Origin of the sequence: Thermorhabdus hydrogeniformans (assembly GCF_049310025.1) — a bacterium.
Lineage (GTDB): Bacteria > Bacillota > Thermosediminibacteria > Thermosediminibacterales > Tepidanaerobacteraceae > JBJYKD01.
Genome location: NZ_JBJYKD010000010.1, coordinates 54,451 through 108,415 on the forward strand (window position 1 = coordinate 54,451; position 53,965 = coordinate 108,415).

The 53,965-nt window shown below is 49.3% G+C and carries 51 protein-coding genes, 2 pseudogenes and 1 other annotated feature (1 of these 54 cut by a window edge); of the genes and pseudogenes, 9 read left to right on the forward strand and 44 right to left on the reverse strand.

Going from position 1 to position 53,965, the window contains the following annotated elements; translation table 11 throughout:
* On the forward strand, positions 1 to 201 hold the 3' portion of the coding sequence (locus ACKX14_RS07080) for an exonuclease SbcC (RefSeq protein ID WP_422446072.1). It extends 390 nt beyond the left edge of the window; only the last 201 of its 591 coding nucleotides appear in the window; its start codon lies off the left edge, out of view; the stop codon is at positions 199 to 201.
* 55 nt (positions 202 to 256) lie between these two features.
* Here the strand turns inward: ACKX14_RS07080 and ACKX14_RS07085 are convergent, their stop codons facing one another.
* The 8 genes from ACKX14_RS07085 to gap all read right to left on the reverse strand — a co-directional run bounded on the left by ACKX14_RS07085 (position 257) and on the right by gap (position 9,870).
* Complete coding sequence (locus ACKX14_RS07085) at positions 257 to 1,684, reverse strand: FG-GAP-like repeat-containing protein (protein ID WP_422446074.1); 1,428 nt, start codon at positions 1,682 to 1,684, stop codon at positions 257 to 259.
* 164 nt (positions 1,685 to 1,848) lie between these two features.
* A complete protein-coding gene (locus ACKX14_RS07090) occupies positions 1,849 to 3,051 on the reverse strand; it encodes an aspartate kinase (RefSeq protein ID WP_422446076.1) in 1,203 nt (400 codons plus the stop codon).
* A 422-nt stretch (positions 3,052 to 3,473) separates the two neighbouring features.
* Positions 3,474 to 4,838: a 3-phosphoshikimate 1-carboxyvinyltransferase gene (gene aroA / locus ACKX14_RS07095; RefSeq protein WP_422446078.1), complete on the reverse strand. Its 1,365-nt coding sequence runs from the start codon at positions 4,836 to 4,838 to the stop codon at positions 3,474 to 3,476.
* A gap of 2 nt (positions 4,839 to 4,840) precedes the next feature.
* The gene (locus ACKX14_RS07100; RefSeq protein WP_422446080.1) at positions 4,841 to 5,752 is read right to left on the reverse strand and encodes a prephenate dehydrogenase; all 912 of its coding nucleotides are present in this window, start codon (positions 5,750 to 5,752) and stop codon (positions 4,841 to 4,843) included.
* Positions 5,742 to 6,767 carry a 3-deoxy-7-phosphoheptulonate synthase gene (gene aroF / locus ACKX14_RS07105; protein ID WP_422446081.1) on the reverse strand — a complete coding sequence of 342 codons (1,026 nt, stop codon included), beginning with the start codon at positions 6,765 to 6,767 and terminating at the stop codon, positions 5,742 to 5,744. Before aroF ends, ACKX14_RS07100 begins: the two co-directional genes overlap by 11 nt.
* A gap of 89 nt (positions 6,768 to 6,856) precedes the next feature.
* Positions 6,857 to 7,792 carry a prephenate dehydratase gene (gene pheA / locus ACKX14_RS07110; protein WP_422446083.1) on the reverse strand — a complete coding sequence of 312 codons (936 nt, stop codon included), beginning with the start codon at positions 7,790 to 7,792 and terminating at the stop codon, positions 6,857 to 6,859.
* A 49-nt stretch (positions 7,793 to 7,841) separates the two neighbouring features.
* Positions 7,842 to 8,105: a binding site (T-box leader), on the reverse strand.
* 127 nt (positions 8,106 to 8,232) lie between these two features.
* Positions 8,233 to 8,745 carry a gamma carbonic anhydrase family protein gene (locus tag ACKX14_RS07115; RefSeq protein WP_422446085.1) on the reverse strand — a complete coding sequence of 171 codons (513 nt, stop codon included), beginning with the start codon at positions 8,743 to 8,745 and terminating at the stop codon, positions 8,233 to 8,235.
* 69 nt (positions 8,746 to 8,814) lie between these two features.
* Positions 8,815 to 9,870, reverse strand: coding sequence for a type I glyceraldehyde-3-phosphate dehydrogenase (gap, locus tag ACKX14_RS07120; RefSeq protein ID WP_422446087.1), 1,056 nt, complete (start codon positions 9,868 to 9,870; stop codon positions 8,815 to 8,817).
* A gap of 940 nt (positions 9,871 to 10,810) precedes the next feature.
* On the opposite strand from gap, the pseudogene ACKX14_RS07125 reads away from it, so the two are divergent.
* From ACKX14_RS07125 to ACKX14_RS07135, 3 genes and pseudogenes are all read left to right on the forward strand, one after another.
* Positions 10,811 to 11,482, forward strand: a pseudogene (locus ACKX14_RS07125) (phosphodiester glycosidase family protein); the annotation flags it as partial.
* A 1,944-nt stretch (positions 11,483 to 13,426) separates the two neighbouring features.
* Entirely contained in the window at positions 13,427 to 13,783 is a 357-nt protein-coding gene (locus ACKX14_RS07130; RefSeq protein ID WP_422446172.1) for a copper amine oxidase N-terminal domain-containing protein, read from the forward strand.
* 183 nt (positions 13,784 to 13,966) lie between these two features.
* Positions 13,967 to 15,055 (forward strand): NAD(P)H-dependent flavin oxidoreductase, encoded by a 1,089-nt coding sequence (locus ACKX14_RS07135; protein WP_422446089.1) that lies wholly within the window; start codon positions 13,967 to 13,969, stop codon positions 15,053 to 15,055.
* Here the strand turns inward: ACKX14_RS07135 and ACKX14_RS07140 are convergent.
* The 5 genes from ACKX14_RS07140 to steA form a co-directional block, all read right to left on the reverse strand.
* Positions 15,034 to 16,119, reverse strand: coding sequence for a DUF3866 family protein (locus ACKX14_RS07140; protein WP_422446091.1), 1,086 nt, complete (start codon positions 16,117 to 16,119; stop codon positions 15,034 to 15,036). The genes ACKX14_RS07135 and ACKX14_RS07140 overlap by 22 nt on opposite strands.
* Before the next feature lie 61 nt (positions 16,120 to 16,180).
* The gene (locus ACKX14_RS07145; RefSeq protein WP_422446093.1) at positions 16,181 to 17,035 is read right to left on the reverse strand and encodes an MraY family glycosyltransferase; all 855 of its coding nucleotides are present in this window, start codon (positions 17,033 to 17,035) and stop codon (positions 16,181 to 16,183) included.
* On the reverse strand, positions 17,028 to 17,732 hold the full coding sequence (locus ACKX14_RS07150) for a glycosyltransferase family 2 protein (RefSeq protein ID WP_422446095.1): 705 nt from the start codon (positions 17,730 to 17,732) through the stop codon (positions 17,028 to 17,030). Before ACKX14_RS07150 ends, ACKX14_RS07145 begins: the two co-directional genes overlap by 8 nt.
* A complete protein-coding gene (locus ACKX14_RS07155) occupies positions 17,729 to 18,604 on the reverse strand; it encodes a copper transporter (RefSeq protein ID WP_422446097.1) in 876 nt (291 codons plus the stop codon). Before ACKX14_RS07155 ends, ACKX14_RS07150 begins: the two co-directional genes overlap by 4 nt.
* Positions 18,605 to 18,617: 13 nt before the next feature.
* Positions 18,618 to 19,739 carry a putative cytokinetic ring protein SteA gene (steA, locus tag ACKX14_RS07160; RefSeq protein ID WP_422446099.1) on the reverse strand — a complete coding sequence of 374 codons (1,122 nt, stop codon included), beginning with the start codon at positions 19,737 to 19,739 and terminating at the stop codon, positions 18,618 to 18,620.
* 158 nt (positions 19,740 to 19,897) lie between these two features.
* Between steA and ACKX14_RS07165 the strand changes: the two genes are divergently transcribed.
* Complete coding sequence (locus tag ACKX14_RS07165) at positions 19,898 to 22,105, forward strand: phosphoglyceromutase (protein WP_422446101.1); 2,208 nt, start codon at positions 19,898 to 19,900, stop codon at positions 22,103 to 22,105.
* A 118-nt stretch (positions 22,106 to 22,223) separates the two neighbouring features.
* Here ACKX14_RS07165 and ACKX14_RS07170 read toward each other — a convergent pair whose 3' ends face one another.
* A complete protein-coding gene (locus ACKX14_RS07170; protein ID WP_422446103.1) occupies positions 22,224 to 23,735 on the reverse strand; it encodes an amino acid permease in 1,512 nt (503 codons plus the stop codon).
* Between the two features lie 456 nt (positions 23,736 to 24,191).
* Between ACKX14_RS07170 and mntA the strand changes: the two genes are divergently transcribed.
* Both mntA and hepT read left to right on the forward strand, forming a co-directional pair.
* Complete coding sequence (gene mntA, locus ACKX14_RS07175) at positions 24,192 to 24,590, forward strand: type VII toxin-antitoxin system MntA family adenylyltransferase antitoxin (protein WP_422446105.1); 399 nt, start codon at positions 24,192 to 24,194, stop codon at positions 24,588 to 24,590.
* On the forward strand, positions 24,583 to 25,011 hold the full coding sequence (hepT, locus tag ACKX14_RS07180; protein ID WP_422446107.1) for a type VII toxin-antitoxin system HepT family RNase toxin: 429 nt from the start codon (positions 24,583 to 24,585) through the stop codon (positions 25,009 to 25,011). The genes mntA and hepT overlap by 8 nt, the downstream gene beginning before the upstream one ends.
* Here hepT and ACKX14_RS07185 read toward each other — a convergent pair.
* The 3 genes and pseudogenes from ACKX14_RS07185 to ACKX14_RS07195 all read right to left on the reverse strand — a co-directional run.
* Entirely contained in the window at positions 24,997 to 25,218 is a 222-nt protein-coding gene (locus tag ACKX14_RS07185; protein ID WP_422446109.1) for a DUF4020 domain-containing protein, read from the reverse strand. The two genes, hepT and ACKX14_RS07185, sit on opposite strands and share 15 nt — an antisense overlap.
* A 559-nt stretch (positions 25,219 to 25,777) precedes the next feature.
* Complete coding sequence (locus ACKX14_RS07190) at positions 25,778 to 26,098, reverse strand: putative heavy metal-binding protein (protein WP_422446111.1); 321 nt, start codon at positions 26,096 to 26,098, stop codon at positions 25,778 to 25,780.
* Between the two features lie 61 nt (positions 26,099 to 26,159).
* Positions 26,160 to 26,474 (reverse strand): annotated as a pseudogene (locus ACKX14_RS07195) (restriction endonuclease); the annotation flags it as partial.
* A gap of 322 nt (positions 26,475 to 26,796) precedes the next feature.
* Between ACKX14_RS07195 and ACKX14_RS07200 the strand changes: the two are divergent.
* Positions 26,797 to 26,955, forward strand: a complete 159-nt coding sequence (locus ACKX14_RS07200) for a type II toxin-antitoxin system HicB family antitoxin (RefSeq protein WP_422446113.1) — start codon at positions 26,797 to 26,799, stop codon at positions 26,953 to 26,955.
* 309 nt (positions 26,956 to 27,264) lie between these two features.
* Here the strand turns inward: ACKX14_RS07200 and ACKX14_RS07205 are convergent, their stop codons facing one another.
* From ACKX14_RS07205 to ACKX14_RS07335, 27 genes are all read right to left on the reverse strand, one after another.
* A complete protein-coding gene (locus tag ACKX14_RS07205; RefSeq protein ID WP_422446117.1) occupies positions 27,265 to 27,675 on the reverse strand; it encodes a DUF3842 family protein in 411 nt (136 codons plus the stop codon).
* Positions 27,672 to 27,872 carry a CooT family nickel-binding protein gene (locus ACKX14_RS07210; protein ID WP_422446118.1) on the reverse strand — a complete coding sequence of 67 codons (201 nt, stop codon included), beginning with the start codon at positions 27,870 to 27,872 and terminating at the stop codon, positions 27,672 to 27,674. Before ACKX14_RS07210 ends, ACKX14_RS07205 begins: the two co-directional genes overlap by 4 nt.
* A gap of 12 nt (positions 27,873 to 27,884) precedes the next feature.
* Positions 27,885 to 28,121 carry a DUF8180 domain-containing protein gene (locus ACKX14_RS07215; RefSeq protein ID WP_422446120.1) on the reverse strand — a complete coding sequence of 79 codons (237 nt, stop codon included), beginning with the start codon at positions 28,119 to 28,121 and terminating at the stop codon, positions 27,885 to 27,887.
* A gap of 161 nt (positions 28,122 to 28,282) precedes the next feature.
* Complete coding sequence (gene acsV, locus ACKX14_RS07220; protein WP_422446122.1) at positions 28,283 to 30,214, reverse strand: corrinoid activation/regeneration protein AcsV; 1,932 nt, start codon at positions 30,212 to 30,214, stop codon at positions 28,283 to 28,285.
* A gap of 75 nt (positions 30,215 to 30,289) precedes the next feature.
* Complete coding sequence (gene gcvH / locus ACKX14_RS07225) at positions 30,290 to 30,664, reverse strand: glycine cleavage system protein GcvH (RefSeq protein ID WP_422446124.1); 375 nt, start codon at positions 30,662 to 30,664, stop codon at positions 30,290 to 30,292.
* Positions 30,665 to 30,771: 107 nt separating this feature from the next.
* Complete coding sequence (gene acsB / locus ACKX14_RS07230) at positions 30,772 to 32,895, reverse strand: acetyl-CoA decarbonylase/synthase complex subunit alpha/beta (protein WP_422446126.1); 2,124 nt, start codon at positions 32,893 to 32,895, stop codon at positions 30,772 to 30,774.
* Between the two features lie 39 nt (positions 32,896 to 32,934).
* The gene (gene acsE, locus ACKX14_RS07235; RefSeq protein WP_422446128.1) at positions 32,935 to 33,720 is read right to left on the reverse strand and encodes a carbon monoxide dehydrogenase/acetyl-CoA synthase methytransferase subunit; all 786 of its coding nucleotides are present in this window, start codon (positions 33,718 to 33,720) and stop codon (positions 32,935 to 32,937) included.
* A gap of 25 nt (positions 33,721 to 33,745) precedes the next feature.
* Complete coding sequence (gene acsC, locus ACKX14_RS07240) at positions 33,746 to 35,107, reverse strand: acetyl-CoA decarbonylase/synthase complex subunit gamma (RefSeq protein ID WP_422446130.1); 1,362 nt, start codon at positions 35,105 to 35,107, stop codon at positions 33,746 to 33,748.
* Positions 35,108 to 35,130: 23 nt separating this feature from the next.
* Positions 35,131 to 36,066 carry an acetyl-CoA decarbonylase/synthase complex subunit delta gene (gene acsD / locus ACKX14_RS07245; protein WP_422446132.1) on the reverse strand — a complete coding sequence of 312 codons (936 nt, stop codon included), beginning with the start codon at positions 36,064 to 36,066 and terminating at the stop codon, positions 35,131 to 35,133.
* Positions 36,056 to 36,844: an ATP-binding protein gene (locus tag ACKX14_RS07250; RefSeq protein WP_422446134.1), complete on the reverse strand. Its 789-nt coding sequence runs from the start codon at positions 36,842 to 36,844 to the stop codon at positions 36,056 to 36,058. The genes acsD and ACKX14_RS07250 overlap by 11 nt, the downstream gene beginning before the upstream one ends.
* Before the next feature lie 12 nt (positions 36,845 to 36,856).
* Complete coding sequence (lpdA, locus tag ACKX14_RS07255) at positions 36,857 to 38,239, reverse strand: dihydrolipoyl dehydrogenase (protein ID WP_422446136.1); 1,383 nt, start codon at positions 38,237 to 38,239, stop codon at positions 36,857 to 36,859.
* Between the two features lie 20 nt (positions 38,240 to 38,259).
* Positions 38,260 to 39,132, reverse strand: coding sequence for a methylenetetrahydrofolate reductase (locus tag ACKX14_RS07260; RefSeq protein ID WP_422446138.1), 873 nt, complete (start codon positions 39,130 to 39,132; stop codon positions 38,260 to 38,262).
* A 16-nt stretch (positions 39,133 to 39,148) separates the two neighbouring features.
* Positions 39,149 to 39,796, reverse strand: a complete 648-nt coding sequence (locus ACKX14_RS07265; RefSeq protein ID WP_422446140.1) for a methylenetetrahydrofolate reductase C-terminal domain-containing protein — start codon at positions 39,794 to 39,796, stop codon at positions 39,149 to 39,151.
* A 15-nt stretch (positions 39,797 to 39,811) separates the two neighbouring features.
* Complete coding sequence (locus tag ACKX14_RS07270) at positions 39,812 to 40,666, reverse strand: bifunctional 5,10-methylenetetrahydrofolate dehydrogenase/5,10-methenyltetrahydrofolate cyclohydrolase (RefSeq protein WP_422446142.1); 855 nt, start codon at positions 40,664 to 40,666, stop codon at positions 39,812 to 39,814.
* A 23-nt stretch (positions 40,667 to 40,689) separates the two neighbouring features.
* The gene (locus ACKX14_RS07275) at positions 40,690 to 41,319 is read right to left on the reverse strand and encodes a cyclodeaminase/cyclohydrolase family protein (protein WP_422446144.1); all 630 of its coding nucleotides are present in this window, start codon (positions 41,317 to 41,319) and stop codon (positions 40,690 to 40,692) included.
* 4 nt (positions 41,320 to 41,323) lie between these two features.
* Positions 41,324 to 41,503, reverse strand: coding sequence for a hypothetical protein (locus tag ACKX14_RS07280; protein WP_422446146.1), 180 nt, complete (start codon positions 41,501 to 41,503; stop codon positions 41,324 to 41,326).
* A 49-nt stretch (positions 41,504 to 41,552) separates the two neighbouring features.
* Positions 41,553 to 43,232 carry a formate--tetrahydrofolate ligase gene (locus ACKX14_RS07285; protein ID WP_422446148.1) on the reverse strand — a complete coding sequence of 560 codons (1,680 nt, stop codon included), beginning with the start codon at positions 43,230 to 43,232 and terminating at the stop codon, positions 41,553 to 41,555.
* Between the two features lie 136 nt (positions 43,233 to 43,368).
* On the reverse strand, positions 43,369 to 44,148 hold the full coding sequence (locus ACKX14_RS07290; RefSeq protein ID WP_422446150.1) for an ATP-binding protein: 780 nt from the start codon (positions 44,146 to 44,148) through the stop codon (positions 43,369 to 43,371).
* Positions 44,149 to 44,243: 95 nt separating this feature from the next.
* Positions 44,244 to 46,139, reverse strand: a complete 1,896-nt coding sequence (gene cooS, locus ACKX14_RS07295; RefSeq protein ID WP_422446152.1) for an anaerobic carbon-monoxide dehydrogenase catalytic subunit — start codon at positions 46,137 to 46,139, stop codon at positions 44,244 to 44,246.
* 10 nt (positions 46,140 to 46,149) lie between these two features.
* Positions 46,150 to 46,575, reverse strand: a complete 426-nt coding sequence (locus ACKX14_RS07300; protein ID WP_422446154.1) for a 4Fe-4S binding protein — start codon at positions 46,573 to 46,575, stop codon at positions 46,150 to 46,152.
* Between the two features lie 134 nt (positions 46,576 to 46,709).
* The gene (locus tag ACKX14_RS07305) at positions 46,710 to 47,249 is read right to left on the reverse strand and encodes a folate family ECF transporter S component (protein WP_422446156.1); all 540 of its coding nucleotides are present in this window, start codon (positions 47,247 to 47,249) and stop codon (positions 46,710 to 46,712) included.
* 15 nt (positions 47,250 to 47,264) lie between these two features.
* Complete coding sequence (locus ACKX14_RS07310) at positions 47,265 to 48,551, reverse strand: [FeFe] hydrogenase, group A (protein ID WP_422446158.1); 1,287 nt, start codon at positions 48,549 to 48,551, stop codon at positions 47,265 to 47,267.
* A complete protein-coding gene (gene fdhF, locus ACKX14_RS07315) occupies positions 48,538 to 50,589 on the reverse strand; it encodes a formate dehydrogenase subunit alpha (RefSeq protein WP_422446160.1) in 2,052 nt (683 codons plus the stop codon). Before fdhF ends, ACKX14_RS07310 begins: the two co-directional genes overlap by 14 nt.
* Positions 50,582 to 50,800, reverse strand: coding sequence for an indolepyruvate ferredoxin oxidoreductase subunit alpha (locus tag ACKX14_RS07320; RefSeq protein WP_422446162.1), 219 nt, complete (start codon positions 50,798 to 50,800; stop codon positions 50,582 to 50,584). The genes fdhF and ACKX14_RS07320 overlap by 8 nt, the downstream gene beginning before the upstream one ends.
* 183 nt (positions 50,801 to 50,983) lie before the next feature.
* Positions 50,984 to 51,808: a polyamine aminopropyltransferase gene (gene speE, locus ACKX14_RS07325; RefSeq protein WP_422446164.1), complete on the reverse strand. Its 825-nt coding sequence runs from the start codon at positions 51,806 to 51,808 to the stop codon at positions 50,984 to 50,986.
* Positions 51,809 to 52,316: 508 nt separating this feature from the next.
* Positions 52,317 to 52,595: a PDGLE domain-containing protein gene (locus ACKX14_RS07330; protein ID WP_422446166.1), complete on the reverse strand. Its 279-nt coding sequence runs from the start codon at positions 52,593 to 52,595 to the stop codon at positions 52,317 to 52,319.
* Complete coding sequence (locus ACKX14_RS07335; protein ID WP_422446167.1) at positions 52,592 to 53,248, reverse strand: energy-coupling factor ABC transporter permease; 657 nt, start codon at positions 53,246 to 53,248, stop codon at positions 52,592 to 52,594. The genes ACKX14_RS07330 and ACKX14_RS07335 overlap by 4 nt, the downstream gene beginning before the upstream one ends.
* 364 nt (positions 53,249 to 53,612) lie before the next feature.
* Here ACKX14_RS07335 and ACKX14_RS07340 point away from each other — a divergent pair.
* Positions 53,613 to 53,965: helix-turn-helix domain-containing protein (locus ACKX14_RS07340; protein WP_422446168.1), on the forward strand; the 353-nt coding region annotated here is incomplete at its 3' end.

A 53,965-nucleotide genomic window follows, 5' to 3' on the forward strand; every position in this document is an offset into this window, starting at 1 on the left:
AAACAGTGTCACGAGCAGCAGGTGGCCATGGACATGCAGGTGGTGCAATCCATGCAGCAGGCCATTTCCGCCATGGCCCAGGCTCAAAGCGCTCTCCTGCAGAGCCAGGCCATCAACAAGATGTTCGATTCCATAACAAAGTGCCAGGACAGCCTTATACAGATAGAGCAGATGAGCAAAACCCCAACAACCACCATGTGAAAAGTAAAGGGTATGGCCGCTTTCAAGCGGCCATACCGCGGGCTTGCCGGAACATTCAATCGTCCCAGTGGGGTTTTATCAGCTTAACTATCATCTCAAACAATACGGTGATTTTTATCCTTCTGGGGCTTATCACATCCACGTTTATATGCTCCACTTTGAAAAACACCAGCGCCTCCAGGCCCGGGTCTGCACCATACAGATGGACAAACTCCAGAAACGGGAACCCGGCCTCAAAAAAGTGGACAGGTTGCGAAGGCAGGGCGGCCACATACAAAATTTTTGCCGTCACTTCTCCGCCGACAATCACCTTATCCCACAGAACTTTGACCTCATCTATGGAAAACCTGGCTGAAGCTTCAATTCCCCTGGCCGCATCGGGCTTTCCGGGAGGAATCTCCACCGTATCCTGGATGATGGCCTGAATTTTGCCAACCCACAGTTTGCCCCGCTGCAAGTCCCTCCTGGCTTCCATAACGTAAATATAGCCGTAAACCGTACCTATGACGATTTCTCCAAGACCTCTCTGGTTCAACTCCCCGGCGGCGACGCATATAACACCGTTGGGGATGGTATGATTCCATTCCAGGGCCAGGGTCTTACCGCGCCTGCCAAAAATTTGGACAGAACTTATGCCTACTATCACCAGCTCGTTTTGCCCGTCACCGTCTATATCAAACACCGCAGTATCCCGCGGGTCCTGACCTAAATCGTGGCTTTCCCACATGACATCGTATGCGCCTCCCCTGTGGCAGAGGACCTGCACCCTGCGGTCTTTGCAGTCAAAGATCACTTCGGTCCTGCCGTCCCCATCAAGGTCCGCCGCCGTTAGAAAGGCCCTGCCGCCCCCTGTGACGCCACCACCCCATTTTTCCATCCTTTTGCCGCCCATAAAACTCATTATGTGAATCGCACCGCCTCCGTATCCGGCTTCCCTCACCACCACTTCCAGATGACCATCCCCGTCGGTATCGCCTGTGGCTACACAGAATACCGGATTTCTGAACAATTCCGATTTTACAAAAACCAATTTTCCATCAAAGCGTAAGATGTAAATTCTTGCCCTGCCTTTTACCGCCGCAACTATTTCCGGTCTTCCGTCGCCGTCAATATCCCCAACCGCCAGGGAAATAACTCCGCCTTCCACCGATGTGGATTCGGCTATCCTGATGAGTTCCTTCCCCCTCATCTTGTATATGAATATGCCCCTGTCGCTGCCTATTATTATCTCGTCTTTACCGTCCCGATCTATATCGCAAACCTTTATACAGCGCGTGTCTTCACTCCCCAGTGAAACCCGGGCCATTTCATGGTAGGCTTTCCCAGAAAATCTAAAAACATAAAGATTAGAATTACCCGAAACGGCGGAGGACGTGCCTGCCACAATATTTACTGAGCCGTCGCCGTTTACGTCCCCGAGAGCAACCCTTGTTTCCTGGCCGAGGTCTTTACTTGCCCATTGCAGTTGATAAGTCTGCCTCATTTGCCCCCCTCCTCGAAAATCCTCTTCTTTGTCTTTATATATATTATTCAGGAGCAGAGGCGAAGGACAGTATCAACAGCTTAATTTTAGTGCAGAAGCGCATAGCCGGCGGTTCGTGACGGCCAAAGGCGCAGTAGAAAAAGCGACTTCGCTAAAAATAAACTTTATACAGCCTCCCTTTTCCCTTCGATAAAGAAAACGTTATATGCCGCTCTTACCGCCTCGTAAGAAAACTCTCGCGGTACAGCCACAAAAAATTGATTTTGCAGATTCCCGGAAGCCTCCGCGGGAATTTTTATAGAAGAGAGCATAGATTTAATTCGCCGGGCTATGGCACCGGCGTTAACAACGGTACCGTTTTCATTAAAAACTACGGTTAACCTGGACAGATTTTCTTTGAGTTCGATGTCCGCTTTTAGCATACCGGCAAGATCTACGGCCAACGTTTTTTTGTCTTCAAGCATTAACAGCCCCGCCGCCCTGTCATCGCCTTGAAGAGCGACGGGCTGACCCAGGCCTTCAATCCTTTTGGTCTCTTCCGCGGAAAATCCCTCATCCCTGCGGAAAAGCGCCAGCGCCAGGCCTTCCTGCAGGGCTATACCCGATACAGGCAAACTGCTTTCGCCGTCACACAACAGGGTCCCTTCCCCGCTTTCGAAAGTGGATTTTATCCTGACGGGTATGTTAAAATCCATTGCGGCTTTAACCGCCCTGGGATGGATTACCTTCGCCCCGTTTTCCGAAAGGGCCAGCATTTCTTTAAAGGAAATTTGCGAGATGTAAGGAGCTTCCGGCACAATGCACGGGTCGGCAACCGCCACTCCAGGCACGTCGGTGTATATTTCCACCAGGTCGGCTTTTAAATACCCTCCCAGCACTACAGCCGTGGTATCGCTTCCGCCGCGGCCCAGAGTGGTTATCTCCCCCTTTTCAGTCTGACCCTGGAAACCAGCCACAACCACCACTTTGCCTTCCTTAAGTTTCCCCATTATGGGTGCCGGGTCCACCCTTATGACATCGGCATTGCCGAAATCGCCGCTGGTAAAAATCCCCGCCTGGAAACCCGTCATGGCCTCGGCCGGAATCCCTTTTGATTCTATGTAAGAGGCCATGACCGCGGCGGATATGATTTCTCCGCATGCCATAATAAGGTCTTTTTTACGCGGGCAAACACTTCCTCCATGAAGTTTTAAAAGCTCTATCAATGTGTCTGTGGCATAGGGATCCCCCTTTCGGCCCATGGCCGAGACCACAACCACCACATCATTGCCCGCTCTTTTTGCCGAAAGGATGTAATTCAGGGCCGCTTTCCTGCCGGCGGCGGTTTTTAACGATGTTCCCCCGAATTTTTGAACTATGAGCCCCATAGCTTTCCCTCCCCTGAAGACATTTAGCGTTAACAAGAATACATCGCCCGGTCTATGTCCTTGTACCGTGAACATATGTAGTCATTTAGAGAACATTTAGCATATTATATTCGGCGTAAATTTAAAAAATCCTTCTTTTGCAAAAATTTTACTCTTCCGAATATTTCTTTTGCCTTGTCCGGTGTCTTTCGGTGCCAGCAGTCTTTCGAGGAAGAAAGGCAAGGGAGCAACGATTTCTGGCATGACTTCCGGCTCCCGGTATGCCACCGGCAGCCGGAATTTAAAGTTTTCACTGCCGGAGCGCATAAAAAAAGGCACAGCAAATGCTGTACCTTTAAAAGTCTATTACCATGCATAGAGAGCCAAAGCACACACTTTAAAGCCTCCATAAGAATGTTTTTTTCAGCACGGCGCAGGAACCGTCACCGTGACAGATTCTCGAGGGTGTCAAAGAAACCGGGATAAGATATGTTCACACAGCCGGCGTCTTCGATGCAGGTTTCTCCTTCGGCCCCGGCCCCGGCCACAGCCAGCGCCATGGCCACCCGGTGGTCGCCGAAGCTCCTGACGCGGTTACCTCTCAGCCTGCAGGGGCCAAATATTTCCATGCCGTCCCGGGTTTCTTTTATGCGGGCGCCGAGTCTCGAGAGGCCCTCCACCATGGCCGCTATCCTGTTGCTCTCTTTTACTCTCAACTCTTGCGCGTCCTTTATAACCGTTACGCCTTCGGCAAAGGCCGCTGCCACGGCCAGGACCGGGATTTCGTCGATAAGCCTGGGAATGATTTCGCCCTCCACGGTTATGCCGGAGAGCCCGCCGCTTTTCACATGTATGTCAGCCACCGGTTCCCCGTTTCTTTCGAACATGCCCGTGACCTGAATATCGGCTCCCATCCGCCGCAGAGCTTCGATTATGCCGCTGCGGGTGGGATTTATCCCCACGTTTTTAATGAGCACATCCGACCCCGGCAGAATACAGGCCCCTGCTATGAAAAAGGCCGCCGAGGAGATGTCGCCGGGTACGGATATTTGCCGGGGTGTGAGCTTTTCCACCGGGTTAAGCCTAATGACATTGTCATGCCAGACAATATCCGCACCGAAGGCTTTCAACATGATTTCCGTGTGGTCCCGGGATTTTTGCGGCTCTTCTATGACCGTCTCCCCACTGGCATAAAGGCCCGCCAGTAGAATGGCGGATTTTACCTGGGCGCTGGCCACCGGGAGTTTATAGCGGATGGCTTTAAGTTGGGCGCCATGTATTTTTAGAGGAGCTCTGTTTCCCCCATCGGCTCCCTGAATTTTTGCCCCCATAAGCCTCAGAGGCTCCGTCACCCGGCCCATTGGCCTTTTTTGTATTGACTCGTCGCCGGTGATTTCCGCTTCAAAATTCTGCCCCGCCAGGATCCCCGATAAAAGTCTTATGGTGGTCCCCGAATTACCCACGTAAAGGGGAGCGTCGGGTTTTTTCAGGCCGCGAAGGCCCCTGCCAAAAACCGTCACTTTTATACCAGAGGTGTTTGACAGAGATTTGCCGTATTTCGCCGTTTTGCAGGGGCGGGACATATTCCCTGCAGGGGGGGATGGGTTGCGGGATATATGTATCTCGATCCCCATTTTCTTAAAGCAGTTTATGGTGGAAAGGCAGTCTTCCGCCATAAGGAAACCGTCTATTTGTGTAACACCTTCGGCAATAGCACCGAGCATTATAGAGCGGTGGGAAATGGACTTATCCCCGGGTACAAAAATCTCTCCCCTCAGGCTCACAGGACCCCTGATTATTCTATTCAAAACTACACCTCCATTCCAAGCGCAGCGCGGCGAGTCAGGTTGCAGGTATTATTCTTATACTCCCGTGCGGCATTGAAAAATTGCTCAATCCCGCGCTCATCGGAGTTTTCAATGGCGGTTTCGAGAATCGAAAGTTCTTCTTTAAAGGCCGCAATGAGCGGCAGTATCCGGTCTTTGTTGGCAATCAGTATGTCACTCCACATCCGCGTGCCCGATGCCGCTATACGGGTGGTGTCCCTCCAGCCTCCGCCGGCCACATTTATGACATCGCCTCCCGGGTGAACCCTTTTCACGGTGTTCACGAGGGTTGTGGAAATCACCTGCGGCAAATGACTTACGGCTGCCACGGCCAGGTCGTGATCTTCCGGCGACATCAGAACGGGCCTGGCCCCCAGGTCTCTCACCAGCTGAACAAGGGTCCAGAGCTCTTCGGCCCCCGTGCTTGAAGTAGGTGTAATCACATAAGAAGCGCCCATAAACAGGTCAGGCCTGGACCACCTGTAGCCCGAGCGTTCCGAACCGGCCATGGGATGGCCCCCAATAAAGGTCACCCCCGGCGCAAGAAACGGCTCCACCGCATCTATAACGCTCTTTTTCACGCTGCCGGTGTCGGTTAATATGGCTCCTTTTGGGATACAGTTCATTACCCTGCGAAGCACCGGAGCGATGTCGAAAACAGGCACGCAGAGAAATACGAGATTGACATCTTTCAGGGCCTGTTTGAGTTTTTCTTCATCTTTAATATCACGTATATTTCCGCTCGAGCCGTCTATCACACCGTCGTTTTTAGCCAGCGCCAGTGTCTCGTCATCCACGTCAAAACCCGTGACTTTAACGCCCATCTTATTAAAAGCTTTGGCCAGAGAACCCCCTATGAGCCCCAATCCCATCACGGCGACTTTTTTAATTTCCATCTGCAAAGCGCCTCCCGCTTACAGCCGCGACCTGGTTTATTTCTCTGCACAGAGCCATGAATTTTTCGGGGTTCAGGGATTGCGGCCCGTCGGAAAGGGCTTCTTTGGGGTTGGGGTGAACCTCCACTATCAGGCCGTCGGCGCCCACCGCCACGGCACCCCTGGCCAGAGGGCAAACCCAGCGCCAGTTGCCTGCGGCGTGGCTGGGGTCCACAATTACCGGAAGATGGCTTAAGTGCTTTACAATGGGAACGGCACTTATATCCAGCGTATTTCTGGTCATGGTTTCAAAAGTCCTTATACCACGCTCACAGAGGATTACGTTGAAATTGCCTTCATTCATAATATATTCGGCGGCGTTTAGCCATTCTTCAATGGTGGCCGAAAGGCCCCGCTTGAGCATAACCGGCTTGCCGGTCTTCCCCACGGCCTTCAGAAGGGGAAAGTTCTGCATGTTCCTGGCGCCGATTTGAAGTATGTCCGCATATTCGGCCACAACGTCCACCGTATCGGTTCCCACCACTTCGGTGATCACGGGGAGGCCGGTCTTTTCCCGGGCTTCCGCCAGAAGCTTCAAGCCTTCTTCGCCCATCCCCTGGAAGGAATAGGGAGAGGTCCTGGGTTTGAAAGCCCCGCCCCGGAGTATTTTGGCGCCGCCCTTTTTGACGATTTCCGCAGTCTCCAGAAGCTGCTGCCGGCTCTCCACGGCACAGGGGCCGGCCATGAGGATTACCTCATCGCCTCCTATTTCCACATCCCCGACTTTTATCACCGTGCGTTCCGGATGGAATGTGCGGCTGGCCAGTTTGTACGGTTCCATTATGGGCACTATTTTTTCCACGCCGTCCATCAGTTCGATGGGCTTATCGGCAAGCTTCCTGCGGTCGCCGATAACCCCTATTATTGTAACATCGGTTCCATGTGATATATGAACCCCAAGTCCCGCATTTTTTACCACCTCACAGACATTTTCGATATTCTTTTGGGTTGCGTTTTTTTCCATTACTATAATCAAGGGAATCGCTCCTCTCGAATCAATGTGGGCATGTAGATGACAACAGAAGAGCACCGGTTATGCCGGCGCCGGCGAACTTTTTCAATCAGTCAGCCAACCCTTTCTCCCCCCGCAGGGGGATAACCCTTTACCACCGGCTGTGCCTGATAACCTGAGGCATTTCGGTCTCTTCCGGCATATAGAGGATAATAGTTTCCTGCGGGATATGATCCCAATATTTTAAAATGGTTGGTATGAGATTTTAATTTTTCCAAAGCTTCTTTTAAAGTATTATCTTCCCTGTGGCCTTCCACTTCCATGAAGAACACGTATTCGCCCAGAGTCCTTCTGGAAGGCCTTGACTCTATCTTGGTCAGATTTAAACCCCGTTCGGCGAAGACTTTCAGGCTGTTAAAAAGGCTGCCGGGCCGGTTTTCCGTTGAAAAAACTATGGCTGTTTTATCGCGCCCGGTCCTCTTTTCATCAGAAGAGGACAATACAAAAAACCGGGTCATATTATTTTTACATCCCTGGATATCCTCCGCCAGGACCTTTAATCCGTAGATCCGGCAAAGGCGACGGCCTCCTACGGCCGCGGCATTGCCGCCCAGTTCCGAAACGATGCGGGCCGCCTCGGAGGTGCTCAGCGTATCTTTTATTACGGCCCGGGGTAAATGCTCGGATAAAAACTTCCGGCTCTGGAAAATGGCCTGGGGGTGTGAGTATACGGTTTCCACCGCCTCCAGAGGAATTTCCTCTTTGGCCAGAAGGTTCTGCCTGATGGGCAAAACGATTTCACCCTTTATTTTGACTTCCACTTCGTGTATTAACATATCGAGAGTTATGTTCACCGACCCTTCCAGGGAATTCTCCACGGGAACCACGGCCATATCGATTTCCCCGTTCAGGGCGTACATAAGTTCCGGTATGGAAGAAAATTGCATTTTTATGAAGCTTGAGCCACCCCCGGCCATTGCGAGATACTTTTCCAGCGCTTCTTCGGTAAATGTGCCTTCGGGACCCAAAAATCCTATTCTGATAGCCATATCATATCCCACCTTTTGAGTATATAAAAAAACCCCTCATCCCCCTTATAAAAGGGGCGAGAGGTTTCCCGCGGTACCACCCAAATTGGCCCTGTCTGAATAAAAGGCCCACTCTTTATAAGGGTACGAGGCACATGCTGCCTTTATACCCCCTCCCTTTTAACGGCGGAAGCTCCGGTCCCACCTACTTGCCTTCCGGCGTTCAGCTGACAGCTCCAGGGGGAACTTCAAAGGATCCCTTCATACCGGCTTTCACCCTCCCGGCTCGCTTTAAATCGAGAATCCCTCTACTTTCCCCTGTCATGGCCTATGGTCATGAAAAAATTCTTGAATTATGTTGAAAGAATTATAGTATATAATATTTCATTTGTCAATATGTAATTTTGCAGGTTTGTGGTTATTTTATGATAATGTCATCTTAAAACTTCTCAGTGAAAATGTCACTCGCTTTGTTTCATATATTCCTCCGCAAGTTCGGCATATTCTACGGCCCGTTTTCTGGCCATTTCTATGTATTCTTCAGGAAGCTGCTTCACCACTTTTGCCGGAACTCCCACCGCAAGCGAGTAGGGCGGAATTTCTTTGCCTTCGGTGACAAGAGCCCCCGCTCCGATTAATGCCCCCTCGCCAATCACCGCCCCGTCGAGGATAATGGCCCCCATGCCGATAAAGGCGTTGTCTTTTATGGTGCAGCCGTGGATTATGGCCCCGTGGCCTACGGTGACATTGCTCCCTATAACCGCCGGAAATTCACCCGCCACGTGAACAATGGCGCCGTCCTGGATATTGGTATACGAACCCACCTCTATTTTGTTCACATCGCCCCGCAGCACCGCCCGGTGCCATACGCTTGATTTTTCTCCAATGGTCACATCGCCTATCACATCGGCGGTGGGTGCTACAAAACAGGTCTCGTGAATATTGGGCGTTTTGTCCTTAAACTTTATCCGCATCCGTTTTCCCTCCAGATCCAGAATATATTGCGATAACGTCGCATAATTTTGTATTTATTTTACCAGAAATCACCGCATTGTAAAGTGGCAATCGCTCCGCCTTTTTTCATATTCACGGCAGACCCTGCCGATGTACTCCGCCAGATCCAGAACTCTCATGGTGTAGCCGTATTCATTATCGTACCATGCCAGGACTTTTACCACCCTGTCGTCGATGACCATGGTGGAAAGGCCGTCGACAATGGAAGAATGGGGATTTTTTAAAAAGTCTGCGGAAACCAGCGGTTCCTCGGTATAATCCAGTATACCTTTTAATTCCCCGGAAGATGCGTCTTTTAACAAACTGTTTACCTCTTCCTTCGAAGTGGGTTTTGCCACATTGGCCACAAAGTCTATTATCGACACCGCCGGAGTGGGAACCCTGAAGGCGCAGCCGTTCAATTTCCCCGAAAGATGGGGTATCACAAGGCCTATGGCTTTAGCGGCCCCCGTGGTGGTGGGAATTATGGACATGGCCGCCCCTCTCGCCCGTCTGAGGTCTTTATGGGGTTTATCCACCAGCCGCTGGTCGGCAGTATAAGAGTGTACCGTCGTCAGTGACCCGTTGATTATTTTCAGGTTTTTATCCAGCACTTTGACCACCGGCGCAAGGCAATTGGTGGTGCAGGACGCCGAAGACAGTATAAAATCTTTTTCAGGAGAAAAATCCCCTTCATTTACACCCATCACTACGGTCCTGTCAACATCCTCGGCCGGAGCGGTGATGATGACTCTTTTAGCCCCGGCCTTCAAATGTTTTGCCGCATCCTGGCGTTTTTTGAGTTTGCCCGTGGATTCGATAACCATGTCCACCCCCAGTTCATCCCAGGGCAATTTTTCGGGGTCTTTTTCGGCAAAAAAAGGAATGGATTTTCCATTTATTATCAGGGCATCATCGGATGCGTCCACACTGCCGGGAAAAACACCGTAAATGGAATCGTATTTGAAAAGGTGGGCATGGGGCCTTGGACCGCTGGTGCTGTTGATGGCAACCACCTCTATCTCGGCTTTCTTGCCTTCCAGCCATATTCGCAACGCGTTTTTTCCTATCCTCCCGAAACCGTTTATTGCAATCCTTACCTTCATCAGTAAAGCCTCCCTCAACTTTTTTGATGGTTGAAATTATTATATCAGAATAAATTTATTTGTGCTATATTATATTACATTTATTTCGTTATATGATGTCTTATATTCTTCTTATTTGTTTATTAATGCGTATTTATGTATTTATTTCTTGCATTTATATAGCATTTTTGCTATCTTATTATAACTTTCTCGCAGCGTTTTAATTACCGCTGGAAAAACTCAAAAATTCGGCCGTTTTGAGGGAACTTTTTTGGTCTTTTTGCGTCATTTAGAATGCAGGGCTGTAGCGGTGCATTAAAGTTTTACCGGATTTTACCTGGTTAAGCGGGGAGGAATTGGCAATTGCGTATAGAATTGTATATCTAAATAGAATTGTATATCTAATAAGAGGGGACAAAAAGGAGGGCATATAAAACAGACAAAATATCATTATATGTTCTAACATACGGAGGGATATAGAATGTTACATAAGTCATTTTTTTATGGAACAGGCTTCCGGAGAAACCGGCTTCTTCCTTTTCTCCTGACCCTTTTGTTGATTCTTTCTGTAGATCTACAGGCCTTTGCCCAGGAAATTCCCCTTTACGAAGAAATTCAGAGCTTTCCCGTGACAAAGGGAGTCGTTTACGAAAACAAAACCCTCTTCACATCTCTCGGCTGGCAGAAAATCCATGTATTAAAGGTAGACCTTTCTTCGAAAAATGTGGATGTGGATACTTTGATCGGCAGCGAAGGGCTGTCCCGGCGGGAGCCCCTCACTAAAATGGTAATTGAAAGCGGCGCGGTGGCCGGCGTAAACGGCGACTTCTTTATAATGTCGACGCCGTCATCCCCCATTGGAGTGCAGATAAAAGACGGGAAGCTGGTATCGTCGCCCTCCAACCGGAAGGACATGGCCGCCGTCGGATTGACATGGGAAAAAATCCCTCAAATTCTCCGCATGGAGTATTCAGGGAAGATAGTGGCTTCAGACGGCGCTTCTTTTGACATTGGAGGATTGAACAAGCTGGGAAACGCTTATGGTAAAATTTTCGTATATACGCCGGAATTCGGCTCCACCACGCCGGAACCGGCATCAAACAGCCCGAATCTTACCTTTGCCGTGACGCAGGGCGAAAAAGTTGTCTCCATTTTCGACGGCAGGGTTGCCGATATTCCAGGTGACGGCATGGTGCTTGCCGCCGGCGGGGAGGGAGCAAATTTCATAAAATCCCACTTGAGCGCGGGAGACACCGTTAAGCTGGATCTGGCCATAAATCCCGACATTTCCAATTTAAAAATGGCCATGGGCGGCGGAGCCGTCCTGGTGGAAAACGGCAAAATTCCTGCAAGCTTTTCGCACAATATCCCCGGTCAAAACCCCAGGACCGCCGTCGGGTTTTCCTCCGATAAAAAAACCATGATTCTGGTGGTGGTAGACGGACGCCAGGCTCAAAGCCGTGGCATGACCCAGCAGGAACTGGCGGAGCTTATGGTTAAACTGGGGGCTTCCGACGCGGTAAATCTTGACGGCGGCGGTTCTTCCACCATTGTGGTAAGACCCCTGGGAGAAAAACAGCCCAAACTCGCAAACAGCGTGTCGGAAGGTGTTCAGAGGCCGGTACCCAACGGCATAGGCATATTCTCGACAGCGCCGACGGGAAAAGTCTACGGCTTCAAGATAGCGGCCGCATCTTTCAACGTGCCGAAAGGCGGACACCGTGTCTTTAAAGTGCTGGCTTATGACGAAAATTACAACCCTGTGGATGTGGACCCCGCTGCAGTGCAGTGGAGCGTCACAGGCGGATTGGGAAAATTTGATAAAAATGTATTTGCCGCCGCAAAAAGCGGCACAGGAAAGGTTACGGCCACCCTGGGGGGGATTAAGGCGACCCAGGAAATAAGGGTGCTTGAGGCCCCGGTCGCGCTTTCGGTGGCACCCGAAAAAGTCCAGGTCAATCCGGGAGCCAAAACCTCCTTCGAAGTTTACGTTACCGACAAAAATGGCTACAAGGCTCCGGTGGAACCTTTTGATGTAAACTGGCAGGTGCTGGGCGGCGTGGGGACTGTAAACGGCAGCGAATTTACTGCGGCTTCGAATTCCGCCAGCGGTGCTGTTATAGCCGGTTTTTCCGGTTTGAAGAGCGGCGCCCCGGTGCTTGTGGGAACGAACAAAATACTGCTGGATAACTTTGAAAAGCCCGACGGCAAGGGGTTTACCTCCTACCCGGCCGGAGTGGGAGGTTCCTTTAACATAACCGCTCCGCCGGAACCGGTGTACAGCGGCCGGTATTCCGGCAGACTGTCTTACGATTTTTCCGGAGGTGAAGGCACAAAGGCGGCCTACCTGACTTTCGGTTCTGAAGAAGAGGGCTTTCCTCTCCCTGAAGGCACCGAAAAGATAGGCCTCTGGGTATACGGCCGGGCCCAGGGCCACTGGCTCCGGGGCATGGTGAAAGACTCCGAAGGCAAAGAATACACCATCGATTTTGCCGGCAATATCAACTGGCTTGACTGGCGCTGGGTGGAGGCAAGCCTGCCGCAGGGCAAAGGGCCTTTCAACTTAAAGCGCATATATGTCGTGGAAACCGACCCATCGAAAAACGATGCGGGCTCCGTTTATCTGGATGACCTTACTGCGATGATTTCCATGAAATTCGACTATTCTCTTTTGCCCCCACCACCCGCATTGTTCGATGAGGCCAACACCGCCTCGAAGGGTGGCGGCCTTGTGGTGGGAGCTTTCGGAGACCTGCTTTTGACCCCCGACTACAGCCAGGTAAATCAAAAGACTCTAAGTCTAGCGGCATCTCAGCTGGAGCAGAATAAAGCCGGCATAAAGGTTATATCCGGGCGGGTATACGCCGGTGGACCCGCACCCAAAAACCTGCAGGCAATGCTGAAAAACTTCAGGTCTGCGGGCAGCGGCTATGCCACTTATTCTGATAAAGAAGCTTTCTTCATATTCCTGGACGCCTCAAAGGGAAGTCTGCGACTTACCGACTACAATCAGTGGATTAAGCTGCAGGCGGATCTGAAATCCATACAGGGCAAAAACAAAGCGGTTTTTGTCGTCGTGGACAGGGCGCCGGAGGCCTTTTCGGACCCTCTCGAGGGCGAGTTGTTAAAAAAGCTCCTGTCGGGTTATGCAAAGGACGGGAAATGCCAGATATGGGTGCTATACGGCGGAGCCGAGCGCTTCGGAGCCCGAATGGAAGAAGGGGTGCACTACATCTCCATGCCGGGGGTAAACGCAAAAGAACCGGCAGTAGCCGTATTTAATGTATCAAACGGGCTGGTATCCTACCGGGTCGTCCCCCTGATAGAAAAAATTCAGCTCGAAACGCCGGCGGTAAAAAATGGCGTGCCTTCTGTTCTTAAGGTATTCGGCATTGCGCCCGGAAACCGGAAAATTTCTCTCGCCTACCCGTATGCCGTAAGCTGGAAGTTCAGTCCGGAAAAATCCGTCTCCTTCGATCCACGAACCCTTACCCTTAATGCCCGGATATCCGGCAGTGTAAGCACAACCGTAAAAGCGGCCGGGGTCTCCGCCGCCTTCAACCTTTCCGTTCTTGAAATGACCGTCAGGCTCAACGGAAAAGAGATGACCTTCCCGGACCAGCAGCCATATATAAACAAGAACATGCGGACCATGGTACCGGTTAGATTCATCTCCGAGGGCCTCGGAGCAAAGGTGGGCTGGGATGAAAAAAGTAAAACCGTAACGATAGAGGCAAAAGACAGGGTAATCAAACTCAGGATGGGCGAAAATAAAGCCACGGTTAACGGAAAGACATTGACATTTGACACAAAGGCCGAATTTAAAAACGGCAGGACCATGGTGCCGCTCCGATTCGTCAGCGAAGCCATGGGTGCGAAGGTTTTCTGGGATGAGGCTGCCAAAACCGTGGAGATAAACATGCCGGATATTTAATAAACGTTCAGAGCCCCAAACCTGCTGCGGCAGGTTTGGGGCTCCGCCATTATTAGAAATAGAGTTCAATGGCTTATTATGCTTGCTCTGTTTATTATGCTTGCTCAAAAAATTTTTCTTTTAATTTTGTAAAAAAGCAATTATACTTGAACCATATAAAACTTTATGCTGGGAGGAAGTCAATTGAAATTACCGGAACTCAAAATCGGTGAGCTGGTGGCCAAAATTCCGATAATACAGGGCGGCATGGGGGTGGGCATATCCCTCTCCTCACTGGCCGGGGCCGTGGCACAAAGCGGAGGTATCGGCGTGATATCCGGTGTTGAAATCGGCTTTAATGAACCGGATTATTTTACCAACAAGATGGCGGCCAACCTGCGGGCTTTAAGAGCGCATATAAGAAAGGCGAGGGAAATCGCAGGAAGCGGCGTTCTTGGAATAAACATCATGACCGCGCTGAATAACTTCGAGCAAATGGCAGTGGAATCCATAAAGGAAAAAATCGATATCATCTTCTGCGGAGCGGGGCTTCCGTTAAAACTGCCCGGGCTCGTTGGGGGCTCAAAAACAAAAATCGCCCCCATAGTTTCTTCCGGCAGGGCGGCTTCCATCATATGCAAAAGCTGGGACAAAAACTATAGCGTGGCCCCCGATGCCATTGTGGTGGAAGGCCCTCTTGCCGGAGGACATCTGGGTTTTGACGAAGAAGAACTGGAAAACCCTGCCTGCCGCCTTAAAAATATATTGAACGATGTACTTGAAGCGGTCAAATCTTATGAGGAAAAATACAAAAAGAAAATTCCCGTTGTGGCGGGAGGGGGTGTCTACAGCGGGAAGGATATTGCAGAATTGCTGGAAATGGGGGCATCCGGCGTCCAGATGGCCACCCGTTTTGTGGCGACTCATGAATGTGATGCTTCACCCGAATTCAAAAAGGCATACATCGATGCCCGGAAGGAAGATTTGACAATAATTAAAAGCCCCGTGGGTATGATAGGAAGGGCCATTAACAACCGCTTTCTGGAAGACGCAAAGGCCGGGCTTAAAAAGCCCATACGCTGCATATGCAATTGCCTGAAATCCTGTGATCCCACAAAATCGCCGTACTGTATAGCCGACGCCCTCATAAGCGCGCAAAAGGGAAATTTAAAAGATGGGTTTGCCTTTGCAGGAGCAAACGCATACAGGGTGGATAAGATCGTGTCCGTGGGAGAACTTTTGAGGGAGCTCGTCTCCGAGGCGGAAAAATATTATAGAGAGGACGCGCAGTAGTAACCGGCGGCACCGGCGGTCAGGAAAAATTCTTTTTCTTCGTCGAGACCCCTGCCCATCGTGGTCACCTTTACGCCGTAGTGCAAAATGTTTTTTAAAATCGTTTCACTGTCTTTTCTTCCTACCTGTACAACGGTGTGTTTTGCGTCGATACCGTGGTCTTTTATTTGACTCCAAATGTATTCTGACTTTTCTTTTGCAAGCCCGGGCAGAACCACTTCTGCCCGGGTCTTTGCTACTTCCTTCAGGACGGTGATGCTGTGGTGGCTTATCCCGTAATGCCGCTCCCGCCTGTCGGCAAAGCTTATCCTTGGGATAAAGACAGGCCTTCCCTCCAGAGTATTTACGGCGTCGATGATGCCCCCCTGTTCTATGCCGGAAAAGCCGTATTTTGTGCCGGTCCCCGTTATTCCGGGGCCCATGGTGACCACGGCTGCATCGGCCTTTAATACCTCCCGGGCGGCGATCAGGGCCGTATACACATTCACCGCCTCGAAGTCCCCGCCGAAGGCCTGCCCGAACGTCACCGTCCCCTCGATCAAGCCTTTTTCCTTAAGATACCGGACGCTCCAGCTGAAATTAAGCGGCAGTGCTCCGCCGTCGGTCATGATATATGAAACTCTTATCGCCGGATTTGTGCGCTTTATATTGAAAACCGCCGGGAGCAGCATGCTGTGAAGCTCCCCGATGATGACAGGCATTCCACGGAGGCCTTTAAAATCATTAAAAATGTCATGATAGGGGCTGTCCTGCTCTTCGACACTCAGCACGCTGAACTGTAGAGGCGTATACCGCAGCTTCATGATATGCCCTTTTTCTTTTTGCTCCGGCAGTATGTTTTCACCGTCGTTGACCGAAACCACAAAATGAAAGCCGCCGCTGCCCAGCCCCAGGTCAACGGCGGTGGTATTCAGCAGCACTTCGTCGCCCGGTTTTACTTTCCCCGTCAGGCTGTCGTAATTTATGGCCCTGCAGTCCTGCCCTTCCACCGACACCAGGATTTCCGTGCATCCGTTGTATTCTTTTATGATATCCCGCACTTTACCTTTTTTATAATTTATCATATTATTGACACCTGATTTTATCAGCCGGCATTATCATTGTTTGAGAAGGCGCCGCAGCCGGCTAAATCTGCCTTCCCAGATTGTCCAGAAAATTCAATACCCGGTTGCGCTTTATGACCTCACTCAGCGAATACTTTTCGGCAAAAATATGCACTGCCACCAGCAAAATAAGCGCCATAAATTTTTCGTAGCGGCCAAGTTGCATGACGGCCAGAATACCCGCCGAAATGCCCAGTACGTTGGAGCCGGCGTCTCCCATCATACACTTCGCCTTCAAATCAAAGGGGAAATACCCCAGCACCGAACCTATTAGCGGTATGAATAGCCAAAATACCGCATATCCGCCCGTCAGCGCAGCGTTAACCGCAAAAATCGCAAGCAAAAATATGTAAAATTTGATGGCCCTCCCGGGCCTCAAATCAAGCAAATTGAGTAAATTGGTAAAAAGAGCTATGGTGAGGGTATTGACAAGAAGCTCGGCTATGCCGGCCGATAAAAAAACGCTTACCACAAATGAGACCAGAAGACCCACGATGGCCTTTACGGCGCCAGTCGTCAGCCTGCCGGTGAATAAGGCTTTAAAATGGCCTTTTATCCCAAGGGTATCCCTGGAGCCCAGGACATCGTCGATAAAGCCTATAAGGCTTGCGGCAAAAAAAGCGATCATTACTATTAATACATCAAACATCGATAATGCACTTAATAAATGAAAGTTAAAAAGCAGCAGATACAGGGTATACCAGACAATAGAGTAAAGTATAAATACGATCCCTATTCCACAGGGTATGAGCTCTCCTCTGTAATTTTTTGCAAGGCTTTTACCCCTGGAAAAAACATCGATAAACATGGGGGTGAGACAGTAGCTGAGAAAAATGGAAAAAGCGAATATAATGAAGATGTGCAGGGCTTTAAGCAATTGCCTTCCTCTCCCCGATTTTACTTATCAGAACTTTTAATATGTCAAAAAACTGCCTTCCCCTGTGGATAAAACCCTTTAAATCCCTGCCGCTCACGTCGTGGTACATATCCACATCCACCTCTTTCACAGTGTAGCCCCTTTTCAGGATGTCAATCAGCATGCCCACTTCAAGGCTGTATCCGTCCGGTATACGCCCTATATCTTCCAGCACAGCCCTGGCAAAGGCCCTCTGCCCCGACAGGGCGCTCTTTATTTTTTTTCCGGTAAATATTTTTATGCCGTAAAAGGCCAGTGTCTTTACCAGGCCGAAGCCGCCCCTTTTGGCCGGCGGCCTGAACCTCGCTATGGCCACATCGGCCTCTCTGTTTAAAACGGGTTCCACCAGTTTGCAAACCTCATAAGAACTTTCTCTCAAATCGGCATCCAGGAAAACGATTATTTCCCCTTCGGCCCTTTTCAACCCTTCCCGGAGCGCCCCGCCCTTTCCTCTATTGCCCTCGAGGCGCAGGGCTTTCACCCCGTACTTTACGGCCTTTTCGTAAGTTTTGTCCCGGGACCCGTCGTCGATTACAATGATTTGTGTCTCGATGTTCTTTTTTGCGCAAAAGTCGGCCTTAAACTTTTCAAGCCCCTGCAGGGTTTTTTCTATATTTTCTTCTTCATTAAATGCCGGCACCAGTACGGAGATTTTCACCTGTTACCCTCCTCGCTCACAAACGGCATCAGGGCGCTGGCGGTTTTTTTAACGCCGAAATTTCCTTTCTTACCACTTAAAACCAGCACCAGAGATGTCTGCCCGATAACGGTATCGACATTGTCCACTGTAGATATTTTTTCCCCTTTATAATAATCCATGTAAGAATTGGCCGCATCGACGGTTTCCACTCCCACCACGGGTATCGAGCGCTTTTTAAATTCCCTTATCAGAGCAATATCCACGATCTCATGCTTGTCTGTTTTCTCCCGGCTCCCTCCGGCCATTACTACATAATTGACGGGACCGGCAAAAGTATCCTGGGTCTCGATAAAGCCCTTTTCCCGCAAGTAATTTATGTCTTCAACTTTGCCGCCTGCCACGTCATCGGCAAGATTTTTGACGATGAAAGAGGCGATGTCTTGATTGGCGCTCAGGCCGAAATGGGTGACAAGCTCACTTTTTTCTTCCTCTCCAATGGCCATTATTTTATCGGTTATCCTGAGGCCGGAAACCTGCGCCCCGCTCATTTTAAGGACCTGCTTTATTCCTGTGTACACGTAATCCTCCGAAGTTTCGATAACGATTACGTTCATCCCTTTTAATTTATCTTTAATATAATCCGGAAAGATATTCTTTATGTAAGTCTCTTTTTTATCGTTTTCTTCCTTGAGTCTTTTTATCTCATTTTCCAGTTCCACATTGGCCTGATTAAGTTCGTCAAACTTTGCTTCAACCTTTTCGATAAGGCTTTTTTGCTGCTTCAGGATTATGCTCTGGGAATCCAGCTGGGCACCGACCAATATTCCTATGCCCAGGGCCAGGAAAATGGAAATCACCGTTATTATCAAATATCTGATATTGATAAGCATTCTTGATCTCCTTTTAAAAGCCCAAAATCATCTTTACCCTGAGTTCCACGAGTTTTAAAAAATACTGCATGAAAGGCGACGTCATGGAAATCACCATTATGGGAACCATGGCGGCGGTAAACAGGCCCAGTATGTGAAAGGGCCTCAATTTCTGGTTGTAAAGCTTACTGGCCCCTTTTGCGTCCACAAGAATTGAACCCACTTTTAACCTCACCAAAAAGGTGCTGGCCATGCCCTTCCTGCCTTTTTCCAGAAAATCTATCATGTTGGAATGGCTCCCAACGGCCACTATTAAATCCGCCCCCTTTTCATAAGCCAGCAGCATAGCGATGTCCTCGCTGGTGCCGGGAGCCCTGAAAACTTTCGCCTTTCGCCCTATACTTACCACCCGCTCGAGGCCCGGAGCCCTGCCGTCGGGGTAGGCGTGGACGACGATTTCTTTACAAGTTTTTAAGGCCTCATCGGAAACGCTGTCCATGTCGCCGATAACAATATCGGGTCTATACCCGTATTCCAGAAGGGCGTCGGCGCCCCCGTCGACCCCTATCAGCACCGGTTTTACTTCATCTATGTAAGTCTTTATGGCCGCCAGGTCTTCTTTATAATTGTTGCCCCTTATGACAATCAAGACGTGCTTTTTTTTAAAATCCGTATCGGTACACGGTATTTCCACACCGCCCATTATCAAATACTTTTCTTTTTTTGCGTATTCCAGGGTATTGTCGATAAACTTGTCCAGCGAACTTTCTATATTTCTCCTTGCCGCCTCCATTTCTTCTTTAATTTTTTCCTTTGTCAGTATCTCGCCTTTTGCTACAAATTCATCATTGCAGTATATCTCCCCTGTGTCCGTAATGGAAACGACGGAGTTTTCTTTTAACTTCATTACCTGCTCCCCAGCGTCGTCCACTATCAAGACGCCGGCCCTGGAAAGAATATCCGGCCCCAAATTGGGGTATTTGCCGGTGATCGACTTTTTTGCGTTCACCACGGCCCTCACCTTTCGTGAGACCAGGCCGCAGGCGCCGACTTCGTCGATATCCTCGTGGCATATCACCGCTATGTCGCCCGGTTTCAATCTTTTCACCAGTTTTTTAGTTTTGTAATCGATTTTAACGGGGCCTGTTATAAGCATTTTTAACACCCGCATTTTTTATTTGATTCTTGTACAATTATATTGTACTAAAAAAACGAATAAAGTAAACCAGCGGCGAACCTACGGTTTGTTGCATTGACCGAAATAGACTGGTATAATAGCACTGAATCATCACTCTCGGGTATATGGTGAGAAAAATGCAGAAAATCAAGCTATTACTCGTCATTTCAATTATTATTTGCCTGTTTCCCATAACCGCCTTCGCCGCCCCCGCCCCGTCGGAAAAAAGGGTTGTCGTGTTTATAATGGACGGCATAAATTACGATGACATGGTGAATTTCGGGGGGAAAAATTTAAAATACCTCATGGAAAACGGCGCCCTGGGGCTTATGAATACAAATTCCGGCGGCTCTTACAATGACTCAAACGCCTACGCCACTATCGGTGCCGGAAGCTATGCGGTAAGTTCTTCCTATGGAAGTTTCTCCGGGGGATATGACGACCTGTTTGATAGCGAGCCCGTCCATGTGATTTATAAGAGAAATACGGGGCAGGACATGAAAAAGGAAAACATCGCCAACATAGACATCTCCAATCTCCATAAGAATAACGGGAAATTAAACCACCCTGTAAAAATAGGCCTTTTGGGGACCCTGCTCAATAATCGCGGCCTTAAAACGGCTGTGATAGGCAACGAGAGCAGGAATGCTGAGGAAATAAGCGTCAATGCGGCTTTAATAACAATGAACGGCCGCGGCATAACCGATTACGGCAGGGTGGGCAAAGACCTGCTTGTTGAAGACCCCATGAGTCCTTTCGGCGTAAAGACGGATTATGCCGCCCTTTTCAGCGCCTACAGCGGCGTAAAAGGAAAGGCCAACTTCATAGTAATACAGACGGGAGACACTTACAGGCTGAACAAATATCCTGGTTTTTCAGATGAGATGTACATGAAAAACAAGGAACGTTTTTTCAAAGAGGCCGATGACTTTCTGGGAAAGATTCTAAATACTCTCGACCGCAATACCCTGTTTATCTTCGCCGTTCCCTTTCCGGCCCGGGAGGACATCCAGGCTGGAAAAAGACTCACTCCCGTCATCGTCTACGGCCATTCGGTGCCTTCGGGAATTCTTACATCCTCCACCACCAAAAGAGACGGAATCGTCACAAATACGGATCTGGCCGCAGAAATCCTGGGCTTTTTCGGCATTCCGGGCGACTCTTCAATGACGGGCCATAGATTCATTTTTAAAAATACGGAAAACGCCCTGAATTTTCTTCAAAATTTAAACTCCATTTCGGTATTTAACTATAAGGCAAGGCCGGTCGTTGTCAGGGTATTTATCGGGTTTATCGTAACGGTTCTTATACTTTCAATCGTCTTTATTTTGCACTTAAAAAAATATTTAGTATATCTGAAACCCCTTTTAACATCGGTGATGGTAACCCCCACTCTGTTCCTGCTGCTTCCCATATTCAAGCCGTGGGATAGTGCGAGATTTGCTTTGTTTAGCATCGCTCTGATTGCAATATCGGGTGCAGGCCTTGCCCGTTTTTTAAAAGACAATTTAAACATTTTCGCGGTCTCCTTCCTTTTTTCCACCGCTCTGATTATTTTTGATACTTTTCTGGGTAATCCTCTTATGAAGGTGTCCATTTTGGGATACGACCCTATCGGAGGGGCCCGATTCTACGGCATCGGCAATGAATACATGGGTTTTCTCCTGGGCGCCGCAATAATCGGCACCACCGCTCTTGTTGAAAAACACCGGCGGCATGCAAAAATGCTCAAGGGAATAAGCATCGTCATTTACGCCATTGTCCTTCTTACCCTTGCCCTGCCCACCCTTGGCACCAATGTGGGAGGAACCATGGCCGCTTTTGTAGGATTTGGGGCCGCAGCGATACTCCTTTTCAGAGGTAAAATCAATCTGAAGGACTTGATTAAAATCGGTCTGGCGTTGGCAATTTGTCTGCTGGTCCTTTTTATATATGACGGGACGCGCCCTTCCGACGTCCAGTCTCACATCGGCCAGACCAGCTTTCTCATTAAACAAAACAGCATCCTGGCCCTGCTCCAGATTTTTAAAAGGAAACTTTTTATGAACTATAAGCTGATAAAATACAGCATATGGACATGGGCGCTTATGGCATTTATCCTTGCCCTGGGAGTGCTTTTCGTCTGGCCGGTCGGCATATTCAAAGAGATAGTCCGCCGGCATAAATATCTTTATTTCGGTTTTCTGTCCGGTATCGTCGGCAGCGTTGCCGCTTTCGCCTTTAACGATTCCGGCGTCGTGGCAGCCGCCATCTCCATGATTCCCATAGGCATGCCGCTCATCCTTCTCTGCGTGGATGAGATGTATAAAAAAGACACCACGGAACCCGCGCAAAAGGAAAATTAGGAAGAGAACTATGACAGCCGGATCATAACAATTTACTTCACTGCAAGCAGAAAAAATGCAGAAAACCGCCGGGGGGGCAGAGCAGACTGAGGCAGATCAGACTGAAATTAGACTTATTTTACCATCTTTGAAAGATGTCGAACTTTTCCCCTATTTTAAAACCTGCACCGACGGCAAATATGATCCCCAGTGCTATGAGGACCGATATGCGCTCCTTTGGGATCAAAAGGGGTGAGGCAAGAGTCAGCACAAGTAAGGCAAGGGCGATTTTACTGCTTGTCTGCGGGCTTATAAAGGTTGATCCGGCATGGACCTTTCGGGCCGGCTTATAAGATTCGTCAGAAAATCCACGGGCGATAGCACTTTCAGGGTAAATGGCCGAGGTTTGAGGAACCAGCCTTGTTTTTGGGGTTAAGTTTTGGTCTTGTGTTTCCTCGGGGGCAAGCTGGCGTTTTTTTAAAAATGCCATGTATGCCAGCAATATGATACCCCAATTGAAAAACTGCATAAAGCCCGTGGCACTGGTGATATACTCATATACGTCTTTGGGCAAAAGGTATGAAAGCACCACGGCCAGTGTCAAACCCATGCTGCTGGCTCCCAGGGCGTAAACAGGAACGCCGCGGGAATTTTCTCTTGTGAAAATCGTAGGGGCCCATTCCCCCTGGCCAAGGGAAAACAGCACCCTCGTCACTCCGAACATGGCAGCGTTCATGGTGGTAAGGGCGGCGCTTAATATGACGAAATTCAAAATGGAGTCGATATAGGGCACCCTTACATATGTAAACATTACAACAAAGGGACTGGCGCTTGTGGGAACGCGGTTCCATGGGGTGAGTAATAGCAATACAGTCATGGATACCAGATAAAGGCCAACGAGCATGGTAAAAATCGCATTGACACCTCTGGGCACGTTTTCCTCCGGCTTATACACGCTGGCGGCCGCCATGGCCGCCACCTCGATGCCGCCGTAGGGGATGAGGGACATAAGCATAGCACCAAAAAAGCCCCGGAGCCCCCCTGCGAAAAATCCACCCTGGGCATAAAAGTTCTCCAGGCCCACGGCAGGCATCCTGAAGTGGGTAAGTATCACGCCTATCCCGATGAAACTCATGGCAACGAGGGCACCTACTTTTATGAAAGAAAAATCCGCCTCTACGGTTCCGAATTCTTTAGTGTCTTTAAAATTCAAATATACCACAAGGATCGAGTATATGAGGGTAAAGACCCATAAGGGGGTTTGGGGCAACCAGTATCGGGTGAAAATGCCCGATGCCGTCACTTCGCTGGACATGACCAGGACGCCGGCTATCCAGTAGATCCAGCCGCTCATAAATCCCGCCCACTTCCCCAGGTAATCCCGGGTGTAGATGCAAAAGGAACCCACGGCGGGGTTGGCTACAGACATGTCCGCTAAGGCGTAGAAAACCCGCCACATGATAAACGCCGAAAGGGTGTAATTTATTATAACAGCAGGCCCTGAGAGTCGTATGGCAAAACCCGATGCCAGGAAAAACCCTGCCCCGATTATCCCCCCAACGCCCATCATCACGTACTGGTTCAGGGAGAGCCTATCACCTTTTATTTCTTTGTGTTCCTTTTTATAATGCTTCCTGTGTTCATTTCTCATAAGATAGTTTCACTTTAGTCCCCCTTTCGGCAACTGGTAATCTTATTTTATCCATTCTTCGATAAAAATATATAAAGCCCCGGCATGCGGAGCTTTTACGAACCGAAAAGTATTTACATAAAACCTCACGTCCTGACGGGATGGGAAGAATCCCTGATTACAAGGTTTATCTCCTTGACTTTTTTCGTATTTTCTCTTATTTTTCCGAAAAAACGGATAAAGTCAGTTTATCATTGATGATATTTAGAGTACTTTTTTTGTTCTTCAACACCCTATTTACTCTGGTTATCAGCTGCTCATTTGAATTGATTATAACGCTCATTCACTCGTGTATGATAAAGGTTCTATTTAGAATATTTTTAAGAAGTTTGTTTAACTTCACGATTATTCTGGTATAATTAAAATAAAATTTGATTATAGGTGATTCAGTTGAAAAGGAATCTTAGCGGTATCAAAGTGCAAATTGAAGAATTAAAAAAATATATTAGCCGAAATAAAAATATTTTGGCATTATATATATTTGGCTCCATTGGTACCGATCATGAAAGTATTACCAGCGATATTGATCTGGCAATATTATTTCAAAATAACCCCTTGCTTTTCGAAGAACTCGAGATTGAATCCAATATCAGCCAGATTTTCGAGCGTGACGACATTGATTTAGTTAACTTAAACAAAGCCCCAATAGATATCTGTCATCAGGTATTATATACAGGAGAGCTTTTATATTGTAGTGATGAAATAACCCTCGCAGACTTTAAGGAGAGAGTTTTTAACATCTACGGAGATTATGGAATCACATTAAAAAATTTTTATGATGATTATATGAAAGGATTGAGAGCTAAATATGCCTGAAATCGATATAAAAAGGGTTCTCGATAAAATTAGAGTAATTGAAGACAGCTTATCAAAATTGAAAACACTTGCTCAGCTTTCTTTAGATGAATTTATCTCTGACTTCAAATATTTTGATTCCGCAAAATATAATCTTCAAACTGCTATCGAGGCTATGATAGACATAGGAAACCATATCATATCTCGAAGGGGACTTGGGATTCCAAAGACTTACGCCGATACTTTTGAAATTCTGCAAAAAAGTGGAATAATAGCAAAAAAAGACGCCGATATTTATAAACTAATGGCCAAATTCCGAAACCGTATCGTTCATTTTTATGATGAAGTTGACGACAAAGAAGTTTACAGAGTATTGCAAAACAACCTTGGAGATTTTGATTCGTTTATTCAGCAAATAAGTAAATTGTTAATTAGCAGTTAATGCCATAACTCCCACCTCAGCCGCACTCAAACGAAGGGGGATACCGTCAATTCGTCGTGACCAGTAATTTTTTATCCATTTGTCCCATATCTCCTTGGCCGCTTCTGGTGAAATACGGGAAAGCTGACGGGCCACCTCATTAGCCCAGTTCATTCTGACCCCTTCATCTACAGCAGCTATAAACCTGTCGAGCCAGCCATTCTGCAAGGGATCTACTGAACTACGAAGAGCAATGCTGGCGAGATGTGCACAAAGCCGGTCATATACTCTTTTAAACCTCGCGGCAACTTATTGTAAGCCTGCTCGTATAGAGGTAATAGATCTGGCAATAATGCCTCATTCCATCTTCCCCGCCAAAGATTCAGCGTATATACATATACCCAAGATGGCCTTTGTTTGAAAAACCGAATGATTTTCCTGCAAAAAAAACAAATCCAATCTCGGAAATATTTCTACAAGGTCATTATAAATGTCGCTATACAATCTATATCTGCCATCAATGTCATTGATGTCATATGAGAAAACTATACCGAGACATCAATATCTGCCAAAGTGTTCTCTATATTGATTGACATCCTCGCCGTCTAAAATCTTAAATGCATTTTCCTTCTGGGAACCAAATAGATACATAAGGATGATATTATATTTTTTACATATGCTGTTGATTATCTCAATTTTATTTTTCTTTCCATCGTATGATTGCATTAAATTCACTTTCTGAATTATCATTTATTATTTATTTCATTTCCCCTCATACTGCATTAATTTACTCAATTACCACTGCCGTGCCGGATGCAGTCACCATGAGCATGTTGCCGTTTTGCCCCAGCACCTCATAGTCAACATCCACGCCGATGACAGCATTGGCTCCCAGAGACGCCGCTCTTTGCTCCATCTCCCTCAATGCCGCTTCTCTTGCTTCGAGCAGCTCTCCCTCATAGGACTTTGACCGGCCACCGAAAATGTTTGAAAGACCTGCGGCAAAGTCCTTAATAAAGTTCACTCCTGATATTACCTCACCGAAAACTATTCCTTTATATTCAATAATTTTCTTGCCTTCTACACCAGGCGTGGTCGTCAATATCATTTTAATCCCTCCAATTAAAAGTTCGCTTTTTATCTTCTTTCTCTTCATTATATTTATATCATCATTCATCAGCAAAATAGTCATTATCGATTTTTTTTACTTCATAGACCCCCACCTTTGAAACTCCTATATTAAAATCTATCATGAAATTTGCCAGTTGCTCCCCATCAATGAGAACAATCTTATTTTCTATGCTTTCGGCATAATTTATCGCTTCCTTTGTAAAGCTCGAAGTTGTGATAAAAATACCTTTTTTGGCCTTCTGACCGAGCAAAGCTCCGGCAAACTTCTGAATTTCCGGGCGACCAACCTGATTTTCCCATCGCTTGGCCTGAATATATATTGTGTCTAAGCCCAATCTATATGGTTTACGAATTTATCAAAACAATTAGCTTGCATTTTCGGCTAAATCATTACCGGCAAAATCAGGTTCTTTTAACATTTCCCCACCCGGCTGAGTACCCTAGCCGATTTATAATATTATGAAACCATGCCAATAATCAAAAATCCTTCACTTAGAATAAGAATTCTCCGGAAATAGCCAAAATCCTGCTGTCGTTTTCTAAAGAAGTATACTATAACCTGCTTTTAAACAGCAGCCTTTTTATTGGTTTATCCTGCGCTGAGCAATATTAGTATTTGATTGCTGGCAAGATTAAATGATACAATATATGTATTACGGAGGTAAGTTACATTGATTGATAAAATTGATTGATAAAATTAAAATGATTCATATCAGAATGCCTGTAAGACTTCTAAATATGCTGGATGAATTTCTGAAAAAATCCAATAACACCGAATCCCGAAGTTCTTTTATTATAAAAGCCGTTGAAGAACAAATAAAAAATGAGAAATAGCATAATTGAAAAATGGAAATCTTTTTTTGAACCCTTCGAAATCTTGTCCCCCGGCTATGGCGAAGCATTAAAGGCTGCAGAATTTTATCGCAGTTACAAAGAAAAGGGTATTTCACTCGCAATCATCGATATGCTTCACGGAACCCTCGCAAAAGAAAAAGGCTACGTAGTAGCCACATCAAGTATAAAACATTGCCCCTTTGCTGAAACCTATGATCCTCGAAACTTACGTTGCAATTGAAGGAGGATAGTAATGAGCAACTTTTGTTGAAACCTATGATCCTTCTAAAGTATGAATAACATAAGTATTTACAAAAATGTTTTGATTTTATCTATTGCGTCCTTTATGGCGAGAAACAGAGGTTTTTTTTCGATGCCGAGGACCGTGATGTCTTCGTTGTCTATGATGGGTATGAGGATTTTTCTTGCGCTGCTTGATGCTATGGCTTCCGCGATTTTTGGGGTTATCTCACCCATCATGCAATTGGGGATAACTATACCCATGGAGCCGACTATGACGTCGACTTTTTTTACGCTGTAAACAATGGCGTTCTCACCGGTGGCGCCCTTGTTGGCCTTTTCCTTCATCATGTTTGAGGTGGCGGCGGAATTGGTCCCCAGCGCGTATATTTTTATGTCCGGGGGCAAATCCTGCCGCAGCAGGGCAATGATCTGACTGCCTATGCCCCCTCCCATACCGTCTACAACCGCGATTATCATTTTTTATCTTTCCTGCTTTCAAGTATTATTTTGTGTTCCAGGAGCTTCACTTCTTTAATTACCGCATCCACGATTTTCTGCTCCCCCAGAAGGTCGTACATGAACACCCTGTCATTCTGCGGTTCAATATAAATCACATTATCCATTATCTCTGTTTCCTTTCCGTCTTCAAGCAGGTAAACCTTCGACTCGCACATAATACGCACCCCTCATATGTGTTTTTTGGCTTCCAGGAGAAAATCGCTGGCCGCCTTCAAGGCGTCGGCCGCTTTTGTTATCATTTCGGAAACCCCGGCTTTCCCGAGCTTTTGCGATTTTTCGGCCCACTGCCGGAAATTTTCTTCGTGAGATTTGTTGTGCTCTATCCAGTGGGCCAGCAAGATTCTGAGGGTCTCGATGTCTTTGTTGTTTTCAGCGCCGCTGGTGGTTTGATGACCATCGCACATATTAAAAACCTCCCCGTTAATTATTTTTTCAACAATAACGTTAGACAAACCAGATTAACTTAATCATTTTTTATCTATCCCGAAAATAAAAATTGATTTTCCTCATCCGCCGGTGATGAGTCTATAATATGGTTATTAAAAAATTATCTGCAACCGGTATGTCATAAATTCATGGTCTCACTCAGGCTGGGGAACAAGTTGATATCAGTATGCGGTATGAAGCAGGCCCCTACGAATTCTTCCATGTAGGCCGGATCGGCGCTGAGTTCTATATAAGTCATTTGGTCCGCAATCTCGCGCGCCTTTTTCCGGGCGTCGTCGCTTATAAGACAGGCGTAGGCGCCCGCCAGGGAGCTGTTGCCGATAAATTCAAACCTGGCCGGGTCTATGTCCGGCAGGAGGCCTATTATTATGGAGTTGTTTATATCCAGGTTCTGGCCTATGCCCCCGGCGATTATGACCCTGTCAATATCCGCCATGTCCAGGCCCACGCTGTTGAGCAGGGTCCGGCATCCGGAATACACGGCGCCCTTTGCCCGGAGGAAGTTGTCTATGTCTATTTCATTTATTGTTATGTCCCTGCCGTCGGCGGAATCCCGGCCAAAGGCCAGCACATACTCATGGCAGCCGGTCGAAGGGTTATGCCTTATTCTCTCGGACTTTACATTCTTCTTAAATTTCCCCTTTCTATCTATTATACCCGACAGGAACATTTCCGCAATCAGATCTATTATACCCGAGCCGCAGATACCCTTCGGCTCCACATTTCCAATTACTTTAAACTCAGGCTGCAGAGAAACTCTATCAATCTTTACCTCATCTATGGCGCCGGTGGAAGCCCTCATGCCGCAGCTGAGCTCACCGCCCTCAAAGGCCGGACCGGCGGAACAGGCGCACGCCACCATCCACTCCCGGTTCCCCAGGACTATTTCTCCATTGGTGCCCAGGTCGAGGAAAAGCGTGTTTTTATCCGAATCCCAGAACCCCGCCGCCAGCACCCCCGCCACGATATCGCCGCCCACGTAACTTGCCACATTAGGCAGCATGTACACCGGGGAGTGCGGATTTATGTCCAGAAACACATCCCCTGCCTTAAGCGGCGGTGCGTTCCTGAAGGCCGGTATATACGGTTCAAGCCTGATGTATTCCGCGGGAACGCCCAGAAACAGGTGCGACATGGTGGTGTTTCCGGCAAATACCGAGCACACTATTTGCTCTTTTTCTATGCCCAGCTTTTGCCTCATCTTTTCAATCAGCCGGTTTATGGTGCCGCCAACCACGGCTCGCCGGAGTTTTTCCAGGCCCCCGGGCTTCGTGGAATATATTATGCGGCTTATGACGTCACCTCCATACTGCATCTGCAGGTTCCCGCTGCTGGCGGAGGCTTCAATGCCGCCTGTGGCAAGATTTACAAGGCACGCAGCCACGGTGGTGGTCCCTATATCCACGCAGAGACCGTATATCTTATCTTGCTTTTTTCCGCCGATGTTCAGCACCCGGTACCCATGCTCATCCCCGTGCAGGGTGAGAGTTGTGTTGAAATCGGCTTCCCGGAGAGCAGCCGGGAGCTTTTTTAATACATCCAGGGGACAGTTTATGTTTTCCGACCGGGCAATGAGTTTTAACTCCCGCATTACACGCTCCCAGTCGGGGATGTTGTCATCAATGGTGGGCTTTTTCACTTCTAACCGGACGGTTTTAAAACCGTTTTCAAGTCTCAGGCCGGATTTTTTCAGGACTTCCACAACCCTCGCGGCCCGGGAGGCCCCGGCGGACCCCGATGACATATCTTCAACCATTATATCGTTGACAACGTCTACTTCCGGCACTTCCACAACCATATCGCCTTTCACCCTGGTAAGGCAGGCAAGCCTTATGCCGTCTTTCAGCTGGCTTTCCGAAAGGAGGGGGGAATTTTCGAAATCATGTTTTCCGTTTACAATCTTTATCCTGCACTTGCCGCAGTGGCCTTTACCGCCGCAGGGCGCGTCTATAAAGACCCCGGCCTTCCGGGCGGCTTCGATGATGGTGGTACCGCTCGCCACTTCCACCGCCTTTTTTGCAGGTTCAAAAACCACCGTGCAGTTATTCATATTGCTTACCACCTTAATCTTATTTTAAAATACAGGCCACTTTTTGCAAGTGGCCTGTATAAAAAAGCCTGTTTTTTATAAAGTTTCTTTATACGCTGATTGGTCCAATAATTTCTCAAGTTCGGTCCTGTCGTCTATTTTTACCTTTATCATCCACCCCTTTTCGTAGCAGGATTCGTTGACCAGTTCGGGGCTGTCCGCGAGTTCCTCGTTGACTTCAATCACCTCTCCGCTCACCGGGGCATATAAATCGGAAGCTACCTTTGCGGACTCGACGCTGCCGAAAACTTCACCCTGCTTTATCTTTTCCCCGACTTCGGGCAGGTCCACATACAGAATTTCGCCAAGCTGGTGCTGGGCATGATCCGTTATGCCTATGACGGCTGTGTCGCCTTCAATTTTCGCCCAGGTGTGCTCCGGGTGGTACTTTCTATCCGCCGGAAAATCCATACCTTCATCCCCTTTTTGATTAAATTTTATTGAAATCAACCCTGATTTCAGAGTAAAAACCGTCGATGGCGGTTCGTGACGGCCTAAGGCACCACAAATTGAAGCCCTTACATCATCGGATCCATGGACAGTGCGGGGTGCCCGACCCTGGTCAGAAATTCCACCACCGAGTCGGGATCGGTGCCCACGGTTTCGTCGGCTATCATGTCGTAAAGGTTTTCTATGCCGATTTCTTTTGCTCTCTGTATCAATTTGTCTTTTAGCGCCTCTTTCAGCTCCCTCGGCATCCAGACTACCCTGGAAAGTCCGCCTTCGGCGTAAAGGAATTTCTTGCTTGTTATGAACTGCCTTCCGTGGCCCATGAATCCCGGAGTCTGCACCCCGCCGCCGGTGGTGGAAGCCAGCTCCCCGAAGGTCATTCCCAGCGGAGTCATGCCGGAGTATTCCCTGTTCACGATTATCACTCCGTTGGCTTCGGGCATGATGCCGCATATGCATTCAAAACACCCGCAGGAGGTCATGGGGTCTTCCATGATGGTGTAGATGTTGACCCTCTTTGTGGCTCCGTGGGAAAGCTGTTCCACCGCTTTATTGATGGAATCCCAGCTGCCCTTCACCTCGTCGCTGCAGTGGCCTTTTACTATGGGCTGGCAGGGGCCGGTGGGATTGAGTTCCCTGGTGGCTTTTGCGTCAAGCCAGCTTACCGCACCGCAAAGCCCCAACCTTTCCGGAGTGACTATGCACACATGGGCCGGTGCGAAGGACTGACACAGCAGGCAGGAATAGAATGTGTCCACGCTTTCGTCGGTAAGGCCCGCAAGCCTGGCGTCCCTTGCCTCGTACCTGGGCCTGGCGATTTGCTGCAGCATGGACTCCACCTTTTCTTTATCCGTGACAATCGTAACCTGGACTTTATCCACGATGCTGCCGAATTCGTCCAGCATCTTGGCGTAGAGCACTTCGCCTATGTGCCTGAGCCTGAACCCGGCATAATAAGTTGACTTGCTTATTCTCAGCCACATGATGTCTCTCTGGCCTATGTGCATTACACCCTCGATGTAGTTGGCAAAATAGTGAATCCTTCTTTCCATAACGGGCTCAAAGTCTTCCTGCATGTTCTTGCCCGCCACTTCCACCAGCAGCGCCAGGGGAAGTTTGCCTCCATCAGGTCCCAGGGTGTCGATATCGGGGCCGATGATTTCTATTTTGTGGTCCTCCACTTCCGCCAGGTCTTTCTTCATCACAAGTTCCCACGCAGGAGTCCTGCCGCCGCCGAATTCGGCAAACATATCATCCTTCCTTACCCTCTCGCCTTCAAACGCCGGTGCAAATCCCACGGGAATGGGAATCTCGGTTATCTTTATTTTAATGCCCCTCGCTTCCAGCGATGTGGGAATCAGTTTATCGCAGTCCTTCTGGACAATGAGGTTCTGAGGCACTTCCTGTATATCCTGGTCCGTTATCACAGGAAATCCCATGGCTATGGCGCCGGCGCCTGCGGAAACCACCAGTTCGCTCAAGGGCCCCAGGGCGTTCACAAAAGCGGGAACTCTTTCTTTGGTGTATTTTAAAAGCTCGGCCAGGTTGCCCGGCTGCACATTGCCGAAAATCAGAGCCGCCCTTATGGCCACAGTCACCACGTGGATTACGGAAGTCACATCATATCCCAGCGGTATAACTCTAAGCTCAAGGCCCATCTTGACTTTGGCCGATACGGCCTGGTCGATGACCTTCCCCACCAGGAAAACAAGAAGACCTTTTGTCTGGTATCCTTTTATTATTTTCGCCGCCTCCTCATCGGAGGGCGCTTCCCCGATTACCACCGCAACGCCCGGGATGTCGCCCGTAACAAGGGGAACACCCAGCGAACGGATCACCGTGTCGGGTATGAACCCGGCACAGGGCTCTTCATAGGGGTTTTTGCCGCCGGTGTACTTGCAGGCCTCTATGACCTCGGCGGCCACAGCGGTGGCCAGACCCGCGTTTAACGCCTTTTCAAGGCTTTGCTCTTTTACGATTAAGCTCTCTATTATAGGAATGACTTCTTTTAAATCGGCCAGGGTGTTCACCTTTTTCCCGGTGGCGGCATATATCATAGGCAGGCTGTAAGCGGTTTCCGGGAAACTTATCTTTTCATTTTCTCCGAAAGCCTCCACGGTCTTTTCCACCACAGACTTGCAGGCACTCAGCGCCTGTTCGGAGCCGGTAAAGATAATGTCGAACAGTGTCATTTATATCCCTCCAAGGATATTTATTCAGCCTTCAGGCTGTTAAAGTTCCAGATATGAATCGCAATAAAGGTTTCTCCCTTTGATGACATCCGCCGTCTTTATGACATCCATCAGAAGTTTGTCACAGGGATTTATAATGGCCGATGTAAGGCCGCACTGGATGGCCATGGCGCAGAACGTGGCTTCGATGAGTCCCCTCAGCTCTTTGGGACAGCCGTTAGAGACGTTGCTTAATCCCCCGGTGGTCTTGAATCCCATTTCGGTGATCTGCCGGATGGTCTCCAGTACTTCCTGCTGCTTTTCCTGCATGCCTTTTACCACCACAAAGAGAGGGTCGAACAATATGTTTCCCGGGTCAAGGCCTACAGACATGGCCCTGTCAAGGATTTCGGTGCAGTACTGGATCCTCTCGTCTACATCCCTGGGTATGCCTTCCTTTGCGCAGAGGCCTATTACCATGGCGTCGCACTCCGCCGCCAGGTCAATCATGCCAATCCTGGCACCGGCGTCGGCGGAATTAATTATGGGCTTGCCGGCCTTCCGGTCGTATACCTTGATTCCCGCCTCGATGGCTTTTGTATTGGCGGTGTCAAGGCAAAGGGGAACATTCGGGAACTCCGCCTGCAGGAGTTTTACCACCCAGGGCATAAGTTCCTCGCCGTCCCTGTCGGCGGGACCTATGTTCACATCCAGATAATTGGCTCCCGCCTCCACCTGCTCCCGGGCCCTGGCCAAAATCGGCTGAGGATTTCTTTCCTGCAGGGCCTTTCTTATGGTGGGCGATATTACGTGAATCCTTTCACCTATTGTCAAAAACCTGGCCATCGAGATTCCTCCTCTTCCAAATTTCTCAAGACGCTTTTGACTGCCGGTAGTCTTTCAAGAACCTGGGCAGCGCCGCCGCTTCTTCTGTGCCCACAATTACCTTCCAGCCCGGCAGGGCATCTTCGATATCGGACTTGAGCACCGCAACTTTTCCGGGGATAATCAGTTCTCTTGTCTTTATTTTGTTTTCGACCTCAAAGTCCTTGACGGCTTTTGCTATGGACTTGCCGTTGAACTTGCCCGAAGCCCAGGCTGTAAGCACCGAATAGCCTCCCGCGTCGGGAATTAATATCCACGACGGCACCTTTGACCTCTCCACTTCGCCGGAAACGATGAAATAGGTCAGGGCAAAGTCTACGGTGACGAGAAGCGGAGAAGTTTCATCAGCGGGGCCCATCCTGTAGACACCCTGTTCTATTCTCATGGGCCGCTGCGGGTCGGTGTAAATATTCTGCCTGAGGGCAAACAGGGGAAGGGCGATGGAATAATCAATGTCGCTTAAAACAATGATGGAGGCATATTTTTCAATGAAGAGCGATGCCATGGCCAGCTGCATCATTTTGTCCCGGGCCATATCGCACACAAAAGCCACGGCGGGGTAGCCGAAAGTCCTGTCGCCGGAAATGAGCGCTGTCCTTCTGATGTTGACCATGTCGTCGAAGGCCGCTTTCAGATTCCGGCTGCCAGCGTCCAGCAGCAGTTCCCTGTAGCCCGCATTCTGTATTTTTTGCACCAGTTCGTAGAGCTTTTCCTGGCCCGGGGCGCTCACTCCAAGCAGCAGGTTATGCTGTTTTGCTATATTCACCATAGGCTCATAATTTTGCTCATCGGCTCCAAAGAGCACCGGGCCAAGGCCCGCGAATTCCGCCGCGGCTGCAGAGGCTATGTCCGGGCTGTCGGTGATTATCATGGGCACAACTTTTGAGCATTCACCGGTGACTTTTTTTATAAGGGCCAGGAATTTGTCCCTGTCACCGGTCTCGCATCTGAAGGCCGCAATTTCGACGTACATCTCTTCGTTGATGCGCGTGTAATTGATGGATTTTATGTGTTCGATTTTTCTGGCAACTTCTTCCTCATCCATTTTATCCGTGAACAATACCGCAAACCTGGGCCTGTTTACGAAGGTCTTTTCATGTCTGAAAAGTACCGTCTCGCCTCCCAGCGTATAAACCCTTTCTCCGGCTCCGAATTTCACCGTCTTCATGGGAGGGGCTGTGGCTTCTGCTAACTTGTTTTTGGCCTCATCGGACATATAAGGGCATTTCTCCGCCTGGGTTCCCCCCTGGGCCAGTTTCATGGCAAAGGCAAGGCACGTGGGGAATCCGCATTCCTTGCAGTTCTTTTTGGGGAGCATTTTGTATATTTCCATTCCATTAAGAGCCATCGTTCATCTCTCCTTGTCGCATATTAGGCAAGCTCATTTATAAATTTACGAATCACTTCCACCGAACGGGGATGCCTCAAGATGATCGCATTGGCGCCTGCGGCCAGCACTCCGACGGCGGTGGATATCTCCATGGCTATGCCCCTGTCTTCCTGGCTGCCCCATTCCGGCGCGTCTTCTTCGGTGGCTACCGATTCTTTTACCTTCCAGGTCTCAAAGGAAACGGGGCTTACAATCGGCATTTGCAGTGTGGAGTCGTTTTGATCCAGGGCGGCAAGCCTTATCCTGTCAAAGGTAGTAACCACGTATTCAAATCCGTATCCCACGGCGGATATCCCGGGGTTCATCACTATTCTTTCCGGCTTCACTCCCAGCTGGGTGAGCAATATATTCAGCTGTTTTGCCAGGTTCAGGTCCACGGAAGATTCCGCCGCCACGATGTTGCCGTAGGCGAGGCCCACAGCGGCTCCCACTTCTTTGTAATTGGATTCTACTGCGGAGAGGAATACGTAATTCTTATTCGGCAGCGCTTCGGCCACTTTTGTAAATATCCCGGCGTTTTTTTCATTAGATTCACAGCCAGCAATGACCAGCGGAACCGCCACTTCATCCGCCAGCTTCTTTGCTATTTCCGCACATTCTTCGGGGGTCCTGTCTTGGGCTTCAGGATTTGCCCCTTCAAACCTTATGCAGATAAAATCGGGGTTGTATTTTTCTACGCAGAATTTTGCCCACTTGACCGGATCATCCGCATGTTCTTTGAATATATTTTTTAACCCTGCGGGCCAGCTATCGGGGTAAATGTCCCATATTTCCATGCCGATGGCCGGCCTTTCGCCGGTGTCGCCGTCAAAGCTGTAAAAGGGCAGCACGGCTTCCCCGCCAATTTTCAATCCCGAACCAACGGTAATCTCGCGAATGCGCCCGCTAAATTTTTGCGACGGCTTTTTATAAGCCATATGCATCCCTCCAGAAATTTAATATTTCATCAAAAATTCTGCGAAGGGCTCGCACCGCTGGAGTGTCTTTGGGCAGCTGCACCAGGGGTATTCCCCTGTTGTCATAATCAAAAATACTGTCGTCCAGGGGCACGGTTCCGGCCAGCTTCAGACCGTATTTATCAATGGTTTCCCTGATATCTTCGGTCAATCCTGTTGCAGGTACCCGGTTTACAATGAGATAAAGCTCTCTTACATCCAGCTTTAATTCCTCAATCAGTTCCTTGACCCTTGCCGCGGCGTCTATTCCCCTCTTCGAGCATTCGCTGACCGCAAACATGAGATCCACCTTTTTAGTTGTACGCCTGCTCAAGTGTTCAAGGCCTGCTTCATTATCAATGACCATAAAACTGTAGCTGTCCGAAAGCCTGTCGGTAGCCTCTCTCAGCAGGCCGTTGGCGAAGCAGTAGCAGCCGGGCCCTTCGGGCCTCCCCATCACCAGCAGGTCATATCCTTTCCCCTCTATAATCGCCTGCTGCAGTTTGAAATTTATATATTCCGCTTTTGTCATGCCGCCGGGCAAATTGCCGTCGCGGTTTTTTATGCTTATTTCTTCCCTGATCCGCCCGAGGGTGGTCTCCACATCCACCCCCAGCACCTGGTTTAAGTTTGAATTGGGGTCGGCGTCTACCGCCAGCACTGGTTTTAAACCTTTTTCCACCAGGTAATCCACCAGAAACCCGGCTATAGTGGTTTTCCCCGTGCCGCCCTTGCCTGCTACGGCGATGGTGTAAGCCATGTTATCATCTCCTTAAACTTTGTGAACCGATTGGCCGTTGACATCGTTTAATGCTTCCATCACTGCTTCGGCCAGAGTGGGATGGGCGTGTATGGCCCTGCCGATTTCTGTTGCAGTGAGCCCGCACTTTACGCCCACCACCAGCTCGTGGATGAGGTCGGTGGCATGGGGCCCTATTATAGAGGCTCCCAGAATCTTATCCGTATTCCTGTCGGCAATAATTTTCACCTTGCCGAAGATCTGCCCCATGGCCTGGGCTTTTCCAAGGCCCCGGAAGGCAAATTCACCCTTTTTAATGGTGTATCCACGCCCTACAGCCTCTTCTTCGGTAAGCCCGACACCGGCCACTTCGGGGTCGGTGAAAACGCACCTGGGCACGGCCGAATAATCCATGCTGCATTGTTTGCCCATGATATTTTCCACAGCGCACTCAGCCTCCGCCGAGGCGAGATGGGCCAGCTGCGGTCCCGGCACCACGTCTCCTATGGCGTATACACCTTCAACATTGGTCCGCATGTACTCATTTACCGGTATCCTTCCCTTTTCTACTTTAACCCCTATTTCCTCAAGCCCGATGTCCGTCACATTGGCCTTTCTGCCAACAGCCACCAGCATTATTTCCGCTTCGACTTCTTTACCGTCGGAAAGCCTGGCCTTTACGCCTTTTTCGGTAATTTCGGCCTTCTCTATCCTGGCGCCCAGCATAAGCTTTATCTTTTTCCTCTTCAAAACTTTTTCAAATTCCCGGCCAATTTCCCTGTCCTCCAGCGGAAGAGCATGATCCATCATTTCCACCATGGTCACCGAGGTTCCCAGATTGTTGAAAAACATGCCGAATTCGCAGCCTATGACCCCGGCTCCCACTATAATCATGCTGGAAGGTATGTGTCTGAGATTCAGAGCTTCGTCGCTGGTGATTACTTTTTCGCCGTCGTAAGGAAAAACCGGGATTTGGGCCGGTGACGAACCGGTGGCGATTATTATGGCATCGGCAGGAAGTTTTTCCGTCAAGCCGTCTTCTTTAAAAACGGTCACTTCGTTTTTGCCGGATATTCTTCCTTTTCCACGTATCATTTTCACGTTGTTTTTTTCGAACAGGAACTCGATTCCCTTGACGAGCCTTTCCACCGTTTTGTCTTTCCTGTCCATCATAAACGCAATGTCGGGCTTAACCTGACCTTCGATTCTTATTCCGAATTCCCCGGCCTCCTTTATGCCTGTAAGGACGTCGCTGCAGGCAAGCAGGGCCTTTGTGGGGATACAGCCCCTGTTTAAGCAGGTGCCGCCGACCCGGTCGCTTTCCACCACCGTCACATCGGCCCCCATCTTTGCAGCTTTTATGGCGCCGACATAGCCTCCGGGACCGGCTCCTATGATCACTATTTTTTTAGCCATGTCCAACCCCCCGTTCTTTACTAAAAACCGCACATGTCCAGCAATGAGGGCACATTTTCTTCAGCGCCTATTGCCATGATATGGACACCGTCGCACAGTTTTTCTTCCTTAACCCTGTTGATGAATTCAGCGGCTATATTCAGCCCTTCCCTAACCTTGTTTTCCGCCCTGCGCATCCTGTCGATTATCTCGTCGGGCACGAAAATCCCGGGCACGTTTTTGTTCATGTAATTGGCCATCCCCGGTGATTTTAAGGGTATCACCCCCACCAGGACTTTGACCTCTAAATCCTTCACAAGGTCCATAAATTTCTTGAGCACTTCTATATCGTAGACCGCCTGGGTCTGGAAAAATTTTGCACCCGCCTGGATTTTTTTCTTCATCTTCAGGATCTGCAGTTCCACGGGGTCGAATAGGGGCGTAACACTGGCACCCAGATAAAAATCGGGCACCCCGGAGAGTTCGTTCCCGGAAAGGTCCTTGCCGTCCATAAGGGAAGATGCCACCTGCAGGATGTTTACGGAGTCCAGGTCATAGACGCCTTTTGCCTGGGGATGATCCCCGAATGTCGGGTGGTCTCCCGTCAGGGCCAGTACGTTTTTTATTCCCAATGCCGCGGCGGATAAAAGCTCACCCTGAATGGCTATGCGATTCCTGTCCCTGCCGGTTATCTGCATTACCGGCTCAATTCCTTCATCCACAAGTATCTTTGCGGCTCCAAGCGAAGAAGCCCTGACCACGGCGCTCTGAAAATCGGTGACATTTACGGCATCCACCCTGCCTTTCACCGCCCTGGCGCACTCTCTGAACCTTTCAAAATCGGTGCCTTTGGGAGGAGCCATTTCAGCGGTAACGGCAAAACCGCCTCCTTCCAGTTTGTCCTCAAGACCCATTTTTCTTCACCCCTTTCTATCTTGCCGCGGCAATTTTGCGCGGGTTTGCAAACTTACTGTAATCTTTGGGAGCTTTTATTTTCACAATCTGTTCCAGTTGGCCCAGTTCCTTTAAGCGGTTGTAGATAAGAATCCATGCACAGTCGTTTTCCGGGTTGACCTCGCATTTCCCGTTCCTGGAACCGCCGCATGGGCCGTTTAACAGGCTCTTGGCGCAACGGGTTACAGGGCATATCCCCGCCGTCCATCCCAGTTCGCACTGGCCGCACGCCCTGCAGGCCTCGCTGTAATGGCCTATTCTTTCCACTTCGCCGATGAACATGGTGTCATTGGCAGGGTAAACCGGTATTTTTACAAGCTCAGCCACCGTCTGGGCCCCATCGCCGCAGGCCATGCACAGTACGGCGTCGGCCGCTTCTACCTCAGTCTTTTGTTTTTTTAATGCGGCCCTTGCCTGCAATTTATTGCATGACGGGTCCAGGACCACATATCCCGTAACTTCCTTGCCCTCTTTTTCTAGTCTCGCCTTCATTTCGAGAACCTCTTTTTCGCCGCCGGTCATACACGACGTGGCACAAAGGCTGCATCCTGTTAAAAACACCCTGTTTTTGCCGTTTAGAAACTCCATTATCTCCTCAAAAGGCTTCCGCCTGGTTATAATCATTCGCGTTTTCCCCCTTTACAGGCCGTTTTGCATCCTGCACGCCTCGATCACGTGCTTGGCCAGAACGGTGGACGTGACGGCGCCGACTCCCCCCGGCACCGGCGTAATCATGCCTGCCACCCGGCTTACCTCATCAAAGTCTACGTCGCCGCACATCTTTCCATTTTCATCAAAATTTATGCCCACATCGATCACCACTGCGCCCTCTTTAACCATTTCCTTTTTGACCATCCTGGCTCTGCCGGCGGCGGCCACCAGAATTTCAGCCCTTCTCGTCTCTTCGGCAAGTTCTGCTGTCTTGGTGTGGCACACGGTAACGGTGGCGTTTTTCTTGAGGAGCATCATGGCAAGAGGCCTGCCCACCACCATGCTCCTGCCTATAACCACCGCCCTCTTGCCCTGCAGTTGGATGCCGTAGTGCCGCAGTATTTCCATCACAGCCGAAGGCGTGCAGGGGGCAAATCCTCCCTCTTCTCCGCTCATCACCTTACTGACATTGACCGGGTTAAAGCAGTCCACATCCTTTGCCGGAGATATCTCGTACTTCACCACATCTTCCGAAATCCGGGACGGCAGCGGCCTCATCACCAGAATGCCGCTTACCGTCGGGTCATTGTTGAGCCGGTGTATTTTTTCTATAAACTTTTCCTGGGATAAATCGCCCGGAAGCTCTTTTACACTGCAGTCAATGCCTATATCGCCACACCTTTTCACCGCCCCCTTTATGTATGCCGCGGAATCGGCCCTGTCCCCGACCATGACAATACAAAGGCCGGGGGTCTTGCCCTTCTTTTTCAGCTCTTCCACTTCCTTTATCAACCTTTGTTTTAAGGCTTCCGCCACTTCCTTGCCGCTGAGCAACTTAACCATGGTTAAAAACGCCTCCTTTGCCGTTAATTTTTTAGTCTTTCCTCAACCTTTATGTAGGTCTCATCCGCCAGCCGGCCGCCCTCTTTAACCAGCTGTTCCATTTCGTCGCCGGTCTTTTTCACGAACTCCCGGTCCTTGATGCCATTGAGGTTGATAATGACATTCAGCTTTCCGCTGATCAGGGCGGCTTTAAGGCACAGGACACCCACTCCCACGTCGCTGATGGCAAGCTGTGAACCTATGTCGGCCAGCCTCCTCTGGAGCCTTATGGCATCACAGGCGCTTTTCATAATCTCTATGGGAACCGAGCAGGCCTGCTTCAGGGCATTTTCCATTGCCTCTTCCCTTTTCTTTTTTTCTTCTGCGGTGCTTTTGGGCATTTTGTATACATCGGCTACTTCTTTAAAGACCTCCGCATCTTTGTCCACCAATTCCATGAGCCGGTTCTGGATGGCGGTAGCCTCATTCATTATTTCCATTACTTCTTTTTCCACATCTTTGTATTTTTCCTTGCCAACGGTGAGGGTGCCCACCATGTTCCCCAGGGCCATACCTATGGCGCCCACCAGGGCCGCTGCACCGCCACCGCCGGGGACCGGTTCTTTAGAGGCAAGGACCCTGACGAATTCCCTGCAGCTTTTTTCGATTAACACGCTATCACCCCTCTACGGCGTTATTGGCCGCTTCCTTTGCAGCACTTTGCCTTCCCTTGCCGTCAGTAATATGCGGTATGAATTTTCTTGCGGCAAATTCCCCACCGAATTTTATTTGAAAGGGCCCCCGCACAGCCGGGACATCCTGACTCGCCGCAATTAAAATTTTGAGCTTATCCTGCAATTCAAATCCACCTATCATTCGCTGATTTATAACAGCCTGGCACGTCTTTTTAAAACAGCCCTGTTATCCTTCCGTTTTCGTCCACGTCTATATTCTCCGCGGCGGGTCGCTTGGGCAGGCCAGGCATGGTCATTATTTCGCCCGTGAGCGCCACCACAAATCCCGCACCTGCAGAAACTTTGACGTTCCGCACGGTTATCCTGAATCCCGTGGGCCTTCCCAGAAGTTGGGGGTTGTCGGAGAGGGAGTACTGGGTCTTGGCTATGCAGACGGGCAAGTTTCCAAAACCCAGGCTCTCCAGGTTTTTAATTTCTTTTAAAGCTGCGGCCGAAAAGTCTACGCCGTCGGCGCCGTAAATTTCCCGGGCAATAGTTGTGATTTTTTCCGCAATACCCGTATCCAGTTCATATACGGGCTTATAATTGTTTTTGCCCTCTTCGATAAGGCGCAGCACCTCCCGGGCCAGGTCCAGACCGCCTTCGCCGCCTTTTGCCCAGACTTCGGACAGTACCGCGTTCACTCCGTAGCGCCCGCATTCTTCCTTTACCAGATTCAGCTCCGCTTCGGTATCAGTTGGGAACCTGTTGATGGCCACCACTGCGGGTAAGCCGAATTTTACAGTGATATTTTCCACATGTTTTAAAAGATTTGGCAAACCTTTTTTCAGGGCTTGGAGGTTTTCTTTATTAAGGTCTTCCTTCTTAACCCCTCCGTTATATTTTAAAGCTCTTACTGTGGCGACTATCACCACCGCATCGGGCCTTATACCGGCCACCCGGCATTTTATGTCCAGAAATTTTTCCGCACCCAGGTCGGCGCCGAAACCGGCCTCCGTCACCACGTAGTCTGCAAGTTTCAGGGCCATTTTTGTGGCGATGACGCTGTTGCAGCCGTGGGCTATATTGGCAAAAGGTCCGCCGTGTACAAAGGCCGGAGTGCCTTCCAGGGTCTGCACCAGGTTGGGCTTGAAGGCGTCTTTTAAAAGGGCGGCCATGGCTCCCTGTGCTTTCAGATCTCCTGCCGTAACGGGTTTGCCGTCATAGGTATATGCCACCACTATCCTTGCAAGCCTCTTTTTCAGGTCGTCCAGATCCGTAGCCAGACAGAAAATGGCCATTATCTCCGACGCCACCGTTATATCATATCCGTCCTCCCGGGGAACTCCGTTGGATTTTCCGCCGAGCCCGTCCACCACAAACCTCAGCTGGCGGTCGTTCATGTCCACGCACCTTCTCCACGTGACTCGCCTGGGGTCTATGTTCAGTTCGTTACCCTGGTAAATGTGGTTGTCTATCATGGCCGCCAGGAGATTGTTCGCCGCGCCGATGGCATGAAGGTCTCCCGTAAAGTGCAGATTTATATCCTCCATTGGAACCACCTGGGCGTACCCTCCTCCGGCCGCCCCGCCCTTCACACCGAAGACAGGCCCCAGAGAGGGTTCTCTCAGCGCGATTACGGCATTTTTCCCCAGCTTCCTAAGAGCGTCGCCGAGGCCCACCGTGGTCGTGGTCTTACCTTCTCCGGCGGGCGTGGGGTTAATGGCGGTAGTGAGGATCAACCTGGCGTCCTTTTTTCCGGCCAATTTTTTCAGGAGGTTGTAGTCCACTTTCGCTTTGTACTTGCCATAGTAATCAATGTCTTCTTCCGTCAGGCCCACCTTTGCCGCAATATCCCTTATGTGTTCAAGTTTGGCCTCCCGGGCGATTTCGATGTCGCTTTTATAACCCATTTTAACTTCCCCCTTGTTTTAAATTAAAACTTTTTTAGTCAAATTTCAATTGTTTAAAAAATTGTTTAAAAAAATTTTTCAGTATTGTGCACCTTACAAATATGGGACTGACACTATATTTGCATGTCTTATAAAGTTACTTTTTTAAAAGTTCTTCCAGCCGCACCTTTATCAATCTCACTTCTTCAACCGTTTTTTCGCATTTTTCGTAAGGGGAAATTCCGAGCCTGTCTGCTTCCGCAACCCCGGAATCGTATGACATAAATCCAAGCACCGGTATCCTGCCGCAGGAATTTGTTATAAAATTTCTTTCTTCATCGCTGCGGATTTTATTCCCAACCGCAAAAATCTTTTTAACTCCTATGTCTCCAGCCAGCCTGCTAATGGAGTGCAGTGTCTGGACACTCCTCAGACCCGGCTCCACAACAACGATGAAGGCTTCAACCGCATCGGCTGTGGCCCTGCCCAGGTGTTCTATCCCGGCCTCCATATCTATTATCAGGATTTCCCGCAAGTCCAGCAATAAATGCTGCATAAGCGCCCTCAAAAAGGCGTGCTCCGGGCAGATGCATCCGGTGCCTCCTTTTTTTACCGTTCCCATCACAAGGAGCTTTACCCCGTCGTGCTCCACGCAGTACCTTTCGGGAATATCGTCGACCTTTGGATTCAGCTTAAACATCTGTCCAAAAACCCCGGGTACCGCTTCAGTCCTCTGAGCGATTAAATCCTTCATTTCAGAAAGCGGGGTAATTTTATTCAAAGCATCGGGCGGAAACCCAAGGGCTGAAGCCAGGTTGGAATCCGGATCGGCATCCACGGCCAGAACCTTATATCCCCCGGCCGCATATAATTTTGAAAGTATGCCGGCAAATGTCGTCTTGCCGACACCGCCTTTCCCAGAAACGGCAATTTTCATCTCTGCTCATCCTTTTCCTTTGACCGCTTCTTCATTAACCTCCCGCGGTTGACCTCCTTTTTTTAAAAGGCAATGTCTCGTAATGTTCGTAAATCCTATATCCCGAGAGCCTTTCGCTTCAGTTCTATATGCCTCATTATTTTCCCGGCAGCCTTCACCGGATCGGGTTCTATATCAAAGCGGCCGCCGAAAAATTCCTCAATATCGCCGGTGAGGTACCCGGTAAGGTTGTCGGACCCCGTTACGGGAGGCGCTACCCCCAGCACTACGTATATTCCCGAGGCAACGGCATAGGTGCCTATGGACAATGCCTTCTCCGACATCCACTCGGGGGCTGCCGCCGCCACCGGCAGGTCTTTGATGTCCGCTCCCATGTAGTCCGCAACCTTTGAAAGCAGCGTTAAAATCCTGCTTATATCCACACAGGAACCCATATGAAGCACCGGCGGTATTTTCACCAGATCACAAACGGTGGCAAGGCCTTTGCCGCATAAACCGGCGGCCTGCTTGGTCATAAGGCCGGCTTTTATGCATGCATGAGCACCGCACCCCGTCGTTACCACCAGCACGTCGTTCTTAATCAACTCTTTTGCCAGCTCCACATGGCCCCTGTCATGAGGAACTTTATGATTGTTGCAGCCCACTATGGCAACCGCCCCCCGCAGGACTCCCGATTTAATGGCGTCCACCAGAGGCTTTACCGTCCCCGCCGGATGGGCAAAAGTATTGGTCACCCTGTCCAAGGCCCTTATTATGGCCTCCACGCTGAAACCCACAACACCTTTTGATTTTTCATCCGGTATGAGTACAGCATCCCGCCTGTTTTTAAAGTTGCGAACAGCTTCCTGCACAATTCTCTTTGCGGAAGCCACGGCGTTTTTCTCATCGAAAGCCATATGTATGGCTCCGGGGATTTTAGCTTTCGGAGAAGTGGTTATCAATTTGGTGTGATAGCACCTTGCCACCTGAACCAGGGAGGGCATTATGCACTGGACGTCCACAATCATCACGTCCACCGCTCCGGTAACTACGGCCAGTTCCTGCTGGAAAAAGTTTCCCGCCATGGGGATGCCGTGCCGCATGGCAATTTCGTTGCCTGTGCAGCACATGCCCACCAGATTTATTCCTTCGGCGCCGTGTTTTTTAGCAAGTTCAACAAGCTCCGGATCGTTTACCGCCGCGACTATGGCTTCGGAAAGGGTGGGTTCATGGCCGTGAACCACTATATTTACCGAATCCTTTTTCAGCACGCCCAGGTTTGCTTCCACCTCATGGGGCTCAGGGGTTCCAAACAGTATGTCCGAAAGCTCTGTCCCTATCATGGACCCTCCCCAGCCATCCCCCAGGGCGGCCCTTACCGCACCGTTTATAATGTTCCTGTAGTCCGCATCACACCCCATATGTGTGGAATGGAGGACTTCCACGATATCCCTGTCGATGGCCCGTGGAATGACATTCATGCTTTCCCAGGCATCTATCCTGCCTTTAGGGGCCCTCTTTACAAAGCGGAGATGACCGGAGGGTTTCCCGAATTCCTGCAGAGCCGCCTCGGACACCATTTTCGCCAGCTCTTTGGCATCCCTGCCCTCAGGACTTATTCCCCATTCTCCGGCAAGGGACTTTAATTTTTCCACATCCTTTATATCATATCCCATCCCCTCCGATGCGTTGCGGAGCGCATGCGCTATATCCCTGCCGTGGTCGGAATGGGCCGCCGCACCGGCGGCGATGGCCCTGGCCAGGTTTCTTGCGGCTATGGTGTCTTCAGTCGCACCGCAGATGCCTTTTTTTGGGCCGTCCTGGGATATCTTAACAATCCTGCACGGGCCCATGGAACAGTTGGTGCAGCACACACCCATTTCGCCGAAGCCGCACTGGGGCTGCATGGCCCGGGCCCTGTCCCAGACGGTCTCCACCCGGTCTTCGCAGGCTTTTTTAAGCAATTTTACCGTCGCGGGATCAAAGCTTTCGCACACGTACTCATTATGCATTTAAATCACCTCAGACTATATTTACTGCTCTAACCTTCAAAGCCTTTGTCGGACATGACCTGGCGCACAGCGGCTCATCGGCCTCGGCACACCTGTCGCACAAAGTGGGAAAAGTCTGCAGTGCAATGGCCCCAAAGGGGCAGGCCTGCTTGCAAAGGCCGCATCCGGTGCATGTAAAGTAATTAACTTTTACCGTGCCGTCTTTATCTTTGTAAAGGGCTCCTGTGGGGCAGGTTTCAATGCACTTTGGGTTTTTGCAGAGCATGCACTGCTCAACTTTTATCCTGCCGCTTTTCATCTTAATGCGGATTCTAGATAATTTCTTTTCCTTTATGGCTCCAATTAAACTTTTTGACCTTGAATGCGCTGCCGCACATGCAAGTTCGCAACTCTTGCAGCCAAGACAGAGGTCCCTGTCAAAGAGAATCTTGACCATATGAAATCCCCTCTTCGATTTTCTTTCCATATTGTTAATTTTTTCACAAAATCTATTATCTTTATAATACTAGTTTGATAAATTTTTGTCAATATCAAAAATAAAAAAAGGACACGCAGTCCTCGCAAAATTAATCACAGCCGGCTTTTTGAAAGAGCCGGCCTCAAATCTATTCTCCTCATCAGAACCCTTGTAAAGGCGGTGTATATGGGTATGTTAAAAGACTGATTTAAAGCTGCGGTTGTCATTTTATATACAAGCGGTATTCCAAAGAGCCTGTAAAGGAAGTAGGGCACCAGCAAAATTGATGTTATGATCTGACCTGCGGCTATGGCAAGGAAAATCTGCCACAGGGACGGTTCGTCGTTTTTAAAAATTTTTATCGCAAGGCCCGGGATAATGCCTGTAAGTGCCGCCGTCAGCGTAAAGTGCGGCATATATGGCCCCATGGGGTTTATCCCGTATCCGACGAGATCGCCCACAGCTCCCACTATTCCACCGGCCGCCGGGCCCAGAAGGATTCCCGACAGGATGATGGGATACCCTCCAAAGCCAATCCTCACCGCCTCAACCCCGCCTATGGCAATTCTCAAGCTGGCAACACGAGTGAGAATTATATTGAGCACCACAAACATCGCCATATAAGTGAGCTTTCTGGTATCAATTTTTGACATTCTGCATCCTCCCGGTTAAAATATTCCGCTCCTGTCGGTGTAAGTCGTATGCAGGAGTTCGTGGGATTTTTGGGAAAGAGGCTTATTTAAAAAATTCTGGTACACAGCTTTTATAGAAGGGTTATCGCCCGCCTCCCTTTTGGGAAGCCCCAGTTCATAGTAATAGACGGCTCTTTCCCTTTTCTCAATGATTTTTTGCCTGACGGATCTTTTTGGAATCCGCGGCTGCCCTCCGCCTCCGATGCACCCGTCAGGACAGCTCATGACCTCGATAAAGTGATATCGAGACTTTCCCTTTCTCAGTTCCTCAAGAACCGGTACGACGTTTTTCAGGCCGTGGATTACCGCAACTTTTAGCTCGGTACCGCCCACTTTTATGCCGGCTTCTCTGAAATTTTCCCGCCCCCGGACCTCGTAGAAGGAAAGTTTTGGGGGGAAACCTTCTATCTTCTTTACGGCCGTCCTCAAAGCCGCCTCCATTACGCCGCCGCTGGTTCCGAAGATAGCCCCGGCTCCGGTGTATTCTCCAAAGGGAATGTCAAAGCTTTCTTCCGGCAGAGCGGTAAAATCGATATTTTGCTGCCTTATCAGCTCCGCCAGTTCCCTTGTGGTGAGGACCGAGTCCACATCCCGGCAGCCGCTGGCTTTCATCTCCGGCCTTTCCGCCTCGTATTTTTTGGCGGTGCACGGCATCACCGAAACCAGGAATATCCTCTCCGGGTGAAGCCCCTCTTTCTCCGCCATGCAGGTTTTGACAAGGGCCCCGAACATCTGCTGGGGGGATTTACATGTGGAAAGGTGGCAAAGCAGGTCGGGGTAGTTTTTTTCCATAAAAAGCACCCAGGCCGGACAGCAGGATGTAAACATGGGCAGGGGGCCGCCGTTTTCCAGCCTTTCCAGCAGCTCATGACCTTCTTCCATCACCGTAAGGTCGGCTGCAAAGCAGGTGTCGTACACCCGGTCAAAGCCCAGCCTCCTCAAAGCTGCGGCCATCCTGCCCGGGACTACGGCTCCCGGCTCCATTTCAAATTCTTCACCCAGCGTCACCCTCACCGCCGGTGCGCTCTGCACCACCCTGTAAAGGCTGCGGTCCTTCAGTGCGGCTTTCACCTTTTCCAGGTCCCCGCGGTCCACGGCGGCGCCGGTAGGGCAGGTCACCACGCATTGCCCGCAGTTTACGCACCGCTTTTCATCGATTTTATGAGGAATAAGCGGTTCCCCCAGGCAGGCTCCGACCCCGCAGGCCCGGGAGCACAGCGTACACCCCTTGCACAGATCTTCGCTTATGTCAATCAGCCGCATCTTCATCCCCCTTCTTGTCTATTCTGACAGCACACGCTTTGAGCTGCGGTGTTTTGGCTCTGGGGTCAAGGGCGTCTATGGTCAGGACATTGGCGGCCGCTTCGGCAAAATGAAAAGGTATAAACACCACGCCTTTTCTTATCTTATCGGTTATCTTCGCCCGGACCGTTATCCCGCCTCTCCTGGACGTTACGCAAACCTTTTCGCCGTCAACTACATTAAGCTCTTCCGCATCCTCCGGATTTATTTCCACATAGGCTTGCGGGCATTTTTTTTCAAGAAAATCGATTCTTCTCGTCATGGTGCCGGTGTGGTAGTGATAGAGGACCCTGCCCGTAGTCAGCACCAGCGGGAATTCCCCGTCCGGTTCTTCCACCGGAGGAATGTAATCCACAGGTATGAACAGGCCCTTTCCCCTGCCGAAGGAATCCTTATGCAGGTACGGGGTGCCCGGGTGGTTTTTATCCGGACACGGCACCTGGATGCCCGGGCCTTCCAACCGTTCATAAGATATCCCGCCGTAAGAAGGAGTAAGTTGTGCTATTTCGTCCATTATTTCGGAAGGATGGTTGTAATTCATGGGATAACCCATATAAGCGGAAAGTTCTTTTATTATCTGCCAGTCGGGTTTTGAATTTCCCACCGGTTCTATGGCCTTGCGCACCCTCTGGACCCGCCGCTCGGTACTGGTGAAGGTGCCGTCTTTTTCGGCAAAGGATGCGGCCGGCAGCACCACATCGGCGAATTTGGCGGTCTCGGTGAAAAATATATCCTGCACCACAAGGAATTCTATTTTCTCCAGGATATCTCTGAAATGGGGCAGATTTGGCTCGCTCAGGGCCGGATTTTCTCCTATGATATACATGGCCCTGATGTCGCCGTCAAGTACCGCCTGGAACATCTCCACCATCGTCAGCCCGGGAACTGCCGGTATCTCCGCTCCCCACGCCGTGGAAAACTTTTGTCTCACAGCGGGGTCCCAGACCTTCTGGTAACCGGTGAGCACATCGGGCAGCGCCCCCATGTCGCAGGCTCCCTGCACGTTGTTTTGACCCCGCAGGGGATAAAGGCCCGCCCCCCGCTTTCCCACATTTCCGGTAAGCAGAACCAGATCGGACAGGGCAATAACATTGGAGGTGCCGCATATGTGCTGGGTTATCCCCATGCAGTACAGGATTGCGGCCTTATCGGCTTCGGCGTAAACCCGTGCCGCCCTTCTTATATCATCGGCACGAACTCCGGTTATCCGGGCGGCTCTTTCGGGCGGCCACTCCCTCACCCATTTTTCCAGGGATTCAAACCCCTCGGTGCGATTTTCAACAAAATCCCGGTCGTAGATGCCGTCTTCCATAATTACATTCATCATGGCGTTAATGAGCGCAGAGTCGCTGCCGGGAAGAAGAGCAAGGTGAACATATGCCCTCTCGGCCAGATAGGTCTTCCTGGGGTCGGCCACAATCAATTTTGAACCTCTTCTCACGGCCTCTATGACCTTTGATGCGATAAGGGGATGCTGTTCCACGGTATTTGAACCCAAAATAAATATGACATCGCTTTCGGGTATCTCTTCAATGGAGTTGGTCATTGCTCCCGAACCCATCGTTTCGGCCAGACCGGCCACTGTGGCGGCGTGTCAGGGCCGGGCGCAATGGTCGATGTTGTTGGTGGACAGCACCGCCCTGGCGAATTTTGAGATAAGAAAATTTTCTTCCACGGTGGCCCTGGCGGAACTTAAAACTCCAAAGGCGGTGCCCCCTCGCTCCTTTCTCACGTTTAAAAATTTGTCGGCAACAACACTTAGGGCTTCATCCCAAGAGGCTTCATAAAAACGCCCATTTCTCTTTATCAGGGGATTTTGCAGTCTCCCGGGCGAATGGATAAATTCGTGAGCCAGCATCCCTTTGATGCAGAGCACGCCCCTGTTTACCGAATCCGCCACGGCAGGCGATGTGCGGACCACCTTTCCGTCTCTCACGTGGAGGTTGATGCCGCAGCCGCAGCCGCAGTAAGGACATACGGTCTTTACGTAATCAGTCATGTGTTTCACCCCCTTCACAGGTTTGCTCGACAGATTTAATCGCCTTCAGCGGACAGCAGTTAAAGCATAGAGAACACTCCATACAGGCTTTTTCGTCTATCCTATAAAGCCCCCCATCCCTGTGCGTTACCTCAACTATGGCATCATAGGGGCATAAAATAAAACACGAACCGCAACCAATGCATTCCCTTTTGTCTATGGCGAAGGGCAAAGGTACCCCTCCTTAAAAACTTTGTTATTTTATTCACATTTTACATCTTTGTTATTTTTTTGTCAATCCTTGTCTCAAAAAATCTGACTCTTGCGGAAGCCCCGTTGCAAAAGGTTCCTCCCAACCCCCGGCGGGCCGGTAAAATAATTTTGAGGGGGATAAAAATCCCCCTCTTTTAAGCATTTATCCTGAAATCAACTCTTGTAAAAACGGCGGCAGGCAAAAACAGCTTTTGTGAATTTCCCTTGAATAATACTTCGTTGGAATATCCGGTATCTCATTTATGTCTTTTAACAGAGGATCGACCGTCTTGGAGCCCATCGTAAATGTCCATAAAGCTCCCGGATAAGTGGGAATGACGGCAGTGTAAACGCTGGTGAAAGCAAATATGGAGGAGATATCGCGGTAAACTCTCCTGATAAAATCACCTTCAAAAATCGGCGACTCGGTCTGGGCAACCATAATGCCGTCGCCGTTTAAAGAGCGGAAAACATCCTCATAAAATTTTTTAGAGAAAAGGCCTTCAGCAGGGCCGACAGGATCTGTGGAATCGATTATAACCACATCGTAACCGCCGTGCTTCTTCACAAACTCCAGACCGTCTTCAACAAATATTTTTACTCTCGGATCTTCAAAACCACAGCTTAACGATGGAAAATATTTTTTTGAAGCCTCGATAACCCGACTGTCTATATCGACCAGATGAACCTCTTTAACGGGGTGTTTCAAAATTTCCCTTATGGTGCCGCCGTCTCCGCCCCCAATCACCAGAACCCGTTCGGGAGATTTGTGTGTAAAAAGGGGCACATGAGCGATCATCTCGTGATAAATAAATTCATCCCGGGTCGTTAGCTGAACAACATCATCTAAAGTAAGAATTCTCCCCAATTCCTCCGATTCAAACACGGCAAGCTTTTGATACCCGGTGTTCTCTGAGGCCAGCAGCTCTTTTACCCTGTAAGAGTATTTGAGAGATTTAGACTGGGATTCCGAAAACCAGAGTTCCATGACACATCACCCTTTAGTTTATTATTATTACTGAATCAGAGTTACCGGCCTTTTGCAAAAGCATGAAGAGCCTGCCAGTCAAGCCGTTCCATATAATTGGCTCCCGGCATGTTGAATCAAAAGGCCGGATATTATTATAAACATAAAAGAAGCATCTGTCTATAGCGGCATGTTTCAAAGATGATTGTGTGGCAAGTATTTTAAATTTGGATTTAATAAAAAGCCCCGTCTTCAAGGCTTGAAAACGGGTTTTTCGATCTTTTTTGATTTTCCTCTTCTGTTCCGCGCTTTATTTTTGCTGTTTAATATATACCCTGCAATATCATCGATATTACTTCCGGAATATCCTTATAAGCCTTCAGAAACCTCCTGACAATAATAACTTTTTCCGAAGTCAGCGAAGGAGAATCGGTCTATCCACGGCCCCATATCAAGCCTTTCGGCTAGATTCACCACCGGAATCCCGGGTTAAACAAAATCTAATTGCCGAATTCAAGTTAAATCATTCTCAACGTGCGGATAAAATCCTGGTCAAACCATAGGTAAACCCCAGTGTCAGCAAGGTACCGACTATGCCCGCCAGCGCTGTGGACACCTTTTCGCTGCGTATGGCGGTGATTGTATAGTCAGGCATGGGCGAAAACCAGGCCGCCGGCGATTGGCCTTTTTCGGAAAAGGCCAGGTCTTCCGCCACCCTTTCAAGGCCGTCCGGGTGGGGGGAGGCAAAAGGCGACAAAAAGGCTGCGATAATCAGCGCTGCCACAAGAATTATTCCCCATTTCCTCAACCGACTCTACCTCCCGCATCAGGATTTGGGCAGGCTTTTGCCTTTAAGTTCAAGATCCTGCCGATGTAGGCTGCCGCCACAGAGGTTATGAGCCCTTCACCGATGCCTATGACGGCGTGGACAACCATCATCGCAGGCAGCACCGTCCCAAGCGAGACGGTTCCCGAAAAGGCGAGTTCCACGCTTGTCATAAAGGCAGCCGCCATGACTGAAAGCCATGCCGCCAGGAATGTCGCCGCAGTACCGCTTCCCGCAAACTTAAATTTTTTCACGAAATTGTAGACGAAATTCGCGACAAGCGGCGCCGCCACGGCCATGTTGAGAATATTGGCACCCAGGGCGGTCAGGCCCCCATCCTGGAAAAACAGGCTCTGGACTATTAGCACGGTGGTAATGATGAGCCCCGCGCTGTACGGCCCCAGAACCACAGCGGCCAGGGCTGCACCCAGCAGGTGGCCTGAGGTTCCCGCCATCACCGGAAAGTTCACCATTTGAGCGGCAAAAATGAATGCAGACATCACCCCCAGTGCCGGCAGCTCCCTTTCGTTCAGTTCTTCCTTTGCTTTTGCCACATTATGCTTCAAAGCCCAGGCGCTGACGGCGGCGGTGGCGACAACGGTCTTGGCATTAAGAAATCCGTCGGGTATGTGCATGCAAAAACACCCTTCCTTAATTTAATAAAATATTAATTTAAACAAAATATTTAATAATTATGTAATAAAAAAGCCATGACAGATCAGGCGGATTCATCCACCAAAGACCTTCATGGCAGGGTTGGCGTATCTTCATGATACTTCCCGTTTATATTATATTATTTTATTATTATATTATAAATATATTATAAAAAATTGTTAGACCTTTGTCAATCTCAAAACCCGAACTAAATTTAAACTTTATGGAATTTTTATTTTGACTTATTATATCCTATTTTTGTCTATTTTGCAAGCGGGGCGTTTTTTAAGGTGTGGTTATTTTATGATAATGTCACCTTGTAGACTATCGTGATAAAATGTCACTATGGGGAATGAGGTGCGTTATCTAATGTCTCAAGAACAACTAAAAAGATACACTGTTATTCAAAAGACTCTTGAAGGTACTATGACTGTCAGGGAGGCGGCGGAGGTTTTAGACCTGAGTGCACGCCAGGTAATACGCCTGAGAAAAGGAGTGAAGGAAAACGGAGTTGCGGCACTTATCCATAAAAATCAAGGTCGTAAACCCGCTCATGCTATCCCAGAGGAACTCAAACAAAAAATTATCAATCTTAAAATGTCTGACGTTTACAAAGACGCCAATTTTAAACATTTTCAGGAGCTTCTTGATAGGGTTGAAAACATCAAGTTAAGTTATTCTGCCCTTTATGGTATTCT

Coding starts and splice junctions, on each gene's coding strand:
- ACKX14_RS07085 (WP_422446074.1), bottom strand. CDS start 1,684: ATGAGGCAGACTTATCAACTGCAATGGGCAAGTAAAGACCTCGGCCAG.
- ACKX14_RS07090 (WP_422446076.1), bottom strand. CDS start 3,051: ATGGGGCTCATAGTTCAAAAATTCGGGGGAACATCGTTAAAAACCGCC.
- ACKX14_RS07100 (WP_422446080.1), bottom strand. CDS start 5,752: ATGGAAATTAAAAAAGTCGCCGTGATGGGATTGGGGCTCATAGGGGGT.
- pheA (WP_422446083.1), bottom strand. CDS start 7,792: ATGGCTATCAGAATAGGATTTTTGGGTCCCGAAGGCACATTTACCGAA.
- ACKX14_RS07115 (WP_422446085.1), bottom strand. CDS start 8,745: ATGCGGATAAAGTTTAAGGACAAAACGCCCAATATTCACGAGACCTGT.
- gap (WP_422446087.1), bottom strand. CDS start 9,870: ATGAAGGTAAGGATTGCAATAAACGGTTTCGGGAGGATAGGAAAAAAC.
- ACKX14_RS07130 (WP_422446172.1), top strand. CDS start 13,427: ATGACCGTCAGGCTCAACGGAAAAGAGATGACCTTCCCGGACCAGCAG.
- ACKX14_RS07140 (WP_422446091.1), bottom strand. CDS start 16,119: ATGATAAATTATAAAAAAGGTAAAGTGCGGGATATCATAAAAGAATAC.
- ACKX14_RS07155 (WP_422446097.1), bottom strand. CDS start 18,604: ATGCTTATCAATATCAGATATTTGATAATAACGGTGATTTCCATTTTC.
- steA (WP_422446099.1), bottom strand. CDS start 19,739: ATGCTTATAACAGGCCCCGTTAAAATCGATTACAAAACTAAAAAACTG.
- ACKX14_RS07165 (WP_422446101.1), top strand. CDS start 19,898: ATGCAGAAAATCAAGCTATTACTCGTCATTTCAATTATTATTTGCCTG.
- ACKX14_RS07170 (WP_422446103.1), bottom strand. CDS start 23,735: ATGAGAAATGAACACAGGAAGCATTATAAAAAGGAACACAAAGAAATA.
- hepT (WP_422446107.1), top strand. CDS start 24,583: ATGCCTGAAATCGATATAAAAAGGGTTCTCGATAAAATTAGAGTAATT.
- ACKX14_RS07190 (WP_422446111.1), bottom strand. CDS start 26,098: ATGATATTGACGACCACGCCTGGTGTAGAAGGCAAGAAAATTATTGAA.
- ACKX14_RS07205 (WP_422446117.1), bottom strand. CDS start 27,675: ATGATAATCGCGGTTGTAGACGGTATGGGAGGGGGCATAGGCAGTCAG.
- ACKX14_RS07210 (WP_422446118.1), bottom strand. CDS start 27,872: ATGTGCGAGTCGAAGGTTTACCTGCTTGAAGACGGAAAGGAAACAGAG.
- ACKX14_RS07215 (WP_422446120.1), bottom strand. CDS start 28,121: ATGTGCGATGGTCATCAAACCACCAGCGGCGCTGAAAACAACAAAGAC.
- acsV (WP_422446122.1), bottom strand. CDS start 30,214: ATGAATAACTGCACGGTGGTTTTTGAACCTGCAAAAAAGGCGGTGGAA.
- gcvH (WP_422446124.1), bottom strand. CDS start 30,664: ATGGATTTTCCGGCGGATAGAAAGTACCACCCGGAGCACACCTGGGCG.
- acsB (WP_422446126.1), bottom strand. CDS start 32,895: ATGACACTGTTCGACATTATCTTTACCGGCTCCGAACAGGCGCTGAGT.
- acsE (WP_422446128.1), bottom strand. CDS start 33,720: ATGGCCAGGTTTTTGACAATAGGTGAAAGGATTCACGTAATATCGCCC.
- acsC (WP_422446130.1), bottom strand. CDS start 35,107: ATGGCTCTTAATGGAATGGAAATATACAAAATGCTCCCCAAAAAGAAC.
- acsD (WP_422446132.1), bottom strand. CDS start 36,066: ATGGCTTATAAAAAGCCGTCGCAAAAATTTAGCGGGCGCATTCGCGAG.
- ACKX14_RS07250 (WP_422446134.1), bottom strand. CDS start 36,844: ATGGCTTACACCATCGCCGTAGCAGGCAAGGGCGGCACGGGGAAAACC.
- lpdA (WP_422446136.1), bottom strand. CDS start 38,239: ATGGCTAAAAAAATAGTGATCATAGGAGCCGGTCCCGGAGGCTATGTC.
- ACKX14_RS07260 (WP_422446138.1), bottom strand. CDS start 39,132: ATGGGTCTTGAGGACAAACTGGAAGGAGGCGGTTTTGCCGTTACCGCT.
- ACKX14_RS07265 (WP_422446140.1), bottom strand. CDS start 39,796: ATGATTATAACCAGGCGGAAGCCTTTTGAGGAGATAATGGAGTTTCTA.
- ACKX14_RS07270 (WP_422446142.1), bottom strand. CDS start 40,666: ATGGTTAAGTTGCTCAGCGGCAAGGAAGTGGCGGAAGCCTTAAAACAA.
- ACKX14_RS07285 (WP_422446148.1), bottom strand. CDS start 43,232: ATGGGTTATAAAAGCGACATCGAAATCGCCCGGGAGGCCAAACTTGAA.
- ACKX14_RS07290 (WP_422446150.1), bottom strand. CDS start 44,148: ATGAAAATTGCCGTTTCTGGGAAAGGCGGTGTCGGCAAGACGACATTT.
- cooS (WP_422446152.1), bottom strand. CDS start 46,139: ATGCATAATGAGTACGTGTGCGAAAGCTTTGATCCCGCGACGGTAAAA.
- ACKX14_RS07300 (WP_422446154.1), bottom strand. CDS start 46,575: ATGGTCAAGATTCTCTTTGACAGGGACCTCTGTCTTGGCTGCAAGAGT.
- ACKX14_RS07305 (WP_422446156.1), bottom strand. CDS start 47,249: ATGTCAAAAATTGATACCAGAAAGCTCACTTATATGGCGATGTTTGTG.
- ACKX14_RS07310 (WP_422446158.1), bottom strand. CDS start 48,551: ATGCGGCTGATTGACATAAGCGAAGATCTGTGCAAGGGGTGTACGCTG.
- speE (WP_422446164.1), bottom strand. CDS start 51,808: ATGGAACTCTGGTTTTCGGAATCCCAGTCTAAATCTCTCAAATACTCT.
- ACKX14_RS07335 (WP_422446167.1), bottom strand. CDS start 53,248: ATGCACATACCCGACGGATTTCTTAATGCCAAGACCGTTGTCGCCACC.